This window comes from Luteibacter sp. SG786 (assembly GCF_011759605.1).
In the GTDB taxonomy this organism is placed as follows: domain Bacteria; phylum Pseudomonadota; class Gammaproteobacteria; order Xanthomonadales; family Rhodanobacteraceae; genus Luteibacter.
Genome location: NZ_JAAOYX010000002.1, coordinates 57,672 through 115,342, shown reverse-complemented (window position 1 = coordinate 115,342; position 57,671 = coordinate 57,672). Strand labels below are relative to the sequence as shown.

42 protein-coding genes and 2 riboswitches (1 of these 44 only partly in view) are annotated in these 57,671 nt (G+C 66.2%); of the genes, 22 read left to right on the top strand and 20 right to left on the bottom strand.

All coding sequences use genetic code 11. The features are described from left to right. Positions 1-407 carry the 3' portion of a M13 family metallopeptidase gene (locus FHS47_RS12345; RefSeq protein ID WP_167028191.1) on the top strand. It extends 1,591 nt beyond the left edge of the window, so 407 of the gene's 1,998 nt are visible here — the last part of the coding sequence; its start codon lies beyond the left edge, outside the window; the stop codon is at positions 405-407. 21 nt (positions 408-428) lie between these two features. On the opposite strand, the gene FHS47_RS12340 is transcribed toward FHS47_RS12345, so the two are convergent. After that, complete coding sequence (locus FHS47_RS12340; protein ID WP_208381979.1) at positions 429-1,370, bottom strand: alpha/beta hydrolase; 942 nt, start codon at positions 1,368-1,370, stop codon at positions 429-431. A 176-nt stretch (positions 1,371-1,546) separates the two neighbouring features. Here FHS47_RS12340 and FHS47_RS12335 point away from each other — a divergent pair, with 176 nt between their 5' ends. Further along, positions 1,547-3,709: a phospholipase C, phosphocholine-specific gene (locus tag FHS47_RS12335; RefSeq protein ID WP_167028188.1), complete on the top strand. Its 2,163-nt coding sequence runs from the start codon at positions 1,547-1,549 to the stop codon at positions 3,707-3,709. Here the strand turns inward: FHS47_RS12335 and FHS47_RS12330 are convergent. Continuing rightward, positions 3,682-4,416 (bottom strand): SDR family oxidoreductase, encoded by a 735-nt coding sequence (locus FHS47_RS12330; protein WP_167028185.1) that lies wholly within the window; start codon positions 4,414-4,416, stop codon positions 3,682-3,684. The two genes, FHS47_RS12335 and FHS47_RS12330, sit on opposite strands and share 28 nt — an antisense overlap. Before the next feature lie 60 nt (positions 4,417-4,476). After that, positions 4,477-5,484 (bottom strand): class A beta-lactamase, encoded by a 1,008-nt coding sequence (gene bla, locus FHS47_RS12325; protein WP_167028182.1) that lies wholly within the window; start codon positions 5,482-5,484, stop codon positions 4,477-4,479. Between the two features lie 162 nt (positions 5,485-5,646). Here bla and FHS47_RS12320 point away from each other — a divergent pair, with 162 nt between their 5' ends. Beyond that, positions 5,647-6,948 (top strand): acetamidase/formamidase family protein, encoded by a 1,302-nt coding sequence (locus FHS47_RS12320; protein ID WP_167028179.1) that lies wholly within the window; start codon positions 5,647-5,649, stop codon positions 6,946-6,948. 19 nt (positions 6,949-6,967) lie between these two features. Here the strand turns inward: FHS47_RS12320 and katG are convergent, their stop codons facing one another. Next, a complete protein-coding gene (gene katG / locus FHS47_RS12315; RefSeq protein ID WP_167028176.1) occupies positions 6,968-9,253 on the bottom strand; it encodes a catalase/peroxidase HPI in 2,286 nt (761 codons plus the stop codon). Between the two features lie 215 nt (positions 9,254-9,468). Continuing rightward, entirely contained in the window at positions 9,469-10,008 is a 540-nt protein-coding gene (locus tag FHS47_RS12310; RefSeq protein ID WP_167028173.1) for a carboxymuconolactone decarboxylase family protein, read from the bottom strand. A gap of 114 nt (positions 10,009-10,122) precedes the next feature. On the opposite strand from FHS47_RS12310, the gene FHS47_RS12305 reads away from it, so the two are divergent. From FHS47_RS12305 to FHS47_RS12265, 9 genes are all read left to right on the top strand, one after another. Next, positions 10,123-11,094, top strand: a complete 972-nt coding sequence (locus tag FHS47_RS12305) for an AraC family transcriptional regulator (RefSeq protein WP_167028170.1) — start codon at positions 10,123-10,125, stop codon at positions 11,092-11,094. A gap of 152 nt (positions 11,095-11,246) precedes the next feature. Further along, positions 11,247-12,551 (top strand): MFS transporter, encoded by a 1,305-nt coding sequence (locus tag FHS47_RS12300; RefSeq protein WP_167028167.1) that lies wholly within the window; start codon positions 11,247-11,249, stop codon positions 12,549-12,551. Between the two features lie 202 nt (positions 12,552-12,753). Beyond that, positions 12,754-13,203, top strand: a complete 450-nt coding sequence (locus FHS47_RS12295) for a RimK/LysX family protein (protein ID WP_167028164.1) — start codon at positions 12,754-12,756, stop codon at positions 13,201-13,203. Then, positions 13,200-14,135: a 30S ribosomal protein S6--L-glutamate ligase gene (gene rimK / locus FHS47_RS12290; protein WP_167028161.1), complete on the top strand. Its 936-nt coding sequence runs from the start codon at positions 13,200-13,202 to the stop codon at positions 14,133-14,135. Before FHS47_RS12295 ends, rimK begins: the two co-directional genes overlap by 4 nt. A 216-nt stretch (positions 14,136-14,351) precedes the next feature. Further along, positions 14,352-15,038, top strand: a complete 687-nt coding sequence (locus FHS47_RS12285) for a response regulator transcription factor (protein ID WP_166699672.1) — start codon at positions 14,352-14,354, stop codon at positions 15,036-15,038. Beyond that, positions 15,022-16,305 (top strand): HAMP domain-containing sensor histidine kinase, encoded by a 1,284-nt coding sequence (locus FHS47_RS12280; protein WP_167028157.1) that lies wholly within the window; start codon positions 15,022-15,024, stop codon positions 16,303-16,305. The genes FHS47_RS12285 and FHS47_RS12280 overlap by 17 nt, the downstream gene beginning before the upstream one ends. Before the next feature lie 152 nt (positions 16,306-16,457). Continuing rightward, positions 16,458-18,806, top strand: a complete 2,349-nt coding sequence (locus FHS47_RS12275; RefSeq protein WP_208381978.1) for a TonB-dependent receptor — start codon at positions 16,458-16,460, stop codon at positions 18,804-18,806. After that, entirely contained in the window at positions 18,806-20,308 is a 1,503-nt protein-coding gene (locus tag FHS47_RS12270) for an esterase-like activity of phytase family protein (RefSeq protein WP_167028154.1), read from the top strand. The genes FHS47_RS12275 and FHS47_RS12270 overlap by 1 nt, the downstream gene beginning before the upstream one ends. A 12-nt stretch (positions 20,309-20,320) precedes the next feature. Then, the gene (locus FHS47_RS12265; RefSeq protein WP_167028151.1) at positions 20,321-21,196 is read left to right on the top strand and encodes a hypothetical protein; all 876 of its coding nucleotides are present in this window, start codon (positions 20,321-20,323) and stop codon (positions 21,194-21,196) included. Positions 21,197-21,241: 45 nt separating this feature from the next. Here FHS47_RS12265 and FHS47_RS12260 read toward each other — a convergent pair whose 3' ends face one another. From FHS47_RS12260 to ahcY, 6 genes are all read right to left on the bottom strand, one after another. Beyond that, a complete protein-coding gene (locus tag FHS47_RS12260) occupies positions 21,242-22,159 on the bottom strand; it encodes a branched-chain amino acid transaminase (protein WP_167028148.1) in 918 nt (305 codons plus the stop codon). Between the two features lie 103 nt (positions 22,160-22,262). Then, a complete protein-coding gene (locus FHS47_RS12255) occupies positions 22,263-22,757 on the bottom strand; it encodes a DUF4124 domain-containing protein (RefSeq protein WP_167028145.1) in 495 nt (164 codons plus the stop codon). A gap of 73 nt (positions 22,758-22,830) precedes the next feature. Continuing rightward, positions 22,831-23,661 (bottom strand): methylenetetrahydrofolate reductase [NAD(P)H], encoded by an 831-nt coding sequence (metF, locus tag FHS47_RS12250; protein ID WP_167028142.1) that lies wholly within the window; start codon positions 23,659-23,661, stop codon positions 22,831-22,833. Between the two features lie 76 nt (positions 23,662-23,737). Further along, positions 23,738-25,750 (bottom strand): DUF2235 domain-containing protein, encoded by a 2,013-nt coding sequence (locus tag FHS47_RS12245; protein WP_167028139.1) that lies wholly within the window; start codon positions 25,748-25,750, stop codon positions 23,738-23,740. Between the two features lie 18 nt (positions 25,751-25,768). Next, positions 25,769-26,389, bottom strand: coding sequence for a hypothetical protein (locus FHS47_RS12240; RefSeq protein ID WP_167028136.1), 621 nt, complete (start codon positions 26,387-26,389; stop codon positions 25,769-25,771). 222 nt (positions 26,390-26,611) lie between these two features. After that, on the bottom strand, positions 26,612-28,045 hold the full coding sequence (gene ahcY / locus FHS47_RS12235) for an adenosylhomocysteinase (protein WP_167028133.1): 1,434 nt from the start codon (positions 28,043-28,045) through the stop codon (positions 26,612-26,614). An 18-nt stretch (positions 28,046-28,063) separates the two neighbouring features. Next, positions 28,064-28,144, bottom strand: a riboswitch (S-adenosyl-L-homocysteine riboswitch). 94 nt (positions 28,145-28,238) lie between these two features. Here ahcY and ppc point away from each other — a divergent pair. Further along, positions 28,239-30,944, top strand: coding sequence for a phosphoenolpyruvate carboxylase (gene ppc / locus FHS47_RS12230; RefSeq protein ID WP_167028130.1), 2,706 nt, complete (start codon positions 28,239-28,241; stop codon positions 30,942-30,944). A gap of 327 nt (positions 30,945-31,271) precedes the next feature. On the opposite strand, the gene FHS47_RS12225 is transcribed toward ppc, so the two are convergent. From FHS47_RS12225 to FHS47_RS12215, 3 genes are all read right to left on the bottom strand, one after another. Continuing rightward, positions 31,272-33,131 carry an ATP-binding cassette domain-containing protein gene (locus tag FHS47_RS12225; protein WP_167028127.1) on the bottom strand — a complete coding sequence of 620 codons (1,860 nt, stop codon included), beginning with the start codon at positions 33,129-33,131 and terminating at the stop codon, positions 31,272-31,274. A 163-nt stretch (positions 33,132-33,294) separates the two neighbouring features. Further along, positions 33,295-34,365, bottom strand: coding sequence for an aldose epimerase family protein (locus FHS47_RS12220; protein ID WP_167028125.1), 1,071 nt, complete (start codon positions 34,363-34,365; stop codon positions 33,295-33,297). Next, positions 34,362-35,543 carry a DNA-binding transcriptional regulator gene (locus FHS47_RS12215; RefSeq protein ID WP_167028122.1) on the bottom strand — a complete coding sequence of 394 codons (1,182 nt, stop codon included), beginning with the start codon at positions 35,541-35,543 and terminating at the stop codon, positions 34,362-34,364. The genes FHS47_RS12220 and FHS47_RS12215 overlap by 4 nt, the downstream gene beginning before the upstream one ends. A 176-nt stretch (positions 35,544-35,719) precedes the next feature. Between FHS47_RS12215 and xylA the strand changes: the two genes are divergently transcribed. From xylA to FHS47_RS12190, 5 genes are read left to right on the top strand one after another with little or no spacing between them, the layout of a single operon-like run. Further along, on the top strand, positions 35,720-37,036 hold the full coding sequence (gene xylA, locus FHS47_RS12210; RefSeq protein WP_167028119.1) for a xylose isomerase: 1,317 nt from the start codon (positions 35,720-35,722) through the stop codon (positions 37,034-37,036). A gap of 12 nt (positions 37,037-37,048) precedes the next feature. Further along, complete coding sequence (gene xylB / locus FHS47_RS12205) at positions 37,049-38,593, top strand: xylulokinase (RefSeq protein ID WP_208381977.1); 1,545 nt, start codon at positions 37,049-37,051, stop codon at positions 38,591-38,593. Beyond that, positions 38,590-39,603, top strand: coding sequence for a D-xylose ABC transporter substrate-binding protein (xylF, locus tag FHS47_RS12200; protein WP_167028116.1), 1,014 nt, complete (start codon positions 38,590-38,592; stop codon positions 39,601-39,603). Before xylB ends, xylF begins: the two co-directional genes overlap by 4 nt. A 10-nt stretch (positions 39,604-39,613) precedes the next feature. After that, complete coding sequence (locus FHS47_RS12195; RefSeq protein WP_167028113.1) at positions 39,614-41,161, top strand: xylose ABC transporter ATP-binding protein; 1,548 nt, start codon at positions 39,614-39,616, stop codon at positions 41,159-41,161. A gap of 38 nt (positions 41,162-41,199) precedes the next feature. After that, a complete protein-coding gene (locus tag FHS47_RS12190; protein WP_167028110.1) occupies positions 41,200-42,345 on the top strand; it encodes a sugar ABC transporter permease in 1,146 nt (381 codons plus the stop codon). 55 nt (positions 42,346-42,400) lie between these two features. Here FHS47_RS12190 and FHS47_RS12185 read toward each other — a convergent pair whose 3' ends face one another. The 4 genes from FHS47_RS12185 to FHS47_RS12170 form a co-directional block, all read right to left on the bottom strand. Then, positions 42,401-42,913 (bottom strand): DUF4142 domain-containing protein, encoded by a 513-nt coding sequence (locus FHS47_RS12185; protein WP_167028107.1) that lies wholly within the window; start codon positions 42,911-42,913, stop codon positions 42,401-42,403. 216 nt (positions 42,914-43,129) lie between these two features. After that, a complete protein-coding gene (gene metK, locus FHS47_RS12180) occupies positions 43,130-44,347 on the bottom strand; it encodes a methionine adenosyltransferase (RefSeq protein ID WP_167028104.1) in 1,218 nt (405 codons plus the stop codon). Positions 44,348-44,493: 146 nt separating this feature from the next. Continuing rightward, the gene (gene metE, locus FHS47_RS12175) at positions 44,494-46,785 is read right to left on the bottom strand and encodes a 5-methyltetrahydropteroyltriglutamate--homocysteine S-methyltransferase (protein ID WP_167028100.1); all 2,292 of its coding nucleotides are present in this window, start codon (positions 46,783-46,785) and stop codon (positions 44,494-44,496) included. A 194-nt stretch (positions 46,786-46,979) separates the two neighbouring features. Then, a riboswitch (cobalamin riboswitch) is annotated at positions 46,980-47,196 on the bottom strand. 25 nt (positions 47,197-47,221) lie between these two features. Beyond that, entirely contained in the window at positions 47,222-48,202 is a 981-nt protein-coding gene (locus tag FHS47_RS12170; RefSeq protein ID WP_167028097.1) for an aldo/keto reductase, read from the bottom strand. 101 nt (positions 48,203-48,303) lie between these two features. Between FHS47_RS12170 and FHS47_RS12165 the strand changes: the two genes are divergently transcribed. The 4 genes from FHS47_RS12165 (at position 48,304) to FHS47_RS12150 (ending at position 54,365) form a co-directional block, all read left to right on the top strand. Beyond that, complete coding sequence (locus FHS47_RS12165) at positions 48,304-50,691, top strand: membrane-bound PQQ-dependent dehydrogenase, glucose/quinate/shikimate family (protein ID WP_208381976.1); 2,388 nt, start codon at positions 48,304-48,306, stop codon at positions 50,689-50,691. Positions 50,692-51,229: 538 nt separating this feature from the next. Beyond that, entirely contained in the window at positions 51,230-53,299 is a 2,070-nt protein-coding gene (gene fusA / locus FHS47_RS12160; RefSeq protein WP_167028091.1) for an elongation factor G, read from the top strand. Positions 53,300-53,499: 200 nt separating this feature from the next. Further along, positions 53,500-54,033, top strand: a complete 534-nt coding sequence (locus FHS47_RS12155; protein ID WP_167028087.1) for a molybdenum cofactor guanylyltransferase — start codon at positions 53,500-53,502, stop codon at positions 54,031-54,033. Further along, positions 54,030-54,365 (top strand): hypothetical protein, encoded by a 336-nt coding sequence (locus FHS47_RS12150; protein WP_167028084.1) that lies wholly within the window; start codon positions 54,030-54,032, stop codon positions 54,363-54,365. Before FHS47_RS12155 ends, FHS47_RS12150 begins: the two co-directional genes overlap by 4 nt. A gap of 5 nt (positions 54,366-54,370) precedes the next feature. Here FHS47_RS12150 and fdhD read toward each other — a convergent pair whose 3' ends face one another. Together fdhD and FHS47_RS12140 are read right to left on the bottom strand one after the other, a co-directional pair. Beyond that, positions 54,371-55,198: a formate dehydrogenase accessory sulfurtransferase FdhD gene (fdhD, locus tag FHS47_RS12145; protein ID WP_167028082.1), complete on the bottom strand. Its 828-nt coding sequence runs from the start codon at positions 55,196-55,198 to the stop codon at positions 54,371-54,373. Further along, positions 55,188-57,530, bottom strand: a complete 2,343-nt coding sequence (locus FHS47_RS12140) for an FdhF/YdeP family oxidoreductase (protein ID WP_167028079.1) — start codon at positions 57,528-57,530, stop codon at positions 55,188-55,190. Before FHS47_RS12140 ends, fdhD begins: the two co-directional genes overlap by 11 nt. Positions 57,531-57,671: the final 141 nt, after the last annotated feature.

The following is a 57,671-nucleotide window of genomic DNA, read 5'->3' as shown; positions in this document are numbered from 1 at the left end:
GCACAACCGACGCACAGCGCTTCGAGGCAAAGGCCAACGCATTGGCGAAACAGCTGGAGGGCTATGAACCCCTGCCGGGCCACCACGTGAATGGACGGCTTGTGCTGGGCGAGTCGCTGGCCGACCTGACTGGCCTGCTGGCGGCGCACGATGCGTTCGCCGCGAAGGCGGCGCCCGCAGGCGAAGGCCGTCGCGAGGCTGACCGCCGCTTCTTCACCGCCTGGGCGCAACTGTGGCGCACGAGCTATCGAGAGGCCTATCTCCGCACCCTGCTGCCATCCGACGCGCACCCGCCCGGCGCGGTACGGCTCTCCACGGTGCGCAACGTGGATGCGTGGTACGACGCCTTCGACGTACGGCGCGGTGCCTTGTACCTCGCGCCATCGGAGCGGATTCGCATCTGGTAGCGCCACGGCGGTAGCGCCGTATCACCGGCGCGTCAGGTGCTTGTCGAGGAAGGTCTGCACGAGTTGCGCGATGGTGTCCACCTGCTCGTCCCATGGGAAATGACCGGCATCGAGCAGGTGTACCTCCGCGTCCGGCAGATCGCGTTTGTATGCTTCACCGCCCGCACCGATGAATGACGGATCGTTCTTTCCCCACACGACGAGGGTCGGTGGCTTGTGCGTGCGCAGCCAGGCCTGCCAGGCCGGATACGACGCGACATTCGTGCGGTAGTCGTACAGGAGCGACGCCTGGATATCGCTCTGGCCGGGCTGGGAAAGATGCGCGAACTCGTCCGTCCAGTTGTCGGGGTTATAGCGTTCCGGATGCGAGGTGCCGAGAGTGTGGCGTAGCTCGGCTCCCTTCAGCGACACGAACGAATCGAACACCTCCGGATGCGCCTTCGGGTCTTTCCAATACTCGGCAATGGCCGTCCATTTCTTGCCGAGACCTTCCTCGTACGCGTTCGCATTCGACACGATGAGCGCGTCGACGCGGTCCGGATGCGCCACCATGATGCGGAAGCCGACCGGGCCGCCGTAATCGTGCAGGTACAGCGCGTAGTGCTTCAGGCCCAGCTGTTGCAGGAGGTCGTCGGTCGTCTTCGCCAGGTGGTCGAAGGTGTAGGCATAGCGTGTCGGGTCCGGTGCGTCGCTGTGCCCGAAACCCGGATAGTCCGGTGCGATCAGATGGTATCGCGTCGCAAGCAAGGGCATCAGCGTGTCGAACTGCCGCGACGACGATGGGAAGCCATGCAGCAGCACGAGTGTCGGCGCGTCCTTCGGGCCGGCCTCGCGATAGAACACGCGGATGCCGTCCACTGTCGCGTAGTGGTACGTGGTGGTGGCCTGGGTGGACGGGAGCGGGGTCGCCTGCGCAGCGGTTCCCAGCAGCATGCCGGCGGCGAAGAATGCGAACGTTTTCACGATGTCGACCTCATGGATGGCTGCCAGCAATTTGCTTTTTCGGTCGTGGTGAGCGGAGCGGTTCTGCGACGACCGTCGCAGAACCGGCACGATGCCATCGCATGACGGGGCGCTGGCACGAACCTGTCATGTTACGGCACAACACTCGGTCGCCCAGGGCAACGCAAAGGGCCACCATGACATCTCAAGACCGGCGCCACTTCCTGAAGCTTTCACTCGGCGCCGCAGGCGCCGCCTTCACGGCCGGGGTCGTGCCCGCCTCGATCGCGAAAGCCCTATCCATTCCGGCGTCGAGGCGCACGGGCACGCTTGCCGACGTCGAGCATGTGGTGATCCTCATGCAGGAGAACCGCTCGTTCGATCATTATTTCGGGTCGCTGCGGGGTGTGCGTGGCTTCGGGGATCCCCGGCCCTTCACCCTGGCGAGCGGACAGCCGGTCTGGAAGCAACCCTATGCGGCTTCGCCGGACGATTATCTTCTGCCGTTCCGCCCGGAGGCCGACGACCTCGGCCTGCAGTTCCTCGAGGACCTTCCGCACGGTTGGAACGACACGCACGCCGCCATGAACGGCGGGCGATACGACGGGTGGGTGCAAGCCAAGGGCACCACCACGATGGCGTACCTCACGCGCGAAGACATCCCATTCCACTATGCGCTGGCCGATGCGTTCACCATCTGCGACGCGTACCACTGCAGCATGCTTTCCTCCACCGACCCGAACCGCTACTACATGTGGAGCGGCTACGCGGGCAACGACGGCAAGGGCGCGGGCCCGGTGCTGGACAACGCGGAGAAAGGCTACGGCTGGACAACCTATCCCGAGCGCCTGGAGCAGGCGGGTGTGTCGTGGAAGATTTATCAGGACATCGGCACGGGTCTGGATGCCGCGGGCGGCTGGGGCTGGACATCGAACCCGTACATCGGCAATTACGGCGACAATTCGCTGCTGTATTTCGACAACTACCGCAATGCCCAGCCGGGCGATGCGCTGTACGAGAAGGCCCGCACGGGCACGGAGATCGCCAAGGGGCAATCGCCGTTCGCCATTCTCCGCGACGACGTGGTCGCGGGGCGGCTGCCGCAGGTCTCGTGGATCGCGGCGCCGGAGGCATACACCGAACATCCGAGCTGGCCTGCCAACTATGGCGCCTGGTACCTCGACGGCGTTCTCGAGGCGCTGACCGCCAATCCCGAGGTGTGGAGCAAGACGGCACTCTTCGTCACCTATGACGAGAACGACGGCTTCTTCGATCATGTGGTGCCCCCGTATGCGCCGTCGTCGCGCGATCAGGGCTTGTCCACGGTGAGCACGGACGGCGAGCTTTATCCGGGTGGCAACGGCTTCGCCGCCGGCGTGTATGGCCTCGGTGTTCGCGTGCCGATGCTGGTCGTGTCGCCGTGGAGCAAGGGTGGCTGGGTCTGTTCGGAAACCTACGACCACACCTCGATCATCCGCTTCCTGGAACGGCGCTTCGGTGTGCGCGAGCCGAACATATCGGCGTGGCGTCGCGCCGTGTGCGGCGACCTCACCCGCGCCTTCGACTTTTCGCGGCACGACGCCGACACACCGCGCCTGCCGGGCACGAGCGGTTATGTGCCCGACCAGAAAGCCCATGACGAGCTTCGCCCGACGCCGCCCTCCGACCAGCGCATGCCGCAGCAGGAGCCGGGACAACGGCCTGCGCGGCCGCTGCCTTATGCATTGGACGTGCAGGGCAGGGTGGATGTTGCGGCGGGCCGCTATCGTCTGGAATTCATCAACGAGGGCGAAAGCGCGGCCTTCTTCCACGTGTTCTCGTCCGCGAGGGCAGACGGTCCGTGGGCCTACACGGTGGAAGCCGGCAAATCGCTCGCCGACTCATGGAACAGTCTCTACAGCGGTAACGCCTACGATCTCTCCGTGACAGGGCCGAACGGCTTCCTTCGCCGGTTTGCCGGCAGCCAGCCCACGGCGGCCGAGCACGCCCGCCGTGCCCAGCCTGAAGTTCGTCTGGCAACCGGCGGCCTGGATGGACTCCTTCGTCTTGTCATCTCCAACGAAGGCAGCCGCGCCTGCATGGTCACGGTGACACCGAACGACGATTACACCCATCTGCCGCCGAGGCGTCACTTCCTGTTACCGGGCGCCCGCGTCGAGAGCCTCTGGGAAATCGTCTCCAGTGACCACTGGTTCGACTTCAGCGTGACCAGCGACCACGACGCGCGATTCCTGCGGCGCCTGGCGGGTCATAAGGAAACGGGCCGGGCCTCGCGCTCGGATCCGGCGCTGTCGCCGGAAACGGGCCGCTCCGATGAACGGCCCGGGGTGGATTACCAGGGCAGCGTCTTGCCGAGGTAGGTGAAGCTGCCCGTCGCGCCGTCGGCACCGATGAGTGCCATCTCGACGCTGGTCTTCGCGCCCGTCGGCACGTCGATCTCGCCTTCTCCGCGGTTCATGTCGGTCTGTACGTAACCCGGATGAACGGCGTTGACCTTGATCGGCGTGTCGCGCAATTCGTAGGCAAGGTGCACGGTCCATGAGTTGAGTGCGCTCTTGGAGGCGTCGTAGGCCGGCACCTTGAAGCTGTAGATCGGCGAAGTCGGGTCCACATGCAGCGTCAGCGAGCCCAACATGCTCGACACGTTGACGATGCGGGCTGCCGGTGCGGCCTTCAGCAACGGAAGGAAGGCCTTGGTCACTTCCACCACACCGAACAGGTTGGTGTCGAACGTTTCGCGCCATACGTCCAGCGACTGCTCGGACGGCGCCTTGGTGAGATCGTCCACGGCAATGCCGGCATTGTTCACCAGGATGTCGAGCTTGCCGAACCGTGCCTTCACTTCGGCAGCGGCTTTCTGGATCGTGTCGCTGTCCGTGACATCCAGCGTGATCGCCTCGACGGGCAGGCCTTCGGCCTTGAGCTTGTCCGCGGCGGCCTGGGTACGCGTCGAATCGCGCCCGGCAAGCAACGTGGTCACACCGGCTTCGGCAAGCTGACGGACGGTCTCGTGGCCAATGCCGCGGGTAGCACCGGTGACGAGGGCGACTTTCTGCGATGCGTTCATTTCATGTCCTTGACGGGAGGGGGTAGGGCGTCAATTCGACATGTGGATGGCATCGAATATTTAAAGGCCCCCCTGGCGGCGCGCGGCAACGGCACGGGCGATGTCCGCGAACAGGGCGTTTCGGGTATTGGCATCCGCGCGCGAGCCGGTGAGGAACGCGGCCACGACCACGGTGTGGCCGTCGGGCCAGGTGACGATACCGATGTCGTTGAACGCGGCCGTCTGGCCGTCCAGCGTATACGAGGTGCCGCACTTGTCGGCGAAGCGCAGGTCGGGAGGAAGGCCGGCGCGCATGCGATTGGGCACCGTCTGATCGTACATGAGTCGCAGCAGGCGCTGCGTGGAGTCTGCGGAAAGCAACTTGCCGCGCGAGAGCTTTTCCAGGAAGTCCGCCGCCGCATCGGGCGTCGTGGTGTTGCGCGCATCGGCCATGAACGCCTGGTACCCGCGCTGCCTGCGAACGGCCTGCGCGGCTTCGGTTTCATTCTCGGGAATGGTCTGGCCGTTGGCCGTGCCATCGAAGATGTGGCTGACGTCGCCTTCGCTCAGGTCGACGCGCATGCCGTCGATCCCGTGATCGCGCAGGTAGCGGGTAACGACCGCCGGGCCGCCGAGCAACCGAATCAACGCATCCACCGCGGTGTTGTCGCTTTCGCTCACGGCCGCCACCAGCAGGCGGTCGACGGTGAAGCGCATCTGCCTGCCCGCAAAATGGGCGCCGATCGAGGGGACCGCCGAGCCGCCCACCACGTCCTTGCGGTCGATCGTCACCTCCTGATCGAGGGCGACCCTTCCTGCGTCGACCTCCGCGAGCACGGCCGCGGCCACGGGTGCCTTGAAGACGCTCATCATCGGATAGCCACGGTCGGCGTTGATGCGCGTGCGGTCATGGGTTTCCAGGTCCACCACGGTCACACCGAGCGTGCCCGGTTTCGCCCGCTCGGCAAGTTGGGCAAGGGTGTCGCGCAGATGGGTATCCGTGCCGGAAGCCCAGGCAGGCATGGACATGGCCACCGCGAAACACAAGGCCGATGAGGCGCGCAGCAGGCGAAGCATGGATATGTGCATGGGACCCCCTGGTTGGATGCAAGCCAGATAGTCTGCCGCAATTGAGGCAGCGCGCGGGCAGATCGGCGGCACGATGCTGGCCGGCTGCCAGACGAACCGGCAGTGGCTAACTTGTGACTACACGTGTAATCTTGACTACACGTGTAGCCAAAGGGGTGTGTCATGCGGTCTCGTATCGGGGTTATCGCTGCTCTGGGTCTGGCGGGCTTCGCCGTCACGGCCCATGCCATGGACACGTGGGTCCTGCGCACGGACCTCTGGCAATCGCCGGCGTTTTCCACGCTCCATGCGCAGCAGGACGCGAAGGCCCTGCACGGCGATCTCGACGGCGATGCCATGCGCGGTTCGGTGGAAGGCGACACATGGACGTTCGAAAGCACAGATACCCAGGGCCGAACGTCGCGTTTCCGCCTGCGGCTGGAACGCGATGCGATCGCCGGCACGGCCGACATGCCGGACCCGAACGACGGAACCCGCCGCGTCACGCATGCGGTTACCGGATGGAGAGTGCCCGATCGCACGGGCGGCCCCCGCGTCTGGGAGTATCGTCCGACGAGTTACTCCAATACGTGGGACGCCGACCGGCACCCGGTACTCGTCGTCTGGCCGGGCGACACCATCCACACGACCACGCTCGACTCCGGCGGCGTCGACGAGAACGGTGTGACCCGCGCGCTGTTCGGCAATCCGCAGACCGGGCCGTTCTTCGTGGCCGGTGCCGCACCGGGCGACACGCTCGTCGTGCACATCCGTCGCCTGAAGCTCAACCGCGACTACGCCGACAGTCTCGATACCATCGTGGGGCGAGCGCTCGGCGCGTCGCTGGCAGGGCAGGCAGGGAATCTCGGTAAGCCGGTTCGCTGGAAGCTCGACCGCGACAAGGGACTGGCACGCCCCGATGGCGCCACGGGCGCCCTCGGGAACTACGCCGTGCCGGTGAAGCCGATGCTGGGTGGACTGGCCGTCGCGCCGGGTTTCGGGATGCCGGCGATCTCCACGGGCGATACCAGCCGCTTCGGCGGCAACATGGACTTCAACGAAGTGGTGGAGGGCAACACCGTGTACCTGCCGGTGCAGCAGCCGGGCGCGCTGCTGTACTTCGGCGACGCGCACGCCCTCCAGGGCGATGGCGAAACCACGCAATACGCGCTCGAAACATCCATGGATGTCACGGTGACCGTCGATCTGATCCGGGGGCGCACGGTATCGATGCCGAGGGTCGAATCGCCCGCGCGCATCATGGTGCTGGGACAGGCCGGCTCCCTCGACGACGCACTGAAGGCCGCGAGCACCGGCACGATCCAGTGGCTGCAGCAGGATTACGGGTTGACTCTATCCCAGGCCGCACAGGTGCTCGGCACGGCCGTGCATTACACGGTTGCCAATCTGGCCGGCCGGAGCGTTGGCGTCGCGGCGTCCATCGACAAGGCATTGCTTCCCGCTCGGAGAGTGGGCCCACCATGAGGTGGGCCCACGTCTGGCATCACGCCGCTTCGCGCACCGGCGCCGCCTTCTTGCGGCGCTTGAGGTCGTAGCGGTCGAGGTTCATCACCTTCGTCCATGCCGAAACGAAATCCTGCACGAACTTGTCCTCGCCATCGGCGCTTCCGTAAACCTCCGCCAGGGCGCGCAGCACGGAGTTCGAACCGAACACGAGGTCGACGCGGCTGGCGATCCAGCGGAGCTTGCCCGTGCCGCGCTCAGTGCCTTCGAACGATTCCCGCGCCGGCGAGGTGGGCTTCCACTCGGTGCCCATGTCCAGCAGGTTGCGGAAGAAGTCGTTGGTGAGCTTGCCCGGGCGGTCGGTGAGCACGCCTTGGTTGCCGCCGTCCACGTTGGTGCCGAGCACGCGCATGCCGCCCACCAGCACAGTCATCTCGGGGGCGGTCAGGGTAAGGAGTTGCGCCTTGTCGATGAGCAAGGCCTCTGCCGGCACGCTGTACGCGGCTTTCAGGTAATTGCGGAATCCGTCGGCCACGGGTTCGAGCGGCGCGAACGAATCCACATCCGTCTGCTCTTGCGACGCATCGGTGCGGCCGGGAGCAAACGGCACGGTCACCGGGTGTCCCGCATCACGCGCAGCCTTCTCGATGGCCGTGCCGCCGGCCAGCACGATGAGATCGGCCAGCGAGATCTTCTTGCCGCCGGACTGCGCTGCGTTGAATTCGGAGCGGATGGTTTCCAGGCGCTCCAGCACGCGTGCCAGCTGTTCGGGCTGGTTGGACTTCCAGTCCTTCTGCGGTGCGAGACGAATGCGGGCGCCGTTGGCCCCGCCGCGCTTGTCGCCGCCGCGGAAGGTCGAGGCGGAGGCCCATGCGGTGGATACCAGTTCGGCCACGGTGAGGTCGGACGCCAGCAGCTTGTCCTTCAAGGCCTGGATGTCGCCGTCGCCGACCAGCGGGTGATCCACGTCCGGCACCGGGTCCTGCCAGATCAGCTTTTCTTCCGGTACTTCCGGGCCGAGGTAACGAGCGCGCGGGCCCATGTCGCGATGGGTCAGCTTGAACCACGCACGTGCGAACGCGTCGGCGAACGCTTCCGGATGCTCGAGGAAATGGCGCGAGATCTTTTCGTAAGCGGGATCGACACGCAGCGAGAGATCCGTGGTCAGCATCGTCGGGCGCCGGTTCGGGCCGCCATGCGCATCGGGGATCACCGCCTCGCTGTCCTTCGCCACCCATTGGTTCGCACCGGCAGGGCTCTTTGTCAGCTCCCACTCGTAGCGGAACAGGTTCTCGAAGAAGTGATTGCTCCACTGCGCGGGCGTCTGCGTCCAGGTGACCTCGAGGCCGCTGGTGATGGTATCGGCGCCGGCGCCACTGCCGTACGAGTTCTTCCAGCCGAAGCCTTGCTGCTCCAGTTCGCCGGCTTCCGGTTCGGCGGCCACGTTCTTGGCATCGGCCGCGCCGTGCGTCTTGCCGAAGGTATGTCCGCCGGCGATCAGCGCGACCGTCTCTTCGTCGTTCATCGCCATGCGTGCGAACGTCTCGCGGATGTCGCGCGCGGCGGCGACCGGGTCGGGGTTGCCCTCCGGGCCTTCCGGATTCACGTAGATCAGGCCCATCTGCACCGCGGCAAGCGGATTTTCCAGGTTGCGGCCGTGCTCGGTGCGGTCTTCCTCGGTGCCGTGCAGATGCGGGTCCGCGACCAGCACGCCGTCGTCGTCGGATTGCACCTTGCCGTAGCGATTGTCGCCGCCTAGCCATTCTTTCTCGCGGCCCCAGTAGACGTCCTCGTCGGGCTCCCAGGTGTCTTCGCGGCCGCCCGCGAATCCGAACGTCTTGAAGCCCATGCTCTCGAGCGCGACGTTACCGGTGAGGATCATGAGGTCGGCCCAGGAAATGCTGCTGCCGTACTTCTGCTTGATGGGCCAGAGTAGTCGGCGCGCCTTGTCGAGGCTGACGTTGTCGGGCCAGCTGTTCAGCGGTGCGAAGCGTTGCTGGCCGCGACCGCCGCCGCCGCGACCGTCGCCGATGCGGTAGGTGCCGGCGCTATGCCATGCCATGCGGATGAACAGCGGACCGTAGTGTCCGAAGTCAGCCGGCCACCAGTCCTGCGAATCGGTCATCAGCGCGGCCAGGTCTCTTTTCACCGCCGCGAGGTCGAGCTTCTCGAACGCTTCCGCGTAATCGAACTCGGGATCGAGCGGATTCGATCGCGACGAGTGCTGGTTGAGCAGGTCGACGCGCAAGCGCTTCGGCCACCAGTCCTTGTTCGTCGTGCCGCCACCGGCGGTATGTTTGAAGGGGCACTTCGCTTCGGTCGACATGGCGCAACTCCTCTGGGCAGCCAGGAAAGGGGGAACTCCTTTCTGGATCATAGGCGCGTGAAGGAGATTGCAAAAATTGATTGATCCGATAGCAGCTAGAGGCGTGGCCTATCGTTGTGCATTGGGGCAGGCCGATGTCTGCCGAATATGCGCCGATTCGCCATAACCGACGCTCGAGAGGGCGTGCGCGCCCGGAGGCGCGCACGGGGGTGCCGTCATTCCACAGCGGGGAAATCGACATCCGTGTCGTTGATGCGATTGAACGTATTGGTGAACGTGATCATGGAAATCGCATAGGCGATGGCAAGCAACTGCGCATCGCTGTAGCCGGCAGCGCGGATGTCGGCCACGGCTTCGGCCGGCACGGTCCCGCTTTGGCGGAGGATGCCGAGTACGAAACGGATCAGCGCATCACGCTTCGCATCGCCCGTGTTTTCCAGTTGCCGGATGGCGCGTACGTCGTCGACGCGCAGGCCGGCCAGCTTGCCCAGCATGTTGTGGGCGGCCACACAGTAGTCACAACCGGTCTGCGCGCTGACGAGGAGCTTGATCGTTTCGAGATCCTTGCGCGCCAGGCCCGCCGTGTTGAGCGCGGTGTCCGCGTCGAGGTAGGCAGCCGTCAGGGAGGGCGACAGCTGGCCCATGGTGGCGTACATGTTGGGCAACTTGCCGCCGGCCGCCTTGCGAACCTTGGCATAGACCTCGGCGGTGGCGCCCGTGGCGGTATCGACGGCAGGAAGGGTGATGCGGCTCATGGCTTGGCTCCGGTGCTTATGTGGTGGGAATGGGCATAGTCTGGGCGCACGGAGTGATCTCGACGAGCCGCAAGTGGCTCGATAAGATGCTCGAAAGGATCACCGGGGTGCCGCATGTCAGCAGACGTCGATTGGTTGAGCCGCTTCCTGGCCGTGGTCTCGGTGTCGGGAAAGCTGGAAATCCGCTGCGCTTACCGCGCGCCGTGGATCGTCAATGGCGAGGTCTCTTCGCCCGGCGAGGTGCCTTACCACCTGCTTCTGCGCGGCACGGCATGGGTGGAAGGCCCCCAGGGCGAGGTCGTGCAGTTGCACGCGGGCGACGCGGTGCTCTTCCCGCACGGTTCCGCCCATGTGTTGCGCGACGGCAGCGGTCTTCCGCCGGCGCGCACGCACGAGCGGCAGACGCCGAACGTCGTCCTCAGCGAGAACGAAGGCACGGGCGAGCCCCTGGACATGCTTTGTGGCCGGTTTGCCATCGCAGCGCCACATGACCGCTGGCTGCGCAGCTATCTGCCTTCCACGCTGATCGTGCGCACGGGCGACGCGACAGGGCATGAAACCGATTCCGCCGCGCGGCACCTGGCCGCATTGGTGGAATTGATGCGTGCGGAGTCCACCGACGGCCGCCCCGGCGGATACGCGATACTGAATGCGTTGTCCGCGGCGCTCTTCGCGCTGGTGTTGCGTGTCGCAAGCCAGTCCGACGCGCCGCCGCCGGGCTTGCTCGCGTTGGCCGCGCACCCGCGCCTCGCGCCGGCGATCTCCGCAATGCTGGCCGAGCCTGCCCGTGCGTGGACGCTTCCCGAATTGGCGGCGCTGTGCAACATGTCCCGCGCCACGTTCATGCGCCGCTTCCAGGAAGGCCTGGGTAAATCCGCGAGCGAGCTGCTGCAGGACATCCGCATGAGTCTGGCTGCCAATGAACTGAAGAATCCCGCGCGCTCGACGGAGGCGGTGGCCGAAGCCGTCGGCTATCAGTCGGTGGCCGCGTTCCGTCGCGTATTCACGCAGTCGATCGGCATGGCGCCAGGGGCATGGCGGCGGCAATTCCGTATCGGGTCGGCACCGCGGGCGGCGCACGTATAGCCGACCCGAGAGGGGCGCTGCCGCGCGCCGCGATTTCTTGCGTGGCGTCTTACAGGCAAGACGTTTCGCCAACGATGCTTGACCCTGCCCACGCCTGCCGACTAAATAGCCGACCGGGCCAGTGTCCGAACCCTTCCTCGCCAAGCGTATCCATGATCGTCAACGCCGACTCCGCCCACATCGACAACCGTCCGCTCGATCGAAGGGACGCGAAAACCCTCGTGCTTTCCGCGCTCGGTGGCGCCCTCGAGTTCTACGACTTCGTGATCTTCGCCTACTTCGCGAAGACCCTCGGTCACCTGTTCTTCCCGCCGGGCACGTCGGACTGGGTGGCGCAGTTGCAGGCCTTCAGCATCTTTGCGGTGGGGTATCTCGCGCGGCCGCTCGGCGGACTGGTGATGGCGCACTTCGGCGACCGCATCGGACGCAAGCGCATGTTCACCCTGAGCGTGTTCCTGATGGCGGTGCCCACGCTGATCATCGGCGTGTTGCCGACCTACGCGACCATCGGCGTGCTCGCGCCGGTGCTCCTCACCCTGTTGCGCGTGGTGCAGGGCATCGCCATCGGCGGCGAGGTGCCGGGAGCGTGGGTGTTCGTGGCCGAGCACGTGCCGCGGCACCGCGTGGGCCTGGCGTGCGCCAGCCTCAGCGCCGGGCTCACTTTCGGCATCCTCATCGGGTCGCTCGTGGCGGCGGGCATGAATGCACGGATGTCGCCGGCGGAGATGCTCGACCACGGTTGGCGCATCGCCTTCCTGCTTGGCGGCGTGTTCGGCTTTCTCGCGGTGTACCTGCGCCGGTGGCTGAGCGAGACGCCGGTGTTCGCGCGCATGCGCGAACGCAAGGAACTCACGACCGAACTTCCGGCGTGGGTGGTGCTGCGCGACCACCTGCCGTCGGTGCTCCTGTCGATGGTGGTCACCTGGGTGCTCACCGCTGCCATCGTCGTGGTGATCCTGATGACACCGACGCTCATGCAGACCGCGTTCCATGTGGAATCCGCGCGTGCGTTCACCGCCGGCAGCCTCGCCGCGCTGGCGCTCTGCATCGGGTGTGTGCTCGGCGGCCTTCTCGTCGACTGGCAGGGAAAGGCGCGAGCCATGCTGGTGGCGTCGGTGGGTCTCGCCATCAGCACCTATGCGCTTTATGCCGACCTGAAGGCCGGCGGCGCGAACCTGTTCGTGCTCTATTCGCTTGCCGGGCTGTTTGCGGGTGTGGCCGGCATCGTTCCCTCCGTGCTCGTCGCGGCGTTCCCGCCCGCGATCCGCTTCTCCGGCATCTCGCTGTCCTATAACGTGGCCTATGCCATATGCGGCGCCGCGACGCCCGTGCTGGTCGGGTACCTGGCGAAGTCGGCCGGCGGTCTCGGTCCCGCGCATTACGTGGGCCTGGTGGCGCTTGTCGGCGCTTGCAGCGCCTTTTACATGATGCGCCAGCGAAGCGCGTCCGCCCGGTGACCTGATCGCAGCCGGCGGCGCGATTCGCGACCCTTTCGTTTCACGCACTTTTCATGCCCGTGACGGCGGGCCTCGGCCGGCCGTATATGACAGTTGCGCCGGCCACGGACGTTGGGCATCCTTTTCTCGTCGCGGCAGTGTCGCCGCGCTTACCGGATCGTTCCCCGCGGTCCACCGTCGTCCTCACACCTCGCTCCAGACCATGACTGACGTCATCACACTCGGCTGGCGCGAACGGCTCGCTCTTCCGTCGCTCGGCGTTCCCGTCCTCAAGGCCAAGCTCGACACGGGCGCGCGCTCGTCGTCGCTGCACGTGGAATGGCTGGACGTGGACGAGCGGGCAGACGGCACCTGGTTGCGTTTCCAGGTGCGCACCACCCGCAAGGGCGGTGTATCGGCACCGTGCGAGGCTCGGGCGATCGGCCGGCGCTCCGTCACCGATTCGGGTGGCCACACGACGACGCGCTGGTTCATCCATACCGACGTGGAGCTCGCCGGACGCCGTTTCATGGCGGAGGTGAACCTCACCGACAGGCGGCACATGCTGTTTCCCCTTCTGCTCGGCCGGACCGCCCTCGACGGGCGCTTCCTGGTCGACCCATCGCTTTCCTATTCGCAGACGCCGCGCCGCGTCGTCCGGGACCCGTCATGAAGATCGCCATCCTGTCGCGCAACGCGCGGCTGTACTCCACCCAGCGCCTGGTGGAAGCGGCGCGCAAGCGCAAACACACGGTTCGTGTCATCGACCCTCTGCGCTGCTACATGAGCATCGGGCCGCAATCGTTCGCCATCCATTTCAAGGGCAAGCCGCTGGGCCCGGTGGACTGCGTGATCCCGCGCATCGGCGCCTCCAGCACCTTCTACGGCACGGCCGTGCTTCGCCAGCTGGAACTGATGGGCGTGTTCACCCCCAACCCTTCCGACGCGGTGCTGCGCGCGCGGGACAAGCTGCGCTGCCTCCAGCTGCTGGCCGCCCGCGGTGTCGAGATGCCTCTTACCGTCTTCGGCGACAACCCCGACGACACCGCCGACCTGATGGCCATGCTGGGCGACCCGCCGCATGTCATCAAATTGAACGAAGGCACACAGGGCACCGGCGTGGTGCTGGCCGAGAAACGCTCGGCCTCGCAGAGCGTCATCGAGGCCTTCCGCGGCCTGTACGCCAACTTCCTGGTCCAGGAATTCATCCGCGAGGCGAACGGCCAGGACCTGCGCTGCTTCGTCGTGGGCGACCAGGTGGTGGCGTCGATGCAGCGGTCTTCGGCCCCGGGCGAGTTCCGCGCCAACCTCCATCGCGGCGGCACCGCGGCGTCCGTGGAGCTGTCGGACGACGAACGCCGGGTGGCGGTGGAGGCCGCATCGGCCCTGGGGTTGGAGGTGGCCGGCGTGGACCTGCTGCGTTCGTCGCGCGGCCCCCTGCTCCTGGAGGTGAATGCCTCGCCCGGCCTGGAAGGCATCGAGGGAAGCACCGGGGTGGACGTGGCCGCCGCCATCGTCGCCCACTGCGAAGCCCGCCTGGCCGAGCGTCCCGTCGCCCCGAAGGCCCGGAAAGCCCGGGTCGCGAAGGGGTTAACGGCGATTTAAAGGGCCGTCCCCTATAAAGGTCCCACTGTGATTCCGCGACGCGGGGTGACGGTATCGGGGCAGTAGTTCTTTCGGCCCGGGCGGGTTTCCCCGCCCGGGCCTCTCTTTTAGGGGAGGCAGGCAGGCCGCGATGCTGTCCGCTTCACCCATTCCCCGTTAAGCTTGCTGTCGCAATACTCCTAAGACTTAAAGCGACCGCACAACACGGAGTGCCGCATGCGCGTTCTGGTCATCGAAGACAACACCGACATCGCGACCAACATCGGGGATTACCTCGAAGACCGCGGCCATGTTGTGGATTTCGCCGGCGACGGCGTCACCGGCCTGCACCTGGCGGTGGTACACGATTTCGACGTTATTGTGCTCGACCTCACCCTGCCGGGCATGGACGGCCTGGACGTGGCGAAGAAGCTGCGCCATGAAGCGCACAAGCAGACCCCGGTGCTGATGCTCACGGCCCGCGACTCCCTGGAGCACAAGCTCACCGGTTTCGAGTCCGGTGCCGACGATTACATGACCAAGCCGTTCGCCCTGCAGGAACTGGCGGCGCGCCTGGAAGTGCTGGCCCGTCGCGGCAAGGGCCCGCAAAGCCGGGTGCTGAAGGTCGGCGGCCTCACTTACAACCTCGACACCCTCACGGTCACCCGCGAAGGCAAGTCCATCCAGCTGAACCCCATCGGCCTGAAGCTGCTCCAGGCCTTGATGGAAGCCAGCCCCTCGGTGGTCACCCGCCAGGACCTGGAACAGCGCGTGTGGGGCGAGGAACTACCCGATTCCGATTCCCTGCGCGTGCACATCCACGGGCTCCGCGCGGCTATCGACAAACCGTTCGAGAAGCCGCTGATCCACACGCGTCACGGTATCGGATACCGCATGGTCGATCCGGATGCGGTCCAGGCGTAAGCTCCGCTTCCGACTCATCGTCACGTTCACGCTGTTCGGGTTCGGCCTGAGCGCCCTGTTCGCGTACGCCGCGCTCAACATTCGAGAGCGCGTCGAAGAGCAGCTGATCAACTCGGCCCTCCAGGACGAAGTCGATTCGCTCAACGCCAAGGTGCGGGCCAATCCCAACGTGGCGCCGCCCTTCGACATCGTGAAGGGCGCGACCTTCAGCGACCGCACGATCTACAAGGCGCCGCTCAACTGGCAGTCGCTCGGCACGGGCGTGCACGATCTCTACGACACGGGCAAGGACGGGCGAAGCCACCATTACAAGGTGGCCGTGCGCAGGGAAGGGGGCATCATCAGCTTCCTCCAGTTCGACGTGTCCCGCGACGAACTCGGCAAGCGCCAGCTCATCACCAGCGTGGTGGCCGCGGTGTTCCTGTTCGGCCTGATGTCGCTGGTGCTGGGCGTGTGGCTGTCTTCGCGCGTGTTGCGCCCCGTCACCGACCTCGCCAGCCGCCTGCGCGACTTTCGCCGCGTGGGCAAGGCCGAGGCGCTGGCTCCGCACTTCGCGGACGACGAGGTGGGCGAACTGGCCGTGGCGCTCGACGAATACGCCATGCGGCTCACCTCGGTGGTGGAGCGCGACCGTGAATTCAATTCCGACGTGAGCCACGAGTTGCGCACGCCGCTTGCCGTGATCGCCAGTACCACCGAACTGCTCCAGGGTTCGCCCGACCTCACCGACAAGTTGCGCGAACGCCTGAAGCGCATCGAGCGCGCATCGCGCCAGGCCACCGAACTCATCGAGGCGCTGCTGCTGCTGTCGCGCGCGGAGCGCCGCGGACCAACACGCGGCGAGACCACGGACGTGGCCAAGGTCGCCGCCGACGTCATCGAGAGCCAGCGTCCGCAGATGGGCGGCAAGCCGATCGAGATCGAACTGCTTGCCGACGGATCGGTAACCGTGAACGCGCCGGCCTCCGTGGTATCGGTGGCCCTGACCAACCTGATCGGCAACGCCATCAAGTACACGATGGAAGGCAAGGTCACGGTGCGCGTGCTTGACGGACGCATCGACGTGATCGACACCGGCCCCGGCATCAAGCCCGAGGACGCGGAGAAACTGTTCCAGCGTGGCATCCGTGGCGAAAGTGCCACGGGCGGCGGCGCGGGCCTGGGCCTGGCCATCGTGCGCCGCCTGTGCGAACTCTACGGCTGGGACGTTTCCCTGCGCCCGCGTCCCGAAATGGCCGGCGCCATCTCGACGATCGACTTCCGCTGAGGAGTCGCGGCCTGCGCGTCGCAGGACCGTCATCTCACGTGTCATCAAGATTTCATTTAGACGTCCGACCATGTGACGCATCCATGGCGCGTGTCGGGCAACCTCAGGGGAGGGACCGCCGCAGCGCGCCCGCGTAAGAAGGGACGTCGCTCGTGTTCTTCCGGTATACCGCTCTGGCCGCTGCCCTCGGCATGGCCCTCGTTTCCGTTGTGCACGCCACGGACACCGACACCACGTCGCCCCCGGCCGATGCGCCGGTGGCGAATCGTGAAAAGGCCCAGGACCTCGACGCGGTCTCCGTGATCGGCACGGGCGAAACGCGTCAGGTGCAGCGCCTGCGGCCGGCCGAGCAGAAGGTGCTGCCGCCCGGTACGAGCTTGCAGAAGGTGCTGAACACGCTGCCCGGCGTGAACGCGCAGTCCGTGGACGCGCTGGGTACCAACGAGCAGTCGATGACGCTCAGCCTTCGCGGTTTCAGCGGTACGCGCCTCGGTTACACGCTCGACGGCATGCCGCTCGGCGATAGCGCCTACAACAATTACAACGGGCTCTCGATCAATCGCGCGCTGATCTCGGAGAATTTTGGCGGTGCGGAGCTTTCCGAGGGCATCGGCAATCTCGGTACGCCGTCGACCAGCAACCTTGGCGGAACGATCGCCTACACGTCGAGTGACCCGCTGAAGAGCATGGGTGGCCGTGTGGCGCAGACCTTCGGCAGCGATCGCAACCGTCGCACCTATGCGCGCTTTGACACCGGCGATTACCACGGGTTCTCGATGTACCTCTCCGGCGCCCGAACGGAATCCGATCTGTTCAATCGCCAGGACGTGTACAACCAGTCGACGACGAAGCAGTTCAACGGCAAGGCCGTGTGGGACTTCGACTGGGCGCGCATCACTGGCTTCGCGGACACCTCGCGCACCACGCAGGCCGACTACTTCTACCTGTCGAAAAGCGAACTCGCGCGCGGCCTCGGCTGGGATTGGGGCGGCTACGCGCCGGACTGGCAACGTGCGATCGGCAAGGCGTACTGCAACAGCGGCACGTTCAACGCCCGGCTGTGCGATCGCAGTGGTCCGGACACCGACGCGGACGGCGCGTTCACGGCCGGTCAGATCCTGCGCGATGACGATCTTTACTATCTCGCGGGCGACTTCTTCCCGAGCGACGCGGTAACGATCCATGCGCAGGCATATCATCACGGGGACGCCGGCGAAGGCCACAACTGGAATAGCGGCACGTATTCGTACCCTGGCACGGCCCGACAGCTACCGATCATCTTCCGCAATACGCTGTACACGATCAATCGCTCCGGCGCGATCCTGTCGGCCTCGTGGGACATCGCCAACCACCACGTCGAAGGCGGCGTCTGGTACGAACATAATGTGTCGAGCGCATCGCGCTACAGCAGCTACGTGACCGGTCCGCGTGACCTCAGTGGCCGCATCGACGAGACGCCGGATCTCGGCGTGTTCGACCAGCGCACAGTGTGGAACACACGTCAGGCGTTTCTGCAGGACACGATCCGCTTCCTGGACGACGCGCTGACCGTCGACGTCGGTGTGAAGAGCCCGCATGCGACCTCGCAGGCAACCGCCCTTCCGGGCGTGGCGGTGAAACCGATCAGCCCCACGTCGAACAACCAGTTCGCCAGCGGCAAGCTCAGCGCCAGTAAGGCGCTGCTTCCCCAGTTCGGCGCACGTTACAAGCTCGCCGAGGGGCAGGAGGTGTTCGCGAGCTTCGCGAAGAACATCGCCATGTTCCAGGGCGGATTCAAGCTCGGCCCCCAGGCGGTGAGCCAGGCGATCTGGAACGCGCAGGGCGACCTGAAGCCCGAGAAGTCGCGCAGCCTCGAGGCCGGATACCGCGTCGAGAGCGGCCCGCTGGCCGCGTCGCTCGCGGCGTACAAGGTGCGCTTCGACAATCGCCTGCTGCAGTACAACCCATGCGATTCGCGCCAACCTGTCGGGCCGTCCTGCGGTAACCGCTTCTACAACGTGGGCGGCGTGGACAGCCATGGCGTGGAACTGACCTTCGTCTGGACGCCCGATGAACATCTCCGCTGGTACAACTCGGCGTCCCTGAATCGCTCGACGTATGCGAGCGACTACGTGCAGGCCGGCGTGGTTCAGCACACGAAGGGCCGGATCCAGACCGACACGCCGAAGAAGCTCTTCGCGACGCAGATCGACTGGACGCAGGGTGCGTGGTTCGCATCGCTGCGCGGAAAGTACACGGGCGAACGCTTCTACACGTACACCAACGACCGGGGCTTCGGCGGCTTCACCGTGTGGGACCTTTCGGGCGGATACGACTTCGGTGCGATGTCCTTCGCCAGCGACGTTCGCCTGTCGCTCAACGTGACGAACCTTGGCGACAAGCGCTACGCCAGCAACTTCGATTCCAGCGCCTTCGTACCGGCGGACCCGAACGGGACGGCCTATGTGTTCCACGCGTCCGCGCCGCGGCAGTATTTCGCCACGCTGGACGTGCGCTTCTGATGCGCCGTGCGGTCGCCGGGCTGGCCTTCGTCATCCTGTCGTCGCACGTGGCGGCGCAATCCGTCGCGATCCGCGCGCCCGACATCGCGACCGCGCCGCTGCCGCGATCGATCCAGAGCGGTGGCCGGACTTACGTCGACCAGGGCCTTGTCGCCAGTGGCTCCCTGCCGGCCGGCACCGTCGATTTCCTGGGCGACACGCTGGGTTCGTTCTCGTCGCTCTCGATCGAACCCGGCACGTGGCGGCGCGACGGCGACGCGTATGCCGGCATTCTCTGGACGCTGCCGGACCGCGGGCGCAACGATCCGGAACACCAGGTGTTCTTCGACTACCGCGCACGGCTGCATCGCTTTCGCTTGCGCATGGTTCCCGGGAAGGGGGCGTCGATCGCCGGCACCCTCACGCTCATACCCGATGGCGGCCGCACGCTCGCCGACTTTCGCGGCAAACCTTTCACCGGTGCCGACCCCGGTGCCGGCGTGCTCACTCAACGAGGCATCGTGCTGCCGTCGCCCGGGAATGGAACGGGCGCCGGCAAGGTTTCCCTCGATGCCGAGTCGCTTCAGTTCACGCGCGACGGCGGCTTCTACATCGGGGACGAGTACGCGGCGAACGTCTACCGCTTCGATCGCGACGGACGTCTCGCAGGCGTGATCGTCCCGCCGCGCGCCGTGCGGCCGCTCGACCCCCGCGGCGCGCCCGACTTCACGTCGTTGCGGCCACCCGCCAGTGGCCGCCGCAACAATCAGGGCGTGGAGGGCATGGCACTCTCCGCGGACGGCACTCGGTTGTTCGTGGTGCTGCAGAGCGCGCTGGTGCAGGACAGCCGGGGCGAAGACGGCGCCGGTCGTACGCCGACGCGCGTGCTTGTCTACGACGTGAGCCGTAACGCGACGCCCAGTCAGCCCGTGGCTCACTTCGTCGTGGATCTGCCGGCATACGACGCAAAGGGAAAGGGCGGCGTGCCCGATCGCACGGCTGCGCAGAGCGAGATCCGTGTGCTCGACGATCACCGCTTCCTGATGCTCGCGCGCGACGCCGCGGGCCGCGGCGCGGATAGCGACCGCCCCATCGTTTACAAGAGCGTGCTGCTCGTCGACACGACGGGTGCGACGAACCTGGCCGGCACGGCCTACGAGACCGCGACGACGTCGGTGCGCGAGGCGTCGGGCGCGCTGCGCGCGGGGATCCGACCCGCGACCTGGCAGCCGCTGGTCAACCTTCTCGACCCCGCCGACCTGGCACGCGCCGGGCTATCGCTGGCGCCGGGCGCGACGCAGCTGTCCGAGAAATGGGAAGCCATGGACCTCGTTCCCGCGCTCGATGCCAGCCACCCCGACGACTGGTTCCTGCTCGTCGGCAACGACAACGACTTCGTCGCCAGGCGCTGCGTCATGGACGGTAAGCGCTGCGACTCCGCCATCGACAACGACAACCGCATCCTCGTGTTCCGGCTCACCCTGCCGGACATGCGTTCCACGACCGCCTCCCACCACCACTGAAGGCTAACGCGCATGATGAAACGTACGGTTCTCTCGCTGGTTTCCGCCTCGCTGCTGTTCGGCGCCGTCGCCGCGCACGCCAACACGCCGGCCTACGTCGACAGCAAGGAATACAAGGCGCTTCTGGACTCGTCGCGTTTCGCGACGAATCCCTCGACCGCCGCGGCGCAGCTGCTGAAGGATCTGTCCACGCGCCTCGCCGCGCTTAAGTTCGACAAGACGGTCACCGGCAGCTTCAGCGCGGGCGACCGTGACACGCTGGCCTACTACGACACCGCGCACAGCTGCTCGCTCTACGGGCGCGGCTATACCGTGCGTACCCGCGCCGGCGACCATTCGGACATCCAGTTCAAGTTCCGTCATCCGGACGAAGAGCTCTCGTACTGGACCGACGTCTCCGGCGCGGGCAAGAACAAGGACACGAAATTCGAGACGGACGTGACGCCGGGCAACCTGGTGCTCGCGCATTCGACGAAGCAGGACTTCACCACGACGCCGGCCACGGTGTCGGGGCTTATCTCGCAGTTCCCGGGCGCGTCTGCGCTGTCCGATATCTCGAGCGCCAGCCTGTCGGCGGTCGGCGGCGTCACGGTGACCCAGCAGGAGTACGACGGTCCCGTGGCGGACATCGGCCAGTCGGTTGCCGAGTTCACGCTGACGCTGTGGTACGTGAACAACGCCGCCACGCCGTCGCTCGCCGAACTCTCGTTCCGCGTCGAAGCCGACGAGGACAGCTATTTCACCACGCCGGTGCTCACGCGCTCGCAAACGCTCAACAAGGCGATCGGCTCGATCGGCAACAACTGGAACATCGCCAACGACGGCGGCAAGACGAGCTGGCTCTACGCGTATCGGTCGGCGGCGTACCCGAACGGCTTCTGCAACTGAGCCATTTGTGTCCTGGCGACCATGCGGTCGCCAGGGCACGAGGGATCAGAGCGGTTCCAGCCAGCCCCAGCGGTCGGCGGTCTTGCCATTGAAGAGACCGAAGAACAGTTCCTGGAGGCGGCGCGTGATGGGGCCAGCCTTGCCCGTGCCGATCTTCTTGCCGTCCACCGAGCGGATCGGCGTGACTTCCGCCGCCGTGCCGCACATCAGGATCTCGTCGGCGAGGTAGAGGTACTCGCGTGGCAGGTCGCGCTCGACCACGTCGATGCCCTCTTCCTGCGCAAGGGTCATCAGCGTGTGGCGGGTGATGCCGGTGAGGATCGAGGCACTGGCCGGCGTGGTGTGCAACGCGCCGTCGAACACGAGGAACAGGTTTTCGCCCGCACCCTCGCTGAGAAGGCCCGTGGATGCCAGGGCGATGCCTTCGCCGAAGCCCAGACGGCGAGCTTCACGCGCAATGAGCTGGCCGGAGAGGTAGTTGCCGCCGGCCTTGGCACCTGCCGGAATGGTGTTGGGCGCGAAACGCTGCCAGCTCGACACGCAGGCGTCGATGCCGTTCTCGAGAGCCTCGGGCCCGAGGTACGGGCCCATCGGCCAGCTGGCCACCGCTACGTCGGTGGGGCATTCGGCGGACAGGCCGAAACCGCCCAGTCCGCGGAAGGCCACCGGACGCAGGTAGGCGGCTTTCAGGTCGTTCTTCTTCACCACCTCGCGGCAGGCTTCCGCCAGCTCTTCCACCGAATAGGGAATCTCGATGTCGTAGATCTTGGCCGAAAGATAAAGGCGCTTCAGGTGGTCGGTGAGGCGGAAGATCGCGGCGCCATCGGGCGTTTCATAGCTGCGGATGCCTTCGAACACCGACGAACCGTAGTGCAGCGCATGCGCCATCACGTGGACGGTGGCATCGCGCCACGGCTTGATCTGGCCGTTCTGCCAGATCCATTCGGGGTAGTTCTGAGACATGGGATCGCTCCGGAGGGGACCGCCCATGATAACGGGTGGAGCATCCGCCCACATGGCGCGATGCGTCAGTGCGCCGGCGGATGGGCCTCGGGGCCCGGCCGCCTCAGCCTGGCGGCCTCAACCAAAGGCAGCCGGAGTCGCGCACCACGGCAAAATGCGCGCGCCGGGTCGCGCCATCGCCGCCGGGGGCCGAGGTCACCGCGTCGATGCCGGAACCTTCGTCGCCTTGCAGTGACACCAGTGGCTGGCGGACCAGGGCTTCCATGGTGCGCAGGTTCTCCACGGCCCCGGCGCTACCGTAGCCGGACCACAGGATGAGCCCACCCACCCGGTTGGCGCTCCGGGCGGCGAACGCCCCGGCAAGGCCGCCGCGAAGCTCGGCCATGTCCTTCGCACAGAGGAGGCCCGCGGAAGGAGCGTCCGACGACGGCGCACTCGCGGACGGCGCGGGCAACAGCGACGTGGCGCCGACGCTCGCGCACGGCTGGTCGCTGAAGACGGGTCTTCCGTCGGCCCCGACGCAGCGGTGGATCGCGGTCTGCGCCGCGGCGGGCAGGGCGAGGAAAAGCAGGAGCAGCAGGACGATGGCACGGATCACGGCACGGAACGCGTTGGCGGACGGTGCGTCATCATCCCCGTCCGCCCTTCAGCGAAGGGTGACGGCGCGCACGTTACCGCGCGGCGAGGCGCTCCAGCACCGAGGCCGTCGCCCGTGCGCGGTTGATCGTATAGAAGTGCAGGCCGGGTGCGCCGCCGTCCAGCAGGCGGCGGCAAAGCTCCGCCACCACGTCGGCGCCAAGCTCGCGCACGGCGGCCGCGTCGTCGCCATGCGCCTGCATGCGCTTCACGATCCAGCGGGGAATCTCCGCGCCGCACTGGTCGGAAAACCGGCGCAACTGGCTGAAATTCGCGATGGGCATGATGCCCGGCACCACGGGCACGTTCACGCCGAGCTTCGCCACGTCGTCAATGAAGCGGAAATAGGCGTCCGGGTTGAAGAAGTACTGGGTGATCGCCCCGTCGGCACCGGCGTCGACCTTGGCCTTGAAGTGGCGAAGGTCGGCCAGCGCGTTCTCGGCCTGGGGATGCGTCTCCGGATAGGCGGCCACCTCGATATGGAAGTGATCGCCGCTGTGCTCGCGGATGAAGGCCACCAGTTCGGCGGCATAGCGGAAGTCGCCGGGCGAAGCCATGCCGGAGGGCAGGTCGCCGCGAAGGGCCACGATACGGCGGCAACCGGACGCCTTGTACGTATCCAGCAGGGCGCCGATCTCCGCTCGGGTGCCGCCCATGCACGACAGGTGCGGCGCCACCGAGAGCGCATGCTCCGCCCGCAGCCGGCGCACGGTTTCGTCGGTATAGCTGAGTGTCGAGCCGCCCGCGCCGAAGGTCACGGACACGTATTCCGGCGCATGCGCCTTGAGACGGCTTACGGCGGCATCGAGCTGCTCGCGCTGCTCGTCGGTTTTCGGCGGGAAGAACTCGAAGCTGATGGCTGGCATGGGTGACCTCGGCAAGATGGTCGCAGTATAAATATCTTTCTATCCAGATGGAAAGATGGCTAAGCCCGCCAGCGCATCAGAGCGAGCGCCCCGTGCTCATCTGTACCTGCTGCGCTCGTATCTCTTCCATGATCTGCGCCTGCCGCTGGTCGTGCTGCTGGATCTGCTCGATGGCCTGTTCGGGGTGAGGCGGGTCGCTATCCAGATCGATCTTCGCCGGTGTGGTCCGGACTCCCGTTCCTACGAATTCGATGGTCGACTTCTCCTCGTCCAGGCGGACTTCCGAGAGATTGTCGGCCGTGATCCGGTTTGCGTGGCAGGCCACGGTGAATTGCACCAGGCGCTCTTCGGACGCCTGGGGCACACAGCGTTCCAGTTCCTTATAGAGCCGGTGATCAGGGTTCTCCGGATGGCGGGGGTCCTGTGGGCCGAGGATCGCTGTCGTGGGAAGGTGTCCCGGTGGGGTGCGGGCTGACAGGGAGTCGAGGGACGCCTCCTGCGCCACGTCGTGCGCGCGCGCCTGGTGTTGCTCGAAGTCATGCATGGCGGTCGACCATTGGTCGGCGCTGCGTGCCATGGTCGTATGCATCGATGCGACCAGCGGTACCTCGCTGCGCTTCTCAGGACGGTCGAAGGATGCCTCGACGGCCGCGAGCGTCTCGGCATCCTTGCTTAGTTCGATGCGATCGATGCGCTCAAGGCCGTTCGCCCGAGCGGCGACAACGAGGGCGGCGCTGAGGTTGTCGCTGCGCTGGTCGGGCGTTCGGTTGACCTGCCGGTCGAGGTCGTACACATGCGCCTGTGCGTCGAGATACATGCGGTGATCGGGGTGGCTCGGGTCGTCGAGCCGGATGACGGGTACGACGACCGGTGGCGGCGTCGGCGGCGTCGGCGGTGCCGTCCGTGTCGACGCATGGAGAGGTGCCGCGGGTGCTTCGACGGTTCGCATCACCTCGGCGGCCTCGGGTAGTTGTGGCAGTGCTTTGGGTGGTTCCGGGGTGACGCGCTGCCAGTCGAACTGGCTTGCCAGCGAAGGATCCACGGGTTCGGCGTCGCGGCAGATATCGACGATCTTGCAATTTGCCAACTCGTCGCGGAGGTCGCGCTGGCCGTCCTTGTCCATGCGCAGACCGAAGGCGGCGGTGACGCCGCCCGCCTGGAAGATGGTGAACTGCGCCGGATCCTGCGGCACCTCCCGGTGCCTGAACAGCGTCCGGTCGGTCAGCGCATTGAGGTAGTCGGCCATGCCGTTGAAGGCCAGGGTTTCGAGCCCCGCGTCGTCATTGCCGCCGCCGATGTTCGAATGGCCACCGGGGAGGGTGGCACTGAGGAAGCGGCCGTCGTCGGACCAGTCCGGATCGAGGATGGTCTGATGCGGGAACAGCTCGCGCTGTTCGTCGCGGGCGATCTGCGAGAAGCCCGACAGCACGGACTTCGGCAGGCGTGCGTCGTAGTTCTTCGGAAGATTGGTGCCGACCGGATCGAACAGACCGACGGCCTGAGCCACTTCGCCCGGTGGGACGAGCGATTGCGACGATTCGACTGTGATATTCCCATGAGTGTCTCGGCCGAACTCGAGGCCTTTGGGATGGACAATGCCGAACTGATCGATGAGACGCGCCAACCCAGGTACCAGGACGGCTCCCCGGCTGTAGCCGATTCCGACGACGCGAATCTGCGCCTCCGGGTCCTCGCGCTTCCATTGGTCCGCCGCGGCGGTAAGGTCCCGGTAGACTTTCCGGATCTTGTCGTCCCAGGTGTAAGGGTAGGCTCCATCGATGGCGCGGGCGAGCGGATTTTTCTGGGTGCCAATGCCTTCGGCGTAGCCGACGTTGATTCGATTACTTGGCTTATCGGCAAGCTCATTGGCTCGCTTATTCAACTCACCGATGTTCGTCAACAGTCGATCGTTGTAGGCACTCTGTCCGGTGCCATCGAACAGGGCGATGAACAGGTACTCGTGCGGTCGGTCACGATGTTGCAGGACCGGCACGGACTGCTTCGCCTGCTGTTCGCGCATCCGCTCGTAGGCATCCAGGTCGCTTGCGCTTGCGGGGCGAGTCGTGCCGCCGGAAAGAAGTTGTCCCATGGATCACACTCCGTGTGTCTAGTAGTGATAGGTCTTGGCGAGAATCGGTTCGTAGCGAGAATCGCTATAGGGGTTGCCCGGGATCTGGAAGTGCCTGGTCGGAATATAGGTACGCATGTAGACCCGGATCGTTCGGTTGTTGATCTCCAGAAGGATCGTGGGGTCGACGGTGAGTTCGCCGTGGGGAAGGTCGGATACCTCCTCCCGAGGAACGTTGTGCCTGGCGATTTCGTCTCGAAAGATCGCGCCGATGTCGATATGAGCCTGATGCTCCGTGCCATCCATGGAGCGCCAGGTGACTTCCGCTGGCTCCGGGAAATTGGCGATGCCGACGTGGCCACCGAGAAGGCGATCAAGGTACTTGGGGCCATACTCGGATGAGGGCGGCGTCGGTTTATCGCGGATCGACCACGCGCCCGCATACCAGACCTTGCACATCTGCGTGCTGTAACAGACCACCCTGAAGGTGTGGTCCTTGAACTTCAACGGCCACTTCGGCGGTTGAAGGTGCAGCCTTGCACGCAAGGCCGGGTCGATGTCGGGCTCTTTATCCAGCGTCGGCGCGGTCGACGCGCAAGCAGTAACACCGGCGGTGCTCACAGCGACCAGTGCCGCCATGGCACGTTCGCGAAGTTTCATGTCTTCCCGTTCCTTCCTTGCGTGGGGCGGGAGGATGCTCAAGTAAGTGGCGGAGCATGGCAATAGTTCATTGCCGACGCGGGCTGTAGGCCGCATTCCGCAAGGGCTCGCCACTGGCCGCCAGCTTTGCGCATGGCGCCGGCCCTTCAGATGTTTCGGGGCGGCGAAACGAAAGAAGGCGCCCGAAGGCGCCTTCCATTCCGTGCTTTCTAGCGGTATCGATCAGTAGCGATAGTGGTCGGCCTTGTACGGCCCTTCCACCGGCACGCCGATGTAATCGGCCTGTTCCTTCGTGAGCACGGTGAGCTTCACGCCGATCTGTTCGAGGTGCAGGCGGGCCACTTCCTCGTCCAGCTTCTTCGGCAGGCGGTACACCGTCTTCTCGTAGGTGTCCTTGTTCTTCCACAGGTCGATCTGCGCCAGCGTCTGGTTCGAGAAGCTGTTCGACATGACGAAGCTCGGATGGCCGTGGGCGCAGCCGAGGTTCACCAGGCGGCCCTCGGCCAGCATGTAGATGCTGCGACCGGTGGCGCCGAAGGTGTAACGGTCGACCTGCGGCTTGATGGTCTCGCGGGTGACGTCCTTCGCGGTGTTCAGGCGATCCATCTGGATCTCGTTGTCGAAGTGGCCGATGTTGCAGACCAGGGCGTTGTTCTTCATCTTCGCCATGTGTTCCAGCGTGATGATGTCCTTGTTGCCCGTGGTGGTGACATAGATGTCGCCGATGCCGAGGGTGTCTTCCACCGTGGTGACCTGGAAGCCTTCCATCGCGGCCTGGAGGGCGTTGATCGGATCGATCTCGGTCACGATGACGCGTGCGCCGAAGCCCTTGAGCGAATGCGCGCAACCCTTGCCCACGTCGCCGTAGCCGCAGACCACGGCCACCTTGCCGGCCACCATGAGGTCGGTGGCGCGCTTGATGCCGTCGGCCAGCGATTCGCGGCAGCCGTAGAGGTTGTCGAACTTGCTCTTGGTCACCGAGTCGTTGACGTTGATGGCCGGCACCAGCAGCTTGCCGGCTTCGGCGAGCTGGTAGAGGCGGTGCACGCCGGTGGTGGTTTCTTCGGACACGCCACGCCATTCGGCGGCGATCTTCTTGAACCAGCCCGGACGCGCCGCGGCGGTCTTCTTCACGAGGTCCTTGATGACCTGCTCTTCGTGGTTGCCGCTCGGGGTGTTGACCCAGTCGCTGCCGTCTTCGAGTTCCACACCCTTATGGATGAAGAGGGTGGCGTCGCCACCGTCGTCGACGATCAGCTGCGGGCCCAGCTCGCCCGGATGCGTGAGCATGTCGAGCGTGCATTCCCAGTATTCCTCCAGCGATTCGCCCTTCCAGGCGAATACCGGCAGGCCGCCGGCGGCCAGCGCCGCGGCGACGTCGTCCTGGGTGGAGAAGATGTTGCAGGAGGCCCAGCGCACGGAGGCGCCCAGCTCGCGCAGGGTCTCGGCGAGCACGGCGGTTTCCTTGGTGACGTGCAGCGAGCCCGAGAGGCGCACGCCCTTGAGCGGCTTCTCGTTGGCGTAGCGGGCGCGGATCTGCATCAGGCCCGGCATTTCCTCTTCCGCCATGCGGATGCGGCGGCGGCCGAGGTCGGCCTGGGAAATGTCGCGGACCTTGTAGTCCTGGAAAGAGGTGTCTTTGGTGACGGCGTTCATCTGGCGTAGCTCCGGAGATTCACGGGGGCGCCGTTCGGTGGGACGCCGCGCCGAGCCTGGCCTATGGGGAAACCCATGGTCGCAGCGCCCCTCGGCGGGCAAAACGGTCCTCTGATTATATCGCGGAATCCGGATGCAGGGATGAACGGCATTTTTCGGTACTCTCGGGGTTCCTGCCAGACACGAGAGCCCGATGGAAGCCGCACGCGATCCCGAATTCCTTCCCCACGACGGCCCCTTGCGCGACGACGTTCGCCGTCTGGGCGCCCTGGTCGGCCAGATGCTCAGGGAGCAGGGCGGGCAGGCCTTCTTCGAGCGGGTAGAGCAGGTGCGCACCGCGGCCATTCACCGCCGGCGCAGCGGTGAGTCGGTCGACGCCTTGGCCGAGACCCTGACCGGCCTCGACGCTGCGGATGCCGAAGCCCTGGCGCGCGCCTTCGCCACCTACTTCCAGGCGGTGAACACGGCCGAGCGCGTGCACCGCATCCGCCGCCGGCGCGATTACCAGCGTGAAGGCCGCGCGCCGCAGCCCGAGTCGCTGGCCGCCGTGCTGGCGCAGTTGAAGAAGGACGGGGTGGACCGCGACGAGCTGACCCGGCTGCTCGGCCACCTGGACGTGGAGCCGGTCTTCACCGCCCATCCCACCGAGGCCGTGCGTCGTTCCCTGCTCGAAAAGGAACAGGAGATCGTGCGCGCGCTCGTCGACGAATTCGACCCGACCCGCACACCGCAGGAACTGCGCGACGACGATGCCCGCATCCTCATGGCACTTTCCGCCGGATGGCAGACCGCCGAGGCATCGCCGGTGCGGCCGAGCGTGCAGGACGAGTTCGAGCACGTCGGCTTCTACATCGCCCGGCCGCTGTACCGTGTGCTGCCCGCGCTTTACGAAGCGCTGGAGCAGGCGCTTGCCGACACCTTCGGCGAAGGCATCGCCGTGCCGCGCGTGCTGCGCTTCGCCACCTGGGTGGGCGGCGACATGGACGGCAACCCGAACGTCAACGCGGACACCATCGCGGCGACGCTGTCGGCGCAACGCTCGCTCGTACTCGAACGCTATATCGAGGACGTCGGCGCACTGGGCCGCCTGCTCAGCCAGACGGAAGATCGCGTGAAGCTGGGTGACGGCTTCCGCGCGCGCCTCCAGGCGTACCGCGACAGGTTCCCCGAGGCGGCCGCGCGAATCCGGCCGCGGCACGCCGACATGCCCTACCGCGCGTTCCTCACCTTCGTCGTCGAGCGCCTGGACGCCACGCTGCACGAGCGGGACGGCCGTTACGGCGCCGCCGACGAGTTCATCGACGATATCGTCCTGGTGGAAACGAGCCTGCTGGAGCATGGCGGAAAGCACGCGGGCGCCTATGCCGTCGGCCGTCTGTTGTGGCGTGCGCGCACGTTCGGGTTCCACCTCGCACGGCTGGACGTGCGCCAGGACGCGCGCTTGCATGACGAAGCCTTGTCGGCGCTGCTGGACGACGGCGAATGGGCGAATCGTGACGCGGCGACGCGCGCCGGCAGCCTGCGCCCGTATGCGTCCGGCGAGCGCAGCTTCGTCGCCGGCTCCGGCGACGAGAACGTGACGATGCTGCGTGACGTGTTCGCCACCCTGGCCGATTCGCGCAAGCGATACGGCAACGAAGCCACGGGTCTGTACATCATCAGCATGGCCGAGACGGCGGCCGACGTGCTCGCCGTGCTGGCGCTCGCGCGCCACGGCGGCCTGGTGCACGACGGCATCGTGCCGCTGGACGTCGCGCCATTGTTCGAGACCATCGACGATCTTGCCGGCGGCGCGGAAACGCTGCGCACCCTCCTCGACGATCCGGTCTATCGCGCCCACCTCAAGGCGCGCGGCGACCGCCAGTGGGTGATGCTCGGTTATTCCGACAGCGGCAAGGACGGTGGCACCGTCGCGTCCAAGTGGAGCCTGCAACGCGCGCAGGTGGAACTGCTGGACGTGGCGAAGCAGGCCGGCATCCGCATCGCCTTCTTCCATGGCCGCGGCGGCTCGGCCAGCCGTGGCGGCTCGCGTATCACGCCCGCGCTCATGGCGTCGCCGCGCGGTTCCGTCGCGGGCATCCTGCGCGTCACGGAGCAGGGCGAGGTGATCCATCGCAAGTACGGCATTCGCGCTCTCGCCGTGCGCAACCTCGAGCAGACGCTGGGCGCGGTCATGCGCGCGTCGTTGCGGCCGCGCGACATCGAGGCGCGCGAAGAGGCATGGAAAGACACGATGGCGCGGCTCTCGGATGCAAGCCGCAAGGCCTACCGGGCCTTCGTCGACAAGGAGGGCTTCGTGGACTACTTCCGCGGCGCCACGCCGATCGACGTCATCGAACGCATGACGCTCGGCTCGCGTCCGGCGCGTCGGCGCAGCATGAAGGGCGTGGAAGATCTGCGCGCCATCCCGTGGGTGTTCTCATGGACGCAATGCCGCGCCGTGCTTACCGGATGGTATGGGCTGGGCTCGGCGCTGGACAGCATCGCGAAGGAATGCGGCGACGAGGCCCTCGTTCGCATGGCGCGCGACTGGCCGTTCTTCGCGACGATGCTCGACGACGTGGAAATGGTGTTGGCGAAGGCCGACATCGACATCGCGGAGGCGTTCTCGAAACTCGCGGGACCGTTGCACGATCGCTTCTTCCCGATGCTCCGCGACGAGTTCGAGCGAACGGTGCAGTGGGTATCGAAGCTCAAGGGCGGCAAGGAGCTACTGGCCGGCGACCCGCGGCTGGCGACGTCGATCCGCCTGCGCAATCCGTACGTGGACCCGATGAGCCTGTTGCAGGTGGATCTGTTGCGCCGCTGGCGTGCCACCGGCGGCAAGGACGATACCTTGCTCAAGGCGCTGGTGGCTTGCGTGAATGGCGTGTCGCAGGGGCTGCAGAATACGGGTTGACGGTACCGACCTTACGGGAGCCGGCTATGCCTTGTGTGGAAGCTGGCTGTGCCTTGTGCGGGAGCCAGCTGTGCCTTGTGTGAGAGCCAGCTGTGCCTTGTGTGAGAGTCAGCTGTGCCTTGTGTGAGAGCCGGCTATGCTTTGTGTGGGAGCCGGCTATGCCGGCGATCCCGCGGCAGCGGGCATGCTTGCGGCAAGCACCCATCGCCGCTGAAGCGGCTCCCACACAAAGCTCGCTTGCTTGGTGGCTCCCACACAGACTCGCTTGCTTGGCGAATCCCACACAAGCCTCGCCTGAGCCACTGCCACAGGGTGCAAGTGCAGCCCTCAGCCCTCCAGCTCTTCCCACCGCGCGAACGCCGCTTCCAGTTCCGCCTGCAGTTTCGCCAGTTCCTCATTGCCGCGCGTGATCGTGGCCGCGTCCTGCAGGTAGTACTTCGGGTCGTTCATCGCTTCGGTGCGTTTCGCGATTTCCGCTTCCAGCTGCTCGAGCTTCGCGGGCAGCAGGTCGAGTTCGCGCTGTTCCTTGAAAGACAGCTTGCGCTTCGGCACGGCGGGCGCCGGCGCCGTCACGGGCGCTGCCTTCGCCGCGGCGGGCTTCGGCGCCGGCGTGGTGGGACGCTGCCGCAACCAGTCGCTGTAGCCGCCGATGTATTCGCCGACGAGGCCGTCGCCCTCGAGCACCAGCGTGCTGGTGACCACGTTGTCGATGAAGTCGCGGTCGTGCGACACCAGAAGCAGCGTGCCGGTGTACTCGTTGAGCAGTTCCTCGAGCAGTTCCAGTGTCTCGACGTCGAGATCGTTCGTCGGTTCGTCCATCACCAGCAGGTTGGACGGCTGCGCGAACAGCTTCGCCAGCAGCAGGCGGTTGCGTTCGCCGCCCGAAAGTCGCGTGATCGGTGCACGCGCCCGCTCCGGCGAGAACAGGAAGTCCTGCAGGTAGCCGATGATGTGCTTGCGCTGGCCGTTCAGCTCGATGTATTCACGGCCTTCGGCCACGTTGTCCAGCGCGTTCATGCGATCGTCCAGCACGGAGCGGTGCTGGTCGAAGTAGGCCACTTCCAGGCCCGTACCGAGCGTGACTTCGCCTTGCTGCGGCTTCAGCTCGCCCAGCAGGATCTTCAGCAGCGTGGACTTGCCCGCACCATTCGGACCCATGATGCCCACGCGGTCGCCGCGCATGATGGTGGTCGATACGTCGTCGAGCAGCGTGCGCCCGCCATACGCTTGCGTGATGTGCTTCGCCTCGATCACCTTGCGCCCCGACGCCTGCGCCGTGGCCAGGGTGATGCGGGCGTTGCCGGACTGCTCGCGACGCTCCGCACGCTCCCGACGCATCGCCTTCAATGCGCGCACACGGCCTTCGTTGCGCGTGCGCCGCGCCTTGATACCCTGGCGGATCCACACTTCTTCCTGCGCAAGCTTCCGGTCGAAATGGGCATTCGCCTGGGCTTCGGCGTGCAGGCGCTCTTCGCGGCGGCGCAGGTAGTTGTCGTAATCGCCCGGCCAGCTGGTGACGGTGCCGCGGTCGATCTCCACGATGCGGGTGGCCAGCGAACGCAGGAAGCTGCGATCGTGGGTGATGAACACGATGCTGCCGGAGAAGCCCTTCAGGAAGCCTTCGAGCCAGGCGATGGCCTCGATGTCCAGATGGTTCGTGGGCTCGTCGAGAAGCAGCAGGTTCGGGTCGCGCACCAGTGCCTGGCCGAGCAGCACGCGGCGCTTCATGCCGCCGGAGAGTTCCGAGAAATCGGTATGCGCCGGCAGCTCCAGGCGCTCGATGACCTGCTGCACGCGCGAATCGAGGTCCCACGCGTTCTGCGCCTCGATCTGCGCCTGCACGTCGCCGAGCCCATCCATGTCGCCCGCGTCGAGCAGGTGGTGGTAGCGAGCCAGGAGGTGGCCCAGCTCCCCGAGCCCGTCGGCCACCACGTCGAAAACGCTGCCCTGCGTGTCCTGCGGCACTTCCTGGGTCAGCCGCGCGATGCGCGTGCCGCCCTGCAGCCGGATCTCGCCGTCGTCGGGATGCAGTTCGCCGGCGATGAGCTTCAGCAGGGTGGACTTGCCGGCACCGTTACGGCCGACGATGCAGACCCGCTCGCCGGTATCCAGCGAAAGATCGACCTGTTCGAGCAGGAGCGGACCGCCGACACTGTAGTCGACGTTGAGTAATTGGATTAATGACATGCGGGCATTGTAATGCCCGCTCGGCTCGTAGGAGCGCGCCCTGCGCGCGACAGCCTTTCGGGCCAGTCCCCAAGCCTGCGCGCCAGCGCCGAGTCACGGCCTCAAAACCTGTCGCGCGCAGGGCGCGCTCCTACGAAAGGGGCCCCTCCACAGGGAGCCAGGGTCAGAGAATATCGATGCGGTACCGCGTGTGCTGGCGCCAGACGGTGCCGGGGCGCAGGATCGCGCCTTCCGCGTCCGGGCCGTTTATCTGGTCCGGGAACGCCTGTGTTTCCAGCGCGAAGCCCGCGAACGGGCCGTACATGTCGCCATGGCGCCCCGGCTGGCCGGTCAGTTTCTGGCCGCTGTAGAACTGCAGCCCCGGACGGTCGGTTTCCACGGTGAGCCGGCGCCCGCTGGAGGGTTCGGTCACCTCGGCCACCACGCGCGGGTGGGTTGCCGCCGCGCCGCGCGGCACGTAGCAATGGTCAAAACCGCCGACCAGCCGAAGTTGCGGGTCGGGCCAGTGCAGGCGCGAACCGATCGGCGCCGCCTCCCGGAAGTCGAAGGCCGAGCCGGCAACCTCCTGCCGCCCGACCGGGATGGCGCCCGCGTCGATGGCAAGGAAAGCGTCGGCGTCGATCCGGATCACGTGATCGCGGATATCCGGCCGCCGGTCGTTGAGGTTGAAGTACGGATGGGCGGTGAGGCTGAGCGGCGTCGGCGCGTCGCTGGTGGCGGTATAGCGCAGGTCGAGGGTGCCGTCGTCCTCCAGGCGCAGGCGCAGCTCGACGCGAACCTCGCCCGGGAATCCACCGTCGCCTTCCGGCGACACCAGCCGGAGCAGAAGGCCGCCGTTGTCCGGCTCCACGTCCCAGCGCTGCCGGTGGAAGCCGTCGTTGCCGCCATGCAGGTGGTTGCCGCCGTCATTGCGGTCCACCCTGTAGTCGATGCCGTCGAGACGGAACCTGCCGCCCCGGATGCGGTTGGCCCAGCGTCCCACGATGCCGCCCATATAGGCATTGGAATCCAGGTATTGCCGCGCGGTGGCGTGGCCCAGCAGCACTTCGCCGAGGCGCCCCTGCCGGTCGGGCACCTGCCAGGACAGAAGGGTGCCGCCGAGGTCGCTGATGTCCACCTGCGCGCCACCGGCGTTTCGCAGCGTCCAACGGTGCAATGGGCGGCCGTCGGGCAAGTGGCCCCAGACGGTGGCGTGCGATACGGGCATGGAACGTTCCTGGTGGGCGGCGATCATGTCGCCCCCGCCGTTCGATGGAGGTCGAGGTATTGTCGCGGCGTGCAATCGTACTCGCGACGGAATACCGCATACATGTACTGAAGCGACGTGAAGCCGCAGCGCAGTGCGATGTCGGCCAGTGGCGTGTCGGAATTCGCGATCAGGTCGCAGGCGGCATCGAGCTTGTGCTTCAGGATCACCTGGTGCACCGTCTGCTTCAGTTCGCGCTTGAAATGTTCTTCGAGCACCGTGCGGGACACGCCCACATAGTCCGCCACCTGCTCGGTCTTGATGCCCAGGCATCCGTATTGCCGTATGTAGTGGCTGGCGCGCATGACGTGCGGGCTGCGCACCGGGTGGTAACGGCTCGACACCTGCACGTTGATCCCCACGGGCGGCACCAGCACGCGCGTGCCGGAACAGTCCACGCCGCGGAGCATCTGGTGCAGGAGGTGGGCGGCGGTGCGGCCCATTTCCTCCGCACCCTGGATCACCGAGGTGAGGGGAATGCGGGTAAGCAGCTGCGCCATCGGGTCATTGTCGATACCCACAATGGCCACCTGCTCGGGCACGGGAATGTCGCCGATCACACAGGCTTGCAGAACCTGCCGCGCGCGGGCGTCCGTGGTGGCGATAATGCCGATGGGCTTCGGCAACGCCGTGAGCCATGCCACCAGTTCTTCCACCGCCTCGCCCCAGCCGCCGGCGCTGGTGGGCGATCCTTCGTAAATCGTGGCTTCCACGCCTTCCGCCTCGACGACGGCGCGGAACGCGTGCTCGCGCTCCTGGGCCCAGCGGCTGCCGGGGTGCGGTGGGAGGCCATAGAACGCGAACCGGCCGAGCCCTTGCTCGATGAGGTGATCGTAGGCGAGGCGCACGAGGCGCGCGTTGTCCGTGGCGATGTAAGGCACCCCTGCCGGGTACGCGGAAGGATCGTGGTACGAGCCCCCTACCGCCACGACGGGAATGGGCAGGTCGCGAAGAGCTTCCGGCGCTTCCGGATCGTCGAAGTCGGCGATGACGCCGTCGCCCTTGAACTGGTGGATGTCGCGCATGCGGCTGCGGAAATCCTCTTCCATGAAGAGGTCCCATTCCACACGCGTGCTGTTCAGGTAGTGGCCGATGCCCGCGATGACTTGGCGGTCGTACACCTTGTTGGCGTTGAACAGGAGGGCGATGCGATGTGGGTTGGTCATGGTGTTCCGCGGGGACAACTCATCATTGCCAAGCTAGCTTAGGTTGCTAGACGCGTCCATGACGCAGCGCGGCATCGAAAAAGACCTCGCAAGCGCCGGAAATCGCAATTGCACGGCATGGGGCTCGCTCGTCACGATCGACGGAATCCGTTCCCGCGTTCGTCAAGGAAAGCGTTATGTCCTACTTCTCCCATATTCCCAAGATTCGCTACGAAGGCCAGGGTAGCGACAACCCGCTGGCGTTCCGGCATTACGACCCAGACAAGCGGGTGCTGGGCAAGCGCATGGAAGACCACCTGCGCCTGGCCACATGTTACTGGCATACCTTCGTGTGGCCGGGTTCGGACGTGTTTGGCGCCGGCACCTTCGGCCGCCCCTGGCAGCAGCCCGGCGACCCGATGGAGCGCGCCCGCGAGAAGGCCGATGCCGCGTTCGACTTCTTCTCCCGACTCGGCACCCCGTTCTACACCTTCCACGACACCGACGTGGCGCCGGAAGGCGACGGCCTGGCGGCATACCGCAAGAACTTTGCCGCGATGGTAGACGTGCTCGAACGGAAGCAGGCGGACACGGGCATGCGTCTCCTCTGGGGCACGGCCAACCTGTTCAGCCATCCGCGCTATGCCGCCGGTGCCGCGACCAATCCGCAGCCGGAGGTGTTCGCCTATGCCGCGACCCAGGTGCGTCACGCCATGGAAGCCACCCATCGCCTCGGCGGCGCCAACTATGTCCTGTGGGGCGGCCGCGAGGGTTACGACACCCTGCTGAACACCGACCTCAAGCGCGAACGCAGCCAACTGGGGCGTTTCTTCCAGATGGTGATCGAGCACAAGCACAAGATCGGCTTCAAGGGCACCATCCTGATCGAGCCGAAGCCGCAGGAGCCCACCAAGCACCAGTACGACTACGACACCGCCACGGTGTACGGCTTCCTGAAGGAGTTCGGGCTCGAGAATGAGGTGAAGACGAACCTCGAGGCGAATCACGCCACCCTCGCCGGGCACTCGTTCCACCACGAAGTGGCCACCTCCATTTCGCTCGGTCTCTTCGGCTCGATCGACGCCAATCGCGGCGATCCGCAGAACGGCTGGGATACCGATCAGTTTCCCAACAGCGTGGAAGAACTCACGCTGGTGACGTACGAGATACTGAAGGCCGGCGGCTTCACCACCGGCGGTTTCAACTTCGACACCAAGGTGCGCCGGCAGAGCAGTGCACCGGAAGACCTGTTCCACGGCCATATCGGTGCCATCGACGCGCTGGCGCTCAGCCTCGAACGCGCAGCCAGGATGATCGAGCGCGACGCGCTGGCCGAATTCAAGGCGAAGCGCTATGCGGGCTGGGACGGCAACTTCGGCAGCAAGATCTTGCAAGGCGGCTTCACCCTGGCCTCGCTCGCCGACGACGCCGTTGCCCGGGACATCCACCCAGAGCACGTTTCGGGTGGACAGGAGTTGCTCGAGAACGTTGTGAACCGCTATATCTACGGCTGAATGAGACACGACATGGAAGCGCCGGCGCGCCTGTACCTGGGCATCGACCTGGGCACATCTTCGGTGAAAGCGGTCCTCATGGACGAGGCGGGAGGCGTGCGCGCCAGCGCCTCCAGCCCGTTGGAGGTATCGCATCCCCGCCCCCGATGGTCGGAACAGGACCCGGCCGCGTGGTGGGCCGCGACAGAGTCCGCGGTAGAGAAAGTCCTCACGCAGGGCGACGCGAAACGCGTCGCCGGCATCGGCCTCTCCGGCCAGATGCACGGCGCGACGTTGCTCGACGAGGCGAACGCGATCCTGCGCCCGGCCATCCTCTGGAACGACGGGCGTTCCGATGTCGAGTGCGCGGAACTGGAACGCGTTCCCGGTTTCCGCGCCATCACGGGCAACCTTGCCATGCCGGGGTTCACGGCACCCAAGCTCGCGTGGGTGCGCCGGCACGAGCCCGATGTCTTCCGCCGCGTGGCGAAGGTGCTGCTGCCAAAGGATTACCTGCGGCTGCGCCTCACCGGCGACTTCTTCACCGATGCCTCCGACGCCGCGGGCACCTTGTGGCTCGACGTGGAGAACCGCCAGTGGAGCAGCGAGATGCTGGCCGCCACCGGTCTGGATCGTTCGCACATGCCGCAGGTGAAGGAAGGTACGCAACCCGCGGGGCATCTCCACCCCGAACTGGCGGCCCGCTGGGGCATGGACACCGTGCCCGTGGCCGCGGGCGGTGGCGACAACGCCGCCGGTGCCGTGGGCGTGGGCATCGTGCGGCACGGGCAGGCCATGCTCTCGCTCGGCACCTCGGGCGTCTACTTCGCGGTATCGGACGGTTTTCGTGCAAGTCCGGAGCAGGCCGTGCATGCGTTCTGCCATGCGGTGCCCGATACCTGGCACCTGATGTCGGTGATGCTCAACGCGGCCAGTTGCCTGGATTTCACCGCACGGCTTACCGGCGCGAGTGACGTGCCTTCGCTGCTCGCCGAAGCGCAGGCCCGTGGCCTGGAAAAACACGGGCCGTTGTTCCTGCCTTACCTCACGGGCGAACGCACCCCGCATAACAACCCCCATGCGCGTGGCTCGTTCATGCAGCTCGGGCCCGGTACCGACCGTCCCGAACTTGCCAATGCCACGCTCGAAGGCGTGGGCCTGGGTCTGCTCGACGGCCTGCTGGCGGTGGAGTCCACGGGGCTGGTGGCCGACGAGATCACCGTCATCGGCGGCGGTTCGCGCAGCGCGTACTGGACGCAGATGCTTGCGGACATCCTCGGCAAGCGGCTGGTCATGCGCAGCGGTGGCGACGTCGGCCCCGCGCTCGGTGCGGCGCGCCTGGCGCGCCTGGCCGCGGAGCCCGGCGCCACGCTCGACGAGGTCTGCCCCATGCCGCCCGTGACGGCCGCCTTCGAGCCCGATGCGGCGCGTCATGCTTATTTCCTGCAAACGCGTCACCCTCTGTTCCGCCGTTCCTACGAGCGACTGGAACCCTTGTATGCCGACGGCGCCATCGCCGGCGACGAATCCCCGCCCTCGCATGAGGGCGATGCCATGACTGCACGGAGAAGCCCATGAAACAGAAGCCCCTGCACACCCTGCTGGCCGTATCGATGATCGCCGCCGGTGTCTTCGCCGCGCCGCAGGCGCACGCGAGCAAGGAAAAGCCGGTCATCGGTTTCTCCATCGACGACCTTCGCGTCGAACGCTGGACGCGCGACCGCGATTTCTTCAAGGCCGCGGCCGAGGCCAAGGGTGCCACGGTGTCCGTGCAGTCCGCCGACGCCAACGAGCAGAAGCAGATCCAGCAGATCGAGAACCTGATCTCGCGCAAGGTCGACGTGATCGTGATCGTCCCCTTCAACGCGAAAACGCTCTCCACGGTGGTGGCCGAAGCCAAGCGCGCCGGCATCAAGGTGATCTCCTACGATCGCCTGATCCTCAACGCGGACGTGGACGCCTACATCTCGTTCGACAACGACAAGGTCGGCCAGATGCAGGCGCAGGGCGTCGTCAACGCCGCGCCGAAGGGCAACTACTTCCTGCTCGGCGGCGCTCCCACCGACAACAACGCGAAGATCCTCCGCGAAGGCCAGATGAAAGTGCTGAAGCCGCTGGTCGACAAGGGCGACATCAAGATCGTCGGGCAGCAGTGGACGAACGAATGGCTGGCATCCAACGCGCAGTCCATCATCGAGAACGCGCTCACTGCCAACAAGAACAACATCCAAGGCATCGTCGCCTCCAACGACGGCACCGCCGGCGGCGCCATCGCCGCGCTCAATGGCCAGAAGCTGGCGGGCAAGGTCGCGGTGTCGGGCCAGGACGCCGACCTTGCCGCCATCAAGCGGATCAAGGCAGGCACCCAGACGATGACGGTGTACAAGCCGATCAAGACCATCGCCACCGATGCGGCCAATCTGGCCGTGCAGCTGGCGAAGGGTGAAGCGCCCAAGTTCACGTCGAAGATGAACAACGGCAAGAAGGACGTCGACACCATCCTGCTGGAGCCCACCGCGCTGACGAAGCAGAACGTGGACCTCGTAGTGAAGGACGGCTTCTACACCCAGGCCCAGGTTGGCCCCTGATCCGGCCGTCATGAGCGATTACCTGTTCGAGATGCGCCGGATCGTGAAGGAGTTTTCCGGCGTTCGCGCGCTGGACGGCATCGACCTGGCCGTGCGGCCCGGCGAATGCGTGGGTCTGTGTGGCGAGAACGGCGCGGGCAAGTCCACCCTCATGAAGGTGCTGTCGGGTGTCTATCCCTACGGCACCTGGGAGGGCGAGATCCTCGTCGAAGGCAAGCCGCTGAAGGCGTACTCGGTACGCGACAGCGAGGACGCCGGCGTCGTCATCATCCACCAGGAGCTCATGCTGGTGCCGCAGCTGTCGGTGGCGGAGAACATCTTCCTCGGCAACGAGATCCGCCGCTTCGGCGGATTGATGGACTACGACGCGATGTACGCGAAGGCGGAGGCGCTGCTCGCCCGGCTGAAGCTCAAGGACGTGAACGTGGCCGCGCCGGTCATGAACTACGGCGGCGGCTACCAGCAGCTGTTCGAGATCGCCAAGGCCCTGGCCAAGAACGCGCGCCTGCTCATTCTCGACGAGCCGTCCTCGTCACTCACCTCGGCGGAAACGGACACCTTGCTGTCCATCATCGAGGACCTGAAGCGTGAGGGCGTGGCGTGCGTGTACATCTCGCACAAGCTCGACGAGGTGGCGCGCGTGTGCGACACCGTTACCGTGATCCGCGACGGCAGGCACATCCTAACCAAGCCGATGTCGGAGATGACCACGCAGTCGATCATCACGGCCATGGTCGGCCGCGACATCGAGAACCTGTTCCCGAAGGTGGAGCACGACATCGGCGACGTGGTGTTCGAAGCGCGGCACGTTACCTGCTGGGACCTAGCCAACCCGAACCGCAAGCGCGTGGACGACATCTCGTTCCAGGTGCGCCGGGGCGAGATCCTCGGCATCGCGGGCCTCGTGGGTGCGGGCCGCACGGAACTCGTGTCGGCCATCTTCGGCGCGTACCCCGGTCGCTACGAGGCGGAACTCGTGCTCGAAGGCAAGCCGATCAAGGTGCGAACCCCGGAGCAGGCGATCAAGGCGGGGCTGTCGCTGGTGCCGGAAGACCGCAAGCGCCAGGGCATCGTGCCGCTCCTCGGCGTGGGCGACAACATCACGCTGGCCACGCTGTCGCATTACGCCCACGCCGGGCAGATCGACCGGCAGGCGGAATTGCAGACGGTGGAAACCGAAATCAGGCGCCTTCGTGTCAAGACGGCCAGCCCGGAGTTGCCCATCGTCGGGCTGTCGGGGGGCAACCAGCAGAAGGCTGTGCTGACGAAGATGCTGCTGCCCCAGCCGAAGCTGCTCATCCTCGACGAGCCTACCCGGGGCGTCGACGTCGGGTCGAAGTACGACATCTACAAGCTGATGTTCGAGCTGGCCGCCACGGGGGTGGCGATCATCATGGTTTCGTCCGAAATGCCCGAGGTGCTGGGCGTCAGCGATCGCGTGCTCGTAGTGGGCGAGGGCAAGCTGCGGGGCGACTTCCCGAGCCTTGGCCTCACCCAGGAGCAAGTGCTGGCCGCGGCCATCTCGCATGCCGCGGAAGGTCCCGCGCACGCGGCCTGATTCTTCATCCGTTCAAAGCGTCATCAGGAAAGGCTTCCATGCAGGCACAGAAAGTCCAGCAGCTGTTCGTCCGCTACAAGATCCTCGCGCTGCTCATCGCAGTGGCGATCATCTGGGTGTTCTTCCACGTGAAGACGGACGCCGCGTTCATCACTCCGGGGAACCTCTCGAACCTGTTCCGGCAGATGGCGATCACCGGCATGCTCGCGTGCGGCATGGTGTTCGTCATCATCGCCGGCGAGATCGATCTCTCCATCGGTTCCTTGCTCGGCCTGCTCGGTGGCGTGGTCGCCATCCTCACGGTGAACGAGGGCTGGGGAACGTGGACTGCCATCGGAGCCGTGCTGGTGCTGGGCTTGCTGCTCGGCGCCTTCAACGGCTTCGTGGTCACGAAGATGCGCGTGCCTTCGTTCATCGTCGGCCTCGGCGGCATGCTCGCCTTCCGCGGCATCGTGCTGTACATCACCGGCAGTTCCACGATCGCACCCGCGCCCGACGACCTCATTGCACTCGGTCAGGGCTTCGTGCCCGTGGAACTCTCGCGCTGGATCGGCGGAGTCATTTTCGTGGGCATGGTCGCGCTTACGGTGCGTCGCCGCATGCGCCGTTCGAAGCTCGGCCTGCAGCAGGCGGCACTGTGGATCGACATCGCCCGCCTCGTGGCCATCGGTGCGTTCATCGCGGGGTTCATCCGCATGCTCAACGACGCCAACGGTATTCCCATTCCGGTGATGATCCTCCTCGGCCTGCTCGCGGTGTTCACCTATGTGTCCACGCAGACGGTGTTCGGCCGCCACATCTACGCGGTGGGCGGCAATATGGAAGCCACACGGCTGTCCGGCGTGAACGTGGCGAGGGTGAAACTCGTGGTGTTCGCGCTGATGGGCCTCATGTGCGCCTTCGCGGGCATCATCACCGTGGCGCGCACGGGCTCCGGTTCCCCCTCGGCGGGCACAGGCGGCGAGTTGGACGCCATCTCGGCCTGCTTCATCGGCGGCACTTCCATGCGCGGCGGCTCCGGCACGGTCTATGGCGCCCTGATCGGCGCCCTGGTCATGGCCAGCCTCGACAGCGGCATGCAGCTGATGGACGTGGACAACTCCTGGCAGATGATCATCAAGGGCGTGATCCTCGTGCTGGCGGTGTGGGTTGACGTGCTCTCAGGCTCCAACCGCAACGCCTGACAAACGTGTGGGAGCCGGCTTTGCCGGCGATCCCGCGGCAGCGGGCAAGCTTGCCTCAAGGGAGGCTCCTCGCCATCTCCAGATGGTGCTTCAGCTTCGGCAACGTCTTCTTCGCGAACGCCTTCAGCTCCGGGTTGGAACCCTTCTCGATCTCCGTTTCGAAGATCGCGACGGCCTCTTCGTGATCGGCCACCATCGTTTTCGCATAGGCCTTGTCGAACTCGGCTCCGTGCATCCGCGACATCGCGTCGATGATCTTCTGGCTGTCCGGCATGGGAGAGGTCACGAGCGAATAGCCTTTGTCGCCCGACTTCAGCCCTTCCAATTCCTCGTTGGCCCGCGTGTGCTCGTCGATCATCGTTTGCGCGAACTTCTTCACCTTCGCAGACGACGATTGTTTCAGCGCGAGCCGGCTCGCCTCCACCTCCGCGAGCCCCGACGCACCGGCATTCTTGAAGAACCCGGCATCGGTGGCGGTACCGCCCTGGCTGTCCTTTTCCTGGGCATGCGCGGCAAGCCCCAGCGAGGCGACGAGAAAGGCAATGGCGAGGGCAGGGCGGCGGTTCATGGTGGATTCTCCGGCAGATGAGCCCTAGGTTTCGCACCACGGCGATGAAGTGCTCGTGACAATGGCCAGCTCTCTGTGGGAGCCGGCTATGCCGGCGATCCCGCGGCAGCGGGCAAGCTCGCCGCGAGCACCCATCGCCGCTGAAGCGGCTCCCACAAGAGCCAAAAAAAAACGGGCACCCGAGGGTGCCCGTTCGATACAGCATGAAGGCGCAGCTTACTTGCGGCCGACCTTCGCGCCGAGGCCCGCGGCGTCGCGCAGGATGTCGGCCTTGTCGGTCTTCTCCCAGGAGAACGCCGTGAACGTGTTGCCGTTCTTGTCGGTGATCTCGTAGGGCTTGCGGCCGAAGTGACCGTTCGAGGCGGTCGGCTGGTACATCGGGTGCACCAGGTCGAGCATCTTGATGATGCCGTACGGACGCAGGTCGAAGTGCTTGCGGATCAGCTTCTCGATCTTCTCGTCGGGGATCTTGCCGGTGCCGAATGTGGTGACCGAGATCGAGGTGGGCTCGGCCACGCCGATGGCGTAGCTGACCTGGATCTCGCAACGATCGGCCAGGCCGGCCGCCACGATGTTCTTCGCCACGTAACGCGCGGCATAGGCGGCCGAGCGGTCGACCTTCGACGGATCCTTGCCCGAGAACGCGCCGCCACCGTGACGGGCCCAGCCGCCGTAGGTGTCGACGATGATCTTGCGACCGGTGAGGCCGCAGTCGCCCACCGGGCCGCCGATCACGAACTTGCCGGTCGGGTTGATGTGGAACTTCGTGCCCTTGTGCAGCAGCTTCGCCGGCAGCACGGGCTTCAGGATCAGCTCGCGCACGCCTTCGATCAGATCCTTCTGCTTCACGTCCGGATCGTGCTGGGTGGAGAGCACCACGGCGTCGATGGCGACGGCCTCGCCGTTCTCGTAGCGCAGGGTGACCTGGCTCTTGGCGTCCGGACGCAGCCACGGCAGCGGCGAGTTCTTCTTCTTGCGGACCTTGGTCTGCTGCTCGACGAGACGGTGGGCGTAGTGGATCGCCGCCGGCATGTACTCGCTGGTTTCGTTGGTGGCGTAGCCGAACATCAGGCCCTGGTCGCCAGCGCCCTGTTCTTCAGGCTTCTTGCGGTCCACGCCCTGGTTGATGTCCGGGCTCTGCTTGCCGATGAGGTTCAGCACGCCGCAGGTTTCGCCGTCGAAGCCGACTTCCGACGAGTCGTAACCGATGTCGAGGATCACCTTGCGGGTGAGGGCTTCGAGGTCGATCCACGCGCTGGTGGTGATCTCGCCCGCCACGATGGCGACGCCGGTCTTCACCAGCGTCTCGCAGGCCACGCGAGCGCGCGGGTCCTGGGCCAGGATGGCGTCCAGAACGGCGTCCGAGATCTGGTCGGCGATCTTGTCCGGATGGCCTTCGGAGACCGACTCGGAGGTGAAGAGGTAGTTGCTCATCGGGGCTATATATCCTTCTTTACGGATAAAGAGATAAAGGGCGCGCCATGATACACGCCTCCGGGCCGGTTTGCAGGGGGAAGGGTAGCGCCCGGGAGTGACGATTGCATGGATGTTCAGGGCGCGCCCACCGGCCCGCCGTGGGGTCAGGCCGCCGCTTCCAGCCGCTGGCGTGCCGCCTTGGCCACCGCGACCATGGCCTTCAGCGCCGCGGCCACCTCGGGCCAGTCACGGGTCTTGAGGCCGCAATCGGGGTTCACCCAGAGCTGGTCGGGACGCAATACCTGCAACGCGCGGGCAAGCAGGCCGGCCATCTCGCTTTCGGCGGGAATGCGAGGGGAGTGGATGTCGTAGACGCCGGGGCCGATGCCGTTCGGGTACTGGAAGCGTGTGAATGCATCGAGCAATTCCATTTGCGAGCGGCTGGTTTCGATGGAAATGACGTCGGCATCCATGGCCGCGACCGCCTCGATGATGTCGTTGAACTCCGAGTAGCACATGTGGGTGTGCACCTGGGTTGCGTCACTGACACCACCGGCGGTGATGCGGAACGCCTCCACCGCCCATGCGAGATAGCCCTCCCACTCGGCACGACGAAGCGGCAGGCCTTCGCGCAAGGCGGGTTCGTCGATCTGCACGATGCCGATGCCCGCTTTTTCGAGATCGCGCACCTCGTCGCGCAAGGCGAGCGCGATCTGCCGGCAGACATCGGCACGGGGCAGGTCGTCGCGTACGAACGACCATTGCAGCATCGTCACCGGACCGGTGAGCATGCCCTTCATCGGCCTTTTCGTCAGCGATTGCGCGAACGTGGACCAGGCCACGGTCATCGGCGCGGGCCGTGCCACGTCACCGTAGACGATGGGTGGCTTTACGCAGCGCGAACCGTAGCTCTGCACCCAACCGAATGACGTGAAGGCATAGCCGTCGAGTTGTTCGCCGAAATACTCGACCATGTCGTTGCGTTCGGGCTCGCCATGGACGAGCACGTCGATACCGGCCTCTTCCTGGAATGCCACGGCGCGGCGCACTTCGTCGCGCAGGATGGCGGTATAGGCCTCGTCGTCCAGCTTGCCCGCGCGGTGTGCGGCACGGGCGACGCGGAGTGTCGCGGTCTGCGGGAACGAGCCGATGGTCGTCGTCGGCAGGTCGGGCAAGCCGAATCGTTCACGCTGCGCGGCCGCGCGGAACGGGTACGCCGAGCGGCGGTGGCTGAACTGCGCCGTGAGCTGGCGAACGCGTTTGCGTACCTCGTCGCGCACGACCCCGGGCGCGGCCTGTCGTCCGGCGACCGACAGGCGCTGGCGCGCGAGCGCCTCCAGGGCGACCTCGTTGCCCTGGACGGCGTCGGCATAGCGACGCAGTTCGGCGATTTTCTGCCGGGCGAACGACAACCAGGTCGCGAGGCGTCCCGGCAGTCGCCTTTCCTCGTCGGCGTCCAACGGCACGTGCAGCAAGGAGCAGGACGTCGATAACCACAGGCGTTCATCGCCAAGGCGATCACGTAGCGTCTGTATGCGGGGAAGGAGGGTCGATGGATCGCTGAGCCAGATGTTGCGTCCGTCGAGCACACCCGCCGAGAGGACGCAGCCGGCCGGCAGCGCGGCGAGCACCGCGTCGAGTTGCCCCGGCGCACGTGCAAGGTCGACGTGCAGGCCGGCGACTGGCAGCGACATGGCGAGTTCGAGATTGTCGTCGAGTGAACCGAAGTAGGTCGCGACGAGTACCCGTATCCGCGACTGCGTGGCTATCCACGCATAAGCACGGCGAAAGGCATCGCGCGTCGCATCGTCGAGGTCGAGCACCAGCACGGGCTCATCCACCTGCACCCACCCGGCACCGGCGTCGGCTAGGGCATCGAGCACGCTTCCCCAGGCGGGCAGGAGTGCGTCGAGCAGTGCCAGCGGGTCGCTGCCATCGATCGCCTTGGCGAGGCACAGGAAGGTGATCGGGCCGAGCAACACCGGACGTGCGACGTGTCCCGCCGCGACCGCTTCGCGATATTCGTCCACGACCTTGCCGGGCCGGGCGGTGAACGTCTGGCCCGCCGATACTTCGGGGACGATGTAGTGGTAATTGGTGTCGAACCACTTGGTCATTTCCATGGCGGGCAGGTCGACGTGATCGTCCTGCCTGCCGCGGGCCATGGCGAAATAGCCGGCCAGCGGATCGACGTCGTGAAGCGGCCGGTAGCGCTCGGGGATGGCGTCCACCATGACCGCGGCGTCGAGTACATGGTCATAGAGCGAAAAATCGTTCACCGGAACACTGTCGGCTCCCGCGTCCCGGGCGAGGGCCCAGTGCCGCAAGCGCAATTCACGGGCGATATCGAGCAGTTCTTCGGTACCGATGTTTCCCTTCCAATGAGCTTCGAGCGCGCGCTTCAACTCGCGGCGGCGACCGATACGGGGAAGACCGGGGTAGGTGACGTGTGGCATGACTGTTCCTCTTCGCAAAGAAAGAGGAGGGAAGGGCGGCTTGTCGCACGACAGGGGCGCCGCCGGGATAACCCCGGAGAGCGATGCCTGGTCATGAGGGGTTGCCGTCGACCTTCGCCCCCGCGGGCGAACCGGGCCGTGCCTTGGAAGAAGGCGACGGCCCAGGCCGGACGGAGCGACGCACCCATGACGGCGCGTTCGTTCCGGCTGGCGGCAGGTCTTCGGGCTCGTGGATGTGATGCCGGGGCATCTCCTCCCCCGTCGCTTCCCGGATCGCCATCGATCCAGTGCCTGTGACGGGTTCGTCTCCACATACCGCTGCGGGGCAGCGCCGGATTCCCACCGGCTTCCCTCTTAGCTTTATCTTCCTATTCGAATATAAAGATAAAGACCGCTAACGAGCGGGAAATTAGCCCTCTGGACGTCCAAAGTCAATCTACTCGAAACCTTCGATGGGATGCGGGCCGTAGGCGGCTTCCAGCATGGCCGTCTCTTCCGGACTCAGCACCAGGTCGATCGCCGCCACGGCGTCGTCGAGATGGTGTGGCTTCGACGCCCCCACGATCGGCGCGGTGACGCCCTTGCGATGGGCCACCCAGGACAAGGCCACCTGCGCACGCGGCACGCCGCGTCCCTCGGCGACTTTCTTCACCGCGGCGACAATCGCCTTGTCCGAATCGACGGTCGCGTTGTACAGCGTGCTGCCAAAGACATCGCTCTCCTGGCGGGTGCTGGTTTCGTCCCAGTCACGCGTGAGGCGGCCGCGTGCCAGCGGGCTCCATGGGATCACTGCAATGCCCTGGTCGATGCAGAACGGAATCATCTCGCGCTCTTCCTCCCGCTGGAGCAGGTTGTAGTGATCCTGCATGCTCACGAACTCGGTCCACCCATGGAGGCGTGAGGTATAGACCATCTTCGCGAACTGCCACGCATACATGGACGACGCACCGAGGTAGCGCACCTTTCCCGCCTTCACCACGTCGTGCAGCGCTTCCATCGTTTCCTCCACGGGCGTGCCGTGGTCGAAGCGATGGATCTGCAGCAGGTCGATATAGTCGGTGCCGAGACGGCGCAGGCTGTCGTCCACCGAATGGAAGATGGCCTTGCGCGACAGCCCACCCGTGTTCGGCCCCTCGCGCCAGCGATAGAACGTCTTGGTGGCCAGCACCACTTCGTCGCGCCTCGCAAAATCTTTCAGTGCACGACCCACAATTTCTTCCGAAGTGCCGTCCGAATAAGCGTTCGCGGTATCGAAGAAGTTGATGCCGAGATCCAGCGCCTTGCGGATGAACGGTCGGCTTTCCTCCTCGTCGAGGGTCCAGGCATGGTTGCCGCGATCGGGCACGCCGTAGGTCATGCAGCCAAGCACGAGGGGCGAGATGTCGAGGCCGGTGCGGCCCAATTTCACATAGCGCATGGAGAACCTCCGTAGAGAAGCGTCGCTTGCCGGAATGGCGTAGACGTTACATATACCTGACAAGGCTATCTTCAATGGTCTGGTACCTGCGGAGAAGCGACATGTCATCCCTCGGCACGCCACGGCGCGCACCACGCATCACCGGTCTCGTCGTCGCCATCCTCGGTCTTTTACTCGCCCTGGGTGGCGTCTGGCTCGTCGCCCTCGGCGGCAGCGCCTATTATCTCGTTGCCGGCGCGGGCGTCTGCGCCACCGGCATCCTCCTCGCGCGCGGCTCGGGTGCCGCCTTGTGGCTCTATGCGATCGTGCTCCTGGGCACCATCGTATGGGCCGTAGCGGAGGTCGGGCTGGTCGGCTGGCAACTCGAACCGCGTCTACTTCTTCCGGTCTTGCTCGCCTTCTATCTCGCCATGCCGTGGGTGACACGGCGGCTGGCGCCTGCACGCGGCGGAGTGCTGGCGCTGCTGCTGTTGGCCGTCGTCGGTATCGGCGTCGGCGTGGCCGGTTTCATGCAACCGGTGGGCACTCGCGGCGAGATGGTGATGCGCAACGACGCCGGTGGACACGACACATCCGTTTCCGACGATGACTGGCTGTTCTATGGGCGCACGCCGCGCGGCGATCGCTTCTCACCGCTGGATCAGATCAACGCGGGTAACGTGAAGAACCTCAAGCTGGCCTGGTCGGCACACACGGGCGACACCATGCGTCCGGGCGAGGACAAGGGCGGCACGGATGCCGGGCACGAGTTCAACTTCGAGGACACGCCCATCAAGGTGGGCAACACCCTCTACGTGTGCACCGGGCATAGCTGGGTGGTGGCCTTCGACGCGGCCACCGGCCAGAAGAAATGGAGCTTCGATCCCAAGGCGAACACGGATGCCGACGTCTACCTCGCCTGTCGTGGGGTCGCCTACTACGAGGCGCCGCAGGGAACACAGACCGACTGCCCCCGCCGCATCATCGCGCCGGTGCTCGATGCAAGGCTCATGGCGTTGAATGCGGACACAGGCAAGCCGTGCGAGGACTTCGGCCAGCATGGCTTCGTGTCGTTGACGCAGTACCTGGGGCACGTGCCGGCGGGCTTCCATTTCGTGACGTCGCCGCCGCTGGTGCTCAAGGATCGCGTGATGCTCGGTGGTTGGGTCTACGACAACCAGGCGGAAGGCGAGCCGTCCGGTGCCGTGCGTGCCTTCGACCCGCTTTCCGGAAAGCTCGTGTGGGCCTGGGACGTGGGACACGATCCGCAGAACTGGACGCCCGGCCCGAACGATCAGCTGACCCGTGGCACGCCGAATGCGTGGGGTGTCTACACCGCGGACCCGGACCTCGGCCTCGTATACCTTCCGATGGGTAACGCCACGCCCGACTACTTCGGCGGCCATCGGCGCCCGATGGACGAGAAGGTATCCAGTTCCACGGTAGCGCTGGACATCGAAACCGGCGCACCGAAATGGGTGTACCAGAACACGCACCACGACGTGTGGGACATGGACGTGCCGACGGGGCCGTCGCTGGTGGACTTGCCCGACGGTAAGGGCGGCACGGTGCCCGCACTTGTGCAGACGACCAAGCGCGGCGAATTCTTCGTGCTCGACCGCCGCACCGGCACGCCGCTCACCGAGGTGCGCGAAAAGCCGGTGCCGCAGGGCGCGGTGCCTGGCGACTTCACCTCGCCCACGCAACCGTATTCCGTGGGCATGCCGTCGCTGGCACCGAAGGACCTCACCGAAGCATCGATGTGGGGCGCCACGCCATTCGATCAGCTCATGTGCCGCATCCAATTCCGCAAGTCGTACTACAAGGGGCAGTTCACGCCGCCGCAGCTGAAGGACACCATCGTGTATCCCGCCTTCGACGGCGTGATCGACTGGCATGGCGCGTCCATCGACCCGTACAACAAGCTGCTGATCGCCAATGCCAACTACATCCCCTTCATCATCAGCCTGGCCCCGCGCGAGCAGGCGGAAGCGAAAGGCCTGGTGAAGCCGTGGGACGGCAGCGGCAACGAGCCGCACGTGGGCGGTGGGCTGGCGCCGCAATACGGCACGCCTTACGTGGGCAAGGTGCATCCTTGGCTCAATCCCCTCGACGTGCCCTGCAATCCGCCACCGTGGGGCACGCTCGCGGCGATCGACCTCGTGACGCACAAGCTGGTTTGGGAACACCCCATCGGCACCACGCGCGACACGGGCCCGTTCGGCACGCATGTGAATGCGCCGCTGCCCACCGGCATCTTCAACATCGGCGGCAACATGACGACGCGGGGCGGCCTCGTATTCATCGGCGCCACGGCGGACAACTACCTGCGCGCCATCGACGAACGCACGGGCAAGGAAGTGTGGAAAGCGCGCCTGCCGGCGGGCGGCCAGGCCAACCCGATGTCGTATGCGGTGAACGGCAAGCAGTACATCGTGATCGCGGCCGGCGGCCACAGCGGCCTGGGCACGAAGTCTGGCGATTACGTCATGGCGTACTCATTGCCCTGAGTGCGGGAGCCGCCATGGGTGGCAATCGCCGGCATAGCCGGCTCCCACACAGAGCAGGCCGGCTTTGTGTGGGAGCCGCTTCAGCGGCGATGGGGTGCTCGCGACGCGCTCACCCACAGGGGGCTTGAATGGCCGCCCGGTGACTCCATCTATGCGCACGAAGCCTTGCCGCCCTGGCGGCACCGGCGTACGATCCGCCCCCATTCCAAGAGAGCCAGCCATGTTCCGCTGCAAGCACGATTTGATGCAGGTCCCACCGATCGCCCCACGGGCGCGTCGCGGGTGCGCGTGCGCCGTGCATGGAGGCTCGTTGTCGTAAGACGGCGAGTTGGCCAGGAAGAACTCGAAAGCACCCGCAAGGGTGCTTTTTTTTTGTCCCGAATCAGCCATTTGACCCGGAGCAACGTGCCATGAAGAACCGCCGCGACCCCCGATCCTGACCGTCCTGCTCAGCCAGGGGCGGCGGCTAGGGATCGGGGAGTGCCTCGCTCGAAGACGTATCGAGCCCCTGGCGTATCCCCATCAGGAACCGTTAGCCATGAGTACCACCCGAGAAACCCGCATTCCCGTCAGCCGTTGGCGCAACCTCGGCATCATCGCGCACGTCGACGCGGGCAAGACCACGCTCACCGAGCGCCTGCTCTACAAGACCGGCACGATCCATCGCACCGGCGAGGTGCACGACGGCGCGACCACCACCGACCACATGGAACTGGAGCGCGAGCGCGGTATCACGATCGGAGCCGCTGCCGTGCGCGCGAACTGGACGCCCGACGGCGGCCAGCCGCATCGCCTCACCCTCATCGACACGCCCGGACACATCGATTTCGCGATCGAGGTGGAGCGTTCGCTGCGCGTGCTCGACGGTGCGGTGACGGTGTTCTCCGGCGTGGCCGGGGTGCAGCCGCAATCGGAAACCGTGTGGCACCAGGCGCGCCGTCACGGCGTGCCGCTCATGGCGTTCGTCAACAAGATGGACCGCCCCGGCGCGGACTTCGACGCGGTCGTGGCGCAGATGCGCGACAAGCTCGGGGCCAACCCGTGGGTGGTCGCGCGCCCCATCGTCGAAGACGAACACATGACCGGCCTGGCGGACCTCGTGGGCGAACGCACCTGGCGCTTCGACGACGCCGGGAACGCCACCGTGCGCGCATGGACCGATGGCGAGCGTGAAGCGTTCGCCGAAGCGCGCGCGGAGCTCGTGGCGGCCGTGGCCGATCGCGACGAGGCGCTGGCCGAACTGTGGCTTGCCGATGCCCCCATCGATGCCGCCGCGCTCGCCGCGGCCTTGCGCCGGGGTACCTTGGCCGGCCTTGGTTCGCCCGTGCTTCCGGGCTCGGCGTTCCGCAATGTCGGTATCGAACCGTTGCTCGATGCCATGGTGGCTTACCTGCCGTCGCCGCTGGATCGTCCGGCGGTGGTCGCCCATACGGACGATGGCGACACCACGGTTGCGCCCGATGCGAACGCACCGCTGGCCGCGCTGGTTTTCAAGGTGGTCAATCAGGCCCATGGACCGTTGGCGTTCGTGCGTCTCTACGCAGGGCGGTTGCACGTGGGCGACGCGGTGTGGCGCAGCGGCACGGATCGCGTGCAGCGCATCGGACGCCTTGCCGTCGTGCGTGCGGAAGACACCGAAGCCGTCGACGAGGCGGAGGCGGGCGACATCGTCGCCATCGCTGGCTGGAAAGACGTGGCCACGGGCGAGACCTTGTCCGATGCGCACCGGCACGTGCGGCTGGAAGCCATCCAGGCGCAACCGGCGGTGCTGTCGTGGCGGCTGTCGCCCGAGCGTTCGGCCGACCTGCTGAAGCTCGGCAACGGGCTGGCGCGCCTGGCGCAGGAGGATCCGTCCTTCCGCGTCGGCACCGACCCCGATACCGGCGAGACGCTGGTCTGGGGCATGGGCGAACTGCACCTGGAAGTGATGGTGGAGCGCCTGCGCCGCGAGTGGGGCGTGCAGGTGCGCACCGGTTCGCCGCGCGTGGCCTACCAGGAAACGCCGGCGTCGGCGTCGGGCGCCGTCGAAGGGAAGCTGGCCAAGCAGACGGGCGGCAGCGGGCAATATGCGCGCGTGGTGCTGTCGGTGACGCCGAACGGAACCGATGCCAACACGTTCGAGGACCGCACCACTGGCGGCGTGATCCCCAAGCCGTTCCAGGCCGCGGTGGAGAAGGGTGCCTTGTCGGCCCTGCTCGAAGGTCCGCGCGGGTACCCGGTGGTTGGTGCGTCCGTCGTGGTGCTGGATGGACAGGCGCACGCCGTGGACTCGAACGAGGCCGCGTTCCATCGCGCGGCGCAGATCGCGGTGAAATCCGCGCTCGAGGCTACGGGCACGGTGTTGCTGGAACCGGTGATGCGCGTCTCCGTGAGCGCCCCGGGCTCGGCGGTAGGCGACGTGCTGGGTGATCTGCAACGCCGCGGCGGGCAGATCGTGAACCTCGTCGACCGGCAGGAACGCACGGAGATCGAAGCCGACGTTCCGCTGGCCCAGCTCGACGGCTACAGCACGGCCCTCCGCTCGCTGAGCCAGGGCCGCGCCTCGGCGACGGTGGCGTTCCACGCCTACCGGCCCGCGTTGCAGGAACCGTCGCGCCGCTCGGCATAAAAGAGAAACCCGGCTCCCACAGGCATGCTCTTGTGGGAGCCGGCTATGCCGGCGATCCCGCGGCAGCGGGCACGCTTGCCGCAAGCACCCATCGCCGCTGAAGCGGCTCCCACACAAGGCAACCCTTGGATGTCCGGGAACTGCACGTCGATGAACGAACGTTTCGGGTTACGCTTCGCGCCATGACATCCGGCGCACCCATGATCCTCGGCCTCATCCTCGCCGGCGGCCGCTCTTCGCGCATGGGCGAAGACAAGGCCATGTTGCGCATGGACGGGGAAACGCTCCTCGAACGTACCTCGCGCATCCTTCGCGAGGCCGGCGCGCAGCGTGTCGCGATCAGCGGCACGCGGGCCGGTGGAATTGCGGACCTCTGGCCGGACACCGGTCCGGTCGGCGGCATTGCCAGCGCCATGAGGGAACTGCCGGACGGCGAATGGCTCGTCGTGCCGGTGGACATGCCGCGCCTCGGCCCGGCCGTTTTCGCGCCGTTGCTCGCCGACAGGCGAGCCGCCGCGACGCATTGGCAACGGCACCCCCTTCCGATGCGGCTGACGATGGACGCAACGGCGCGCGCGGCGCTCGAAGAACTGCTGGGCCGTCCCGGCCCCGCCTGCTCCGTCGCCGCGCTGCATGCCCGCCTGGGTGCCGTGGCGCTGCCGCTCGACGGTATGGACACGCGGCTGCTGGTCAACTGCAATACTCCCGACGAATGGCGAGAGGCAAACGCATGAGGGTGCAGTTGGAAGACGACACGATCCGCGTGAGGATCGACGAAGACGAACTGAGCGAACTGCTGCAGGACGTGGCGCTGCTGGGTTCCACGGCTTTCGGAAAGGCATTCACGATGCGCTACGCGATCGATGCCACCGACAACGGCTGCATGCTCTCCGGCACGGCGCACGAATGGCGCATGGAAGTACCGAGACAGGCATTGCAGGATCTGCAGTCGCGCTTGCCAAGCAAGGACGGGCTCACCTTCGACATTCCCGGCCACGATACCGTCGCCACCACGGTGCGCTTCGACGTGGACGTGAAGGACAGCCTGCGCCGCCGCCGCGGCTAGCGCGCTCAGGCAATTCGTTCCGGGCGGCTGTAGATGTTGAACCGGCCGGGCCGGGCGAAGCCCAGCAAGGTCACGCCGCAATCGGCCGCCAGGTGTACCGCCAGCGCGGTGGGTGCGGAAATCGCCACGACCATCGTCATGCCCGCCACGGCCGCCTTTGTGACCATCTCGTAGCTGGCGCGGCTGGTGATGACGAGAAAGCCGTCGCGTGGGTCGATGCGCGCGAGGAGCATCGCCCCGATGAGCTTGTCCAGCGCGTTGTGCCGCCCGACGTCCTCGCGCACTTCGACGATGGTGCCGTCGGTCAGCGCCCAGGCGGCGGCATGCACGGCACCCGTGGCCGCGTTCACCGGCTGTCGCGAACGGAGTGCGTCGAGTGCGCGCTGGATGGCATCGGGTGTCACGACAGGACCTGCCGCCACCGGTGGCGGATGGCGTACCACGTCTTCCAGTTCCCGGCTGCCGCAGATGCCGCAGCCGCTCCGGCCGGGCAGCTCGCGTACGCTGGGCTGCTTGTCCCGGGGCTCCTCGTCGCCATGGCGACGCCCGCGGGTACGGACGTCGACGACGATGCCTTCGAGTGCTTCGCGCACGTCGATGTCCTCGATCTCCAGCATCGAAGCCACTCTTCCCTCGGTGAGGGCGAAGCCGCGCGCGAAGTCTTCGAGGTCGGCGGGCGTCGTCATCATCACGGCGAACGGCGCGCCGTCGAAGTGCATGGCCACGGGCACTTCTTCTGCGAGGCGGTCCGTATCCTCGTTGCGTAGCCCGCGTTCGACGCGAACGACGGGCCGTGCGGCGCTACCGGGTTGGGCGGGCCGCTCAGGTGGCATGTAACGCCTTCGCCTTCGACATCGCCGGACGGTCGGCTGTCGCGGTGGCCGCCTCGATGCGCACCGGTACCGACTTGTACGCCGGTGTGCCCGACCGGCGGTCGTGGCTTTCCAGGGCGATCAGCGCATTGCCTTCCGGGTAATACATGGCCACCGAACCTTCCGCGATGTCGTAGGCCAGCGCGACGAAGTTGCGCACTGCGCGCTCCTTGCCGTCGGCCACGTTCGCCCCGGTGGCGAACACGTCGATGCGGTCGCCGTGCGCCAGGCCGCGTGCGGCAAGATTGTTCGGGTGCATGAACACCACGTCGCGTCGCCCGCTCACGCCGCGGTAGCGATCGTTGAGCCCGTAGATCGTGGTGTTGTACTGGTCGTGCGAACGCACGGTAGTAAGCATCAGTCCTTCCGCATCCGCCGGCGGATCTTCGTTCAGACCGCTGGCGAGCAGGAAGTGCGCGCGTTTGTCGGGCGTGGCCCAGTCGCGCTCGCTGGCGGCCACACGCAGGCGGAACCCGCCGGGAACGCTCACGCGGCGATTGAAGTCGCGGAAGATCGGGAACACCTTTTCGATGTCGTCGCGGATGAGGTTGTAGTCGCCCACCAGGCGGTCCCAGTCCACGCGCGTGTTCGGTAGTGCCGCCTTGGCGATGCCGGCCACGATCCACGGTTCGGATCGCAGGTGCTCCGACGCCGGCTCGAGCGTGCCAGCCGACGCATGCACCATCGACATGGAATCCTCCACCGTAACGGCCTGCGGGCCCGTGGCCTGCACGTCCAGCTCGGTGCGGCCCAGGCACGGCAGGATGATGGATTCCTTCGCCAGGATGAGATGCGAGCGGTTGAGCTTGGTGGCCACGTGCACGGCCAGGTCGAGCTTGCGCATCGCATCGAAGGTTTCCTCGGTGTCGGGCATGGCAACGGCGAGATTGCCGCCCAGCGCCACCAAGGCCTTGGAACGGCCCTCGCGTATCGCGATCACCGCGGCCACGGCGTCGTGCCCGTGCGCCGTCGGCGGCTCGAAGCCGTAGGTTCGGCGGATGCCTTCGTTCAGTTCCTCGTTGGGCTTTTCGGTGATGCCCACCGTGCGGTCGCCCTGCACGTTGCTGTGGCCGCGCAGCGGGCAGATGCCCGCGCCCTGCCGGCCGATGTTTCCGCGCAGGAGCAGGAGGTTGGCGATCTGCTGGACGTTCTCGGTGCCGTGCGCGTGCTGGGTGATACCCATGCCGTAGCAGACGATGACGTTCTTCGCCTTGGCGTAGATGTCGGCGGCGTCTTCGATCTCTCCCCGCGTGAGGCCGGAGTGGCGTTCGATGGCGTTCCACGATGTGCGCGCCAGATCCGCCTCGAGCGCTTCGAAGCCGGTGGTGTTGGCGGCGATGAATTCGCGGTCGAGCACGCCCGGCATGCCGGCGGCGACGGCGCGTTCGTCGGCAGCCAGCAGCGCCTTCATCATGCCTTTCAGCACGGCGACGTCGCCGCCGATCTTCAGCTTGTAATAGGTGGACGCGATGCGTACCGACTTGCCCGTGAGCATCTCCACCGGACTTTGCGGCGACGTGAAGCGCTCCAGCCCACGCTCGGGCAAGGGATTGAGCACCACGATGGGCACGCCGCGCAGCGAGGCCTCGCGGAGCGTGGACAGCATGCGCGGGTGGTTCGTGCCGGGGTTGTGGCCGATGCAGAAGATGGCGTCGCAGTGCTCGAAATCCTCAAGCACCACAGTGCCCTTGCCGGAACCCACGGACTGCGGCAGGCCCACGCTCGTGGCCTCGTGGCACATGTTGGAGCAGTCGGGGAAATTGTTCGTACCGAACTCCCGCACGAACAGCTGGTAGAGGAAGGCCGCTTCGTTGGACGCACGGCCCGAGGTATAGAACTCGGCCATGTTCGGATCGGGCAGGGCGCGCAGCGCCGTGCCGATGCGCTGGAACGCCTCCTCCCAGGCAATCGGCCGATAGGTGTCGGTGTCCCGGTCGTACGCCATCGGATGAGTCAGGCGGCCGAGGCCCTCCAGTGCGTAGTCGGTGAGGTTCCAGAGGTCGGCCACTTTGTTGCTGGCGAAGAACTCGGGCCGCACCCGCTTGGCGGTGGCCTCCCAGGACACGGCCTTGGCGCCGTTCTCGCAGAATTCGAAGGACGAGGTTTCCTTCGGATCGGGCCAGGCGCAGCCGGGGCAGTCGAAGCCCTTGGGCTGGTTCACCCGGTGCAGCGCCATGGACTCGCGCGCGATGGCCATCTGCCCGCTGAGCGCCTTCGCCACGGCCCCCAGGGCACCCCAACCGCCGGCAGGAGCATCGTAGGGTTCGTAGCCGGGGACAGGTTTGTCGCTCATGGTCATCGCTTGCTGCTGAGGGGATGGCGTCGCCCGATCATTCTACCGGCGTGCCCGCGCGGGCAATTGAACGAAGATATGGTGGTGCGCAAGGTTTTGCCGCGTCGCCGCAGGGCCACGCGCTTTGCCCCGCCGGAAGCC

What these genes read in the sequence shown, in the direction of transcription:
- FHS47_RS12320 (WP_167028179.1), top strand. Translation starts at nt 5,647, where the DNA reads ATGCGGTCTCGTATCGGGGTTATCGCTGCTCTGGGTCTGGCGGGCTTC.
- FHS47_RS12280 (WP_167028157.1), top strand. Translation starts at nt 15,022, where the DNA reads ATGCGGTCCAGGCGTAAGCTCCGCTTCCGACTCATCGTCACGTTCACG.
- FHS47_RS12305 (WP_167028170.1), top strand. Translation starts at nt 10,123, where the DNA reads ATGTCAGCAGACGTCGATTGGTTGAGCCGCTTCCTGGCCGTGGTCTCG.
- bla (WP_167028182.1), bottom strand. Translation starts at nt 5,484, where the DNA reads ATGCACATATCCATGCTTCGCCTGCTGCGCGCCTCATCGGCCTTGTGT.
- rimK (WP_167028161.1), top strand. Translation starts at nt 13,200, where the DNA reads ATGAAGATCGCCATCCTGTCGCGCAACGCGCGGCTGTACTCCACCCAG.
- FHS47_RS12225 (WP_167028127.1), bottom strand. Translation starts at nt 33,131, where the DNA reads ATGTCATTAATCCAATTACTCAACGTCGACTACAGTGTCGGCGGTCCG.
- ahcY (WP_167028133.1), bottom strand. Translation starts at nt 28,045, where the DNA reads ATGAACGCCGTCACCAAAGACACCTCTTTCCAGGACTACAAGGTCCGC.
- FHS47_RS12170 (WP_167028097.1), bottom strand. Translation starts at nt 48,202, where the DNA reads ATGCGCTATGTGAAATTGGGCCGCACCGGCCTCGACATCTCGCCCCTC.
- FHS47_RS12155 (WP_167028087.1), top strand. Translation starts at nt 53,500, where the DNA reads ATGATCCTCGGCCTCATCCTCGCCGGCGGCCGCTCTTCGCGCATGGGC.
- FHS47_RS12285 (WP_166699672.1), top strand. Translation starts at nt 14,352, where the DNA reads ATGCGCGTTCTGGTCATCGAAGACAACACCGACATCGCGACCAACATC.
- xylA (WP_167028119.1), top strand. Translation starts at nt 35,720, where the DNA reads ATGTCCTACTTCTCCCATATTCCCAAGATTCGCTACGAAGGCCAGGGT.
- FHS47_RS12140 (WP_167028079.1), bottom strand. Translation starts at nt 57,530, where the DNA reads ATGAGCGACAAACCTGTCCCCGGCTACGAACCCTACGATGCTCCTGCC.
- fusA (WP_167028091.1), top strand. Translation starts at nt 51,230, where the DNA reads ATGAGTACCACCCGAGAAACCCGCATTCCCGTCAGCCGTTGGCGCAAC.
- FHS47_RS12190 (WP_167028110.1), top strand. Translation starts at nt 41,200, where the DNA reads ATGCAGGCACAGAAAGTCCAGCAGCTGTTCGTCCGCTACAAGATCCTC.
- FHS47_RS12295 (WP_167028164.1), top strand. Translation starts at nt 12,754, where the DNA reads ATGACTGACGTCATCACACTCGGCTGGCGCGAACGGCTCGCTCTTCCG.
- FHS47_RS12270 (WP_167028154.1), top strand. Translation starts at nt 18,806, where the DNA reads ATGCGCCGTGCGGTCGCCGGGCTGGCCTTCGTCATCCTGTCGTCGCAC.
- FHS47_RS12330 (WP_167028185.1), bottom strand. Translation starts at nt 4,416, where the DNA reads ATGAACGCATCGCAGAAAGTCGCCCTCGTCACCGGTGCTACCCGCGGC.
- FHS47_RS12240 (WP_167028136.1), bottom strand. Translation starts at nt 26,389, where the DNA reads ATGAAACTTCGCGAACGTGCCATGGCGGCACTGGTCGCTGTGAGCACC.
- fdhD (WP_167028082.1), bottom strand. Translation starts at nt 55,198, where the DNA reads ATGCCACCTGAGCGGCCCGCCCAACCCGGTAGCGCCGCACGGCCCGTC.
- FHS47_RS12215 (WP_167028122.1), bottom strand. Translation starts at nt 35,543, where the DNA reads ATGACCAACCCACATCGCATCGCCCTCCTGTTCAACGCCAACAAGGTG.
- FHS47_RS12185 (WP_167028107.1), bottom strand. Translation starts at nt 42,913, where the DNA reads ATGAACCGCCGCCCTGCCCTCGCCATTGCCTTTCTCGTCGCCTCGCTG.
- FHS47_RS12245 (WP_167028139.1), bottom strand. Translation starts at nt 25,750, where the DNA reads ATGGGACAACTTCTTTCCGGCGGCACGACTCGCCCCGCAAGCGCAAGC.
- FHS47_RS12310 (WP_167028173.1), bottom strand. Translation starts at nt 10,008, where the DNA reads ATGAGCCGCATCACCCTTCCTGCCGTCGATACCGCCACGGGCGCCACC.
- xylB (WP_208381977.1), top strand. Translation starts at nt 37,049, where the DNA reads ATGGAAGCGCCGGCGCGCCTGTACCTGGGCATCGACCTGGGCACATCT.
- FHS47_RS12220 (WP_167028125.1), bottom strand. Translation starts at nt 34,365, where the DNA reads ATGATCGCCGCCCACCAGGAACGTTCCATGCCCGTATCGCACGCCACC.
- metF (WP_167028142.1), bottom strand. Translation starts at nt 23,661, where the DNA reads ATGCCAGCCATCAGCTTCGAGTTCTTCCCGCCGAAAACCGACGAGCAG.
- FHS47_RS12150 (WP_167028084.1), top strand. Translation starts at nt 54,030, where the DNA reads ATGAGGGTGCAGTTGGAAGACGACACGATCCGCGTGAGGATCGACGAA.
- metK (WP_167028104.1), bottom strand. Translation starts at nt 44,347, where the DNA reads ATGAGCAACTACCTCTTCACCTCCGAGTCGGTCTCCGAAGGCCATCCG.
- metE (WP_167028100.1), bottom strand. Translation starts at nt 46,785, where the DNA reads ATGCCACACGTCACCTACCCCGGTCTTCCCCGTATCGGTCGCCGCCGC.
- xylF (WP_167028116.1), top strand. Translation starts at nt 38,590, where the DNA reads ATGAAACAGAAGCCCCTGCACACCCTGCTGGCCGTATCGATGATCGCC.
- FHS47_RS12265 (WP_167028151.1), top strand. Translation starts at nt 20,321, where the DNA reads ATGATGAAACGTACGGTTCTCTCGCTGGTTTCCGCCTCGCTGCTGTTC.
- FHS47_RS12165 (WP_208381976.1), top strand. Translation starts at nt 48,304, where the DNA reads ATGTCATCCCTCGGCACGCCACGGCGCGCACCACGCATCACCGGTCTC.
- FHS47_RS12195 (WP_167028113.1), top strand. Translation starts at nt 39,614, where the DNA reads ATGAGCGATTACCTGTTCGAGATGCGCCGGATCGTGAAGGAGTTTTCC.
- FHS47_RS12300 (WP_167028167.1), top strand. Translation starts at nt 11,247, where the DNA reads ATGATCGTCAACGCCGACTCCGCCCACATCGACAACCGTCCGCTCGAT.
- FHS47_RS12335 (WP_167028188.1), top strand. Translation starts at nt 1,547, where the DNA reads ATGACATCTCAAGACCGGCGCCACTTCCTGAAGCTTTCACTCGGCGCC.
- ppc (WP_167028130.1), top strand. Translation starts at nt 28,239, where the DNA reads ATGGAAGCCGCACGCGATCCCGAATTCCTTCCCCACGACGGCCCCTTG.
- FHS47_RS12260 (WP_167028148.1), bottom strand. Translation starts at nt 22,159, where the DNA reads ATGTCTCAGAACTACCCCGAATGGATCTGGCAGAACGGCCAGATCAAG.
- katG (WP_167028176.1), bottom strand. Translation starts at nt 9,253, where the DNA reads ATGTCGACCGAAGCGAAGTGCCCCTTCAAACATACCGCCGGTGGCGGC.